This window comes from Sedimentibacter sp. MB31-C6 (genome assembly GCF_035934735.1).
GTDB lineage: Bacteria > Bacillota > Clostridia > Tissierellales > Sedimentibacteraceae > Sedimentibacter.
On sequence record NZ_CP142396.1, the window covers coordinates 1,557,131 to 1,614,801 of the forward strand.

53 protein-coding genes and 1 riboswitch (2 of these 54 running past the window's edge) are annotated in these 57,671 nt (G+C 30.2%); of the genes, 44 read left to right on the plus strand and 9 right to left on the minus strand.

Annotated features, from left to right (window positions below):
• The 7 genes from U8307_RS07455 to U8307_RS07485 all read left to right on the plus strand — a co-directional run.
• A protein-coding gene (locus U8307_RS07455; RefSeq protein WP_326906585.1) for a DNA topoisomerase 3 crosses the window boundary here: on the plus strand, nucleotides 1–1,485 show its 3' portion. It extends 375 nt beyond the left edge of the window; 1,485 of the gene's 1,860 nt are visible here — the last part of the coding sequence; its start codon lies off the left edge, out of view; the stop codon is at nucleotides 1,483–1,485.
• Between the two features lie 21 nt (nucleotides 1,486–1,506).
• Nucleotides 1,507–2,643, plus strand: coding sequence for a sodium ion-translocating decarboxylase subunit beta (locus U8307_RS07460; RefSeq protein ID WP_326906587.1), 1,137 nt, complete (start codon nucleotides 1,507–1,509; stop codon nucleotides 2,641–2,643).
• A 12-nt stretch (nucleotides 2,644–2,655) separates the two neighbouring features.
• Complete coding sequence (locus U8307_RS07465) at nucleotides 2,656–2,778, plus strand: hypothetical protein (RefSeq protein WP_326906588.1); 123 nt, start codon at nucleotides 2,656–2,658, stop codon at nucleotides 2,776–2,778.
• Between the two features lie 43 nt (nucleotides 2,779–2,821).
• Nucleotides 2,822–4,087: a protein translocase subunit SecD gene (gene secD, locus U8307_RS07470; RefSeq protein WP_326906590.1), complete on the plus strand. Its 1,266-nt coding sequence runs from the start codon at nucleotides 2,822–2,824 to the stop codon at nucleotides 4,085–4,087.
• Nucleotides 4,087–4,998: a protein translocase subunit SecF gene (gene secF / locus U8307_RS07475; protein ID WP_326906592.1), complete on the plus strand. Its 912-nt coding sequence runs from the start codon at nucleotides 4,087–4,089 to the stop codon at nucleotides 4,996–4,998. The genes secD and secF overlap by 1 nt, the downstream gene beginning before the upstream one ends.
• A 137-nt stretch (nucleotides 4,999–5,135) precedes the next feature.
• The gene (locus tag U8307_RS07480) at nucleotides 5,136–5,783 is read left to right on the plus strand and encodes a regulatory protein RecX (RefSeq protein ID WP_326906594.1); all 648 of its coding nucleotides are present in this window, start codon (nucleotides 5,136–5,138) and stop codon (nucleotides 5,781–5,783) included.
• Between the two features lie 29 nt (nucleotides 5,784–5,812).
• The gene (locus tag U8307_RS07485) at nucleotides 5,813–6,706 is read left to right on the plus strand and encodes a sensor domain-containing diguanylate cyclase (RefSeq protein WP_326906596.1); all 894 of its coding nucleotides are present in this window, start codon (nucleotides 5,813–5,815) and stop codon (nucleotides 6,704–6,706) included.
• Nucleotides 6,707–6,781: 75 nt separating this feature from the next.
• Here the strand turns inward: U8307_RS07485 and U8307_RS07490 are convergent, their stop codons facing one another.
• Nucleotides 6,782–7,951 (minus strand): S8 family peptidase, encoded by a 1,170-nt coding sequence (locus U8307_RS07490; RefSeq protein ID WP_326906598.1) that lies wholly within the window; start codon nucleotides 7,949–7,951, stop codon nucleotides 6,782–6,784.
• 169 nt (nucleotides 7,952–8,120) lie between these two features.
• Here U8307_RS07490 and U8307_RS07495 point away from each other — a divergent pair, with 169 nt between their 5' ends.
• The 10 genes from U8307_RS07495 to U8307_RS07540 all read left to right on the plus strand — a co-directional run bounded on the left by U8307_RS07495 (nucleotide 8,121) and on the right by U8307_RS07540 (nucleotide 19,430).
• Nucleotides 8,121–8,807 carry a response regulator gene (locus U8307_RS07495; RefSeq protein ID WP_326906600.1) on the plus strand — a complete coding sequence of 229 codons (687 nt, stop codon included), beginning with the start codon at nucleotides 8,121–8,123 and terminating at the stop codon, nucleotides 8,805–8,807.
• 9 nt (nucleotides 8,808–8,816) lie between these two features.
• Complete coding sequence (locus U8307_RS07500; RefSeq protein ID WP_326906602.1) at nucleotides 8,817–10,601, plus strand: ATP-binding protein; 1,785 nt, start codon at nucleotides 8,817–8,819, stop codon at nucleotides 10,599–10,601.
• Nucleotides 10,602–10,610: 9 nt separating this feature from the next.
• Complete coding sequence (locus U8307_RS07505; protein ID WP_326906604.1) at nucleotides 10,611–11,990, plus strand: hypothetical protein; 1,380 nt, start codon at nucleotides 10,611–10,613, stop codon at nucleotides 11,988–11,990.
• A 4-nt stretch (nucleotides 11,991–11,994) separates the two neighbouring features.
• Complete coding sequence (yycI, locus tag U8307_RS07510; protein WP_326906606.1) at nucleotides 11,995–12,828, plus strand: two-component system regulatory protein YycI; 834 nt, start codon at nucleotides 11,995–11,997, stop codon at nucleotides 12,826–12,828.
• A gap of 129 nt (nucleotides 12,829–12,957) precedes the next feature.
• Nucleotides 12,958–14,223: a UDP-N-acetylglucosamine 1-carboxyvinyltransferase gene (locus U8307_RS07515; protein WP_326906608.1), complete on the plus strand. Its 1,266-nt coding sequence runs from the start codon at nucleotides 12,958–12,960 to the stop codon at nucleotides 14,221–14,223.
• A gap of 104 nt (nucleotides 14,224–14,327) precedes the next feature.
• Nucleotides 14,328–15,683, plus strand: a complete 1,356-nt coding sequence (locus tag U8307_RS07520; RefSeq protein ID WP_326906610.1) for a transglutaminase-like domain-containing protein — start codon at nucleotides 14,328–14,330, stop codon at nucleotides 15,681–15,683.
• 234 nt (nucleotides 15,684–15,917) lie between these two features.
• Entirely contained in the window at nucleotides 15,918–16,547 is a 630-nt protein-coding gene (locus U8307_RS07525; protein WP_326906612.1) for a nucleoside recognition domain-containing protein, read from the plus strand.
• A gap of 1 nt (nucleotide 16,548) precedes the next feature.
• A complete protein-coding gene (locus U8307_RS07530; protein ID WP_326906616.1) occupies nucleotides 16,549–17,082 on the plus strand; it encodes a spore maturation protein in 534 nt (177 codons plus the stop codon).
• A 19-nt stretch (nucleotides 17,083–17,101) separates the two neighbouring features.
• Nucleotides 17,102–18,016 carry a S66 peptidase family protein gene (locus tag U8307_RS07535; RefSeq protein ID WP_326906617.1) on the plus strand — a complete coding sequence of 305 codons (915 nt, stop codon included), beginning with the start codon at nucleotides 17,102–17,104 and terminating at the stop codon, nucleotides 18,014–18,016.
• 157 nt (nucleotides 18,017–18,173) lie between these two features.
• Nucleotides 18,174–19,430, plus strand: coding sequence for a dicarboxylate/amino acid:cation symporter (locus tag U8307_RS07540; RefSeq protein ID WP_326906619.1), 1,257 nt, complete (start codon nucleotides 18,174–18,176; stop codon nucleotides 19,428–19,430).
• Nucleotides 19,431–19,479: 49 nt separating this feature from the next.
• Here the strand turns inward: U8307_RS07540 and U8307_RS07545 are convergent, their stop codons facing one another.
• Genes U8307_RS07545 through U8307_RS07570 form a run of 6 tightly spaced genes read right to left on the minus strand, consistent with a single transcriptional unit; the run spans nucleotide 19,480 to nucleotide 26,092 of the window.
• Nucleotides 19,480–20,802 (minus strand): B12-binding domain-containing radical SAM protein, encoded by a 1,323-nt coding sequence (locus tag U8307_RS07545; RefSeq protein WP_326906621.1) that lies wholly within the window; start codon nucleotides 20,800–20,802, stop codon nucleotides 19,480–19,482.
• On the minus strand, nucleotides 20,802–22,166 hold the full coding sequence (locus tag U8307_RS07550; protein WP_326906623.1) for a B12-binding domain-containing radical SAM protein: 1,365 nt from the start codon (nucleotides 22,164–22,166) through the stop codon (nucleotides 20,802–20,804). Before U8307_RS07550 ends, U8307_RS07545 begins: the two co-directional genes overlap by 1 nt.
• Complete coding sequence (locus U8307_RS07555; protein WP_326906625.1) at nucleotides 22,163–22,783, minus strand: class I SAM-dependent DNA methyltransferase; 621 nt, start codon at nucleotides 22,781–22,783, stop codon at nucleotides 22,163–22,165. Before U8307_RS07555 ends, U8307_RS07550 begins: the two co-directional genes overlap by 4 nt.
• Complete coding sequence (locus U8307_RS07560) at nucleotides 22,780–24,048, minus strand: B12-binding domain-containing radical SAM protein (protein ID WP_326906627.1); 1,269 nt, start codon at nucleotides 24,046–24,048, stop codon at nucleotides 22,780–22,782. The genes U8307_RS07555 and U8307_RS07560 overlap by 4 nt, the downstream gene beginning before the upstream one ends.
• On the minus strand, nucleotides 24,045–25,013 hold the full coding sequence (locus tag U8307_RS07565) for a hypothetical protein (protein ID WP_326906629.1): 969 nt from the start codon (nucleotides 25,011–25,013) through the stop codon (nucleotides 24,045–24,047). Before U8307_RS07565 ends, U8307_RS07560 begins: the two co-directional genes overlap by 4 nt.
• Nucleotides 25,013–26,092, minus strand: coding sequence for a hypothetical protein (locus tag U8307_RS07570; RefSeq protein WP_326906631.1), 1,080 nt, complete (start codon nucleotides 26,090–26,092; stop codon nucleotides 25,013–25,015). The genes U8307_RS07565 and U8307_RS07570 overlap by 1 nt, the downstream gene beginning before the upstream one ends.
• 157 nt (nucleotides 26,093–26,249) lie before the next feature.
• Here U8307_RS07570 and U8307_RS07575 point away from each other — a divergent pair, with 157 nt between their 5' ends.
• The 26 genes from U8307_RS07575 to U8307_RS07700 all read left to right on the plus strand — a co-directional run bounded on the left by U8307_RS07575 (nucleotide 26,250) and on the right by U8307_RS07700 (nucleotide 55,039).
• Complete coding sequence (locus U8307_RS07575; RefSeq protein WP_326906634.1) at nucleotides 26,250–27,680, plus strand: transposase; 1,431 nt, start codon at nucleotides 26,250–26,252, stop codon at nucleotides 27,678–27,680.
• Nucleotides 27,681–28,267: 587 nt separating this feature from the next.
• On the plus strand, nucleotides 28,268–29,272 hold the full coding sequence (locus tag U8307_RS07580) for a glycine betaine ABC transporter substrate-binding protein (RefSeq protein WP_326906637.1): 1,005 nt from the start codon (nucleotides 28,268–28,270) through the stop codon (nucleotides 29,270–29,272).
• 24 nt (nucleotides 29,273–29,296) lie between these two features.
• Nucleotides 29,297–30,160, plus strand: coding sequence for an ABC transporter permease (locus U8307_RS07585; RefSeq protein ID WP_326906639.1), 864 nt, complete (start codon nucleotides 29,297–29,299; stop codon nucleotides 30,158–30,160).
• The gene (locus U8307_RS07590) at nucleotides 30,160–31,338 is read left to right on the plus strand and encodes a quaternary amine ABC transporter ATP-binding protein (RefSeq protein WP_326906641.1); all 1,179 of its coding nucleotides are present in this window, start codon (nucleotides 30,160–30,162) and stop codon (nucleotides 31,336–31,338) included. Before U8307_RS07585 ends, U8307_RS07590 begins: the two co-directional genes overlap by 1 nt.
• Nucleotides 31,339–31,463: 125 nt before the next feature.
• The gene (locus tag U8307_RS07595; protein WP_326906643.1) at nucleotides 31,464–32,231 is read left to right on the plus strand and encodes an SDR family oxidoreductase; all 768 of its coding nucleotides are present in this window, start codon (nucleotides 31,464–31,466) and stop codon (nucleotides 32,229–32,231) included.
• A gap of 296 nt (nucleotides 32,232–32,527) precedes the next feature.
• Nucleotides 32,528–33,475 carry a 2-keto-3-deoxygluconate permease gene (locus tag U8307_RS07600; protein WP_326906645.1) on the plus strand — a complete coding sequence of 316 codons (948 nt, stop codon included), beginning with the start codon at nucleotides 32,528–32,530 and terminating at the stop codon, nucleotides 33,473–33,475.
• 119 nt (nucleotides 33,476–33,594) lie between these two features.
• A complete protein-coding gene (gene larA, locus U8307_RS07605; protein ID WP_326906647.1) occupies nucleotides 33,595–34,872 on the plus strand; it encodes a nickel-dependent lactate racemase in 1,278 nt (425 codons plus the stop codon).
• An 18-nt stretch (nucleotides 34,873–34,890) separates the two neighbouring features.
• The gene (locus U8307_RS07610) at nucleotides 34,891–36,024 is read left to right on the plus strand and encodes a glycerate kinase family protein (RefSeq protein WP_326906649.1); all 1,134 of its coding nucleotides are present in this window, start codon (nucleotides 34,891–34,893) and stop codon (nucleotides 36,022–36,024) included.
• Nucleotides 36,025–36,129: 105 nt separating this feature from the next.
• On the plus strand, nucleotides 36,130–36,960 hold the full coding sequence (locus U8307_RS07615) for a potassium channel family protein (RefSeq protein ID WP_326906651.1): 831 nt from the start codon (nucleotides 36,130–36,132) through the stop codon (nucleotides 36,958–36,960).
• A gap of 130 nt (nucleotides 36,961–37,090) precedes the next feature.
• Nucleotides 37,091–37,315, plus strand: a complete 225-nt coding sequence (locus U8307_RS07620; RefSeq protein ID WP_326906653.1) for an HTH-like domain-containing protein — start codon at nucleotides 37,091–37,093, stop codon at nucleotides 37,313–37,315.
• Nucleotides 37,316–37,776: 461 nt separating this feature from the next.
• Nucleotides 37,777–39,714 carry a flavocytochrome c gene (locus U8307_RS07625; RefSeq protein ID WP_326906656.1) on the plus strand — a complete coding sequence of 646 codons (1,938 nt, stop codon included), beginning with the start codon at nucleotides 37,777–37,779 and terminating at the stop codon, nucleotides 39,712–39,714.
• A 136-nt stretch (nucleotides 39,715–39,850) separates the two neighbouring features.
• A riboswitch (molybdenum cofactor riboswitch) is annotated at nucleotides 39,851–39,966 on the plus strand.
• 97 nt (nucleotides 39,967–40,063) lie between these two features.
• Entirely contained in the window at nucleotides 40,064–41,212 is a 1,149-nt protein-coding gene (locus U8307_RS07630) for an S-layer homology domain-containing protein (RefSeq protein WP_326906658.1), read from the plus strand.
• A gap of 60 nt (nucleotides 41,213–41,272) precedes the next feature.
• The gene (locus U8307_RS07635) at nucleotides 41,273–43,705 is read left to right on the plus strand and encodes a hypothetical protein (RefSeq protein ID WP_326906660.1); all 2,433 of its coding nucleotides are present in this window, start codon (nucleotides 41,273–41,275) and stop codon (nucleotides 43,703–43,705) included.
• Between the two features lie 2 nt (nucleotides 43,706–43,707).
• A complete protein-coding gene (locus U8307_RS07640; RefSeq protein ID WP_326906662.1) occupies nucleotides 43,708–44,439 on the plus strand; it encodes a molybdopterin-dependent oxidoreductase in 732 nt (243 codons plus the stop codon).
• A gap of 8 nt (nucleotides 44,440–44,447) precedes the next feature.
• Nucleotides 44,448–46,025: an FMN-binding protein gene (locus U8307_RS07645; RefSeq protein WP_326906664.1), complete on the plus strand. Its 1,578-nt coding sequence runs from the start codon at nucleotides 44,448–44,450 to the stop codon at nucleotides 46,023–46,025.
• The gene (locus U8307_RS07650) at nucleotides 46,015–47,178 is read left to right on the plus strand and encodes a 4Fe-4S binding protein (protein WP_326906666.1); all 1,164 of its coding nucleotides are present in this window, start codon (nucleotides 46,015–46,017) and stop codon (nucleotides 47,176–47,178) included. The genes U8307_RS07645 and U8307_RS07650 overlap by 11 nt, the downstream gene beginning before the upstream one ends.
• A 15-nt stretch (nucleotides 47,179–47,193) precedes the next feature.
• The gene (locus U8307_RS07655) at nucleotides 47,194–47,664 is read left to right on the plus strand and encodes a hypothetical protein (RefSeq protein ID WP_326906669.1); all 471 of its coding nucleotides are present in this window, start codon (nucleotides 47,194–47,196) and stop codon (nucleotides 47,662–47,664) included.
• Nucleotides 47,665–47,672: 8 nt separating this feature from the next.
• Nucleotides 47,673–48,224: an ECF transporter S component gene (locus U8307_RS07660; RefSeq protein WP_326906671.1), complete on the plus strand. Its 552-nt coding sequence runs from the start codon at nucleotides 47,673–47,675 to the stop codon at nucleotides 48,222–48,224.
• A 1-nt stretch (nucleotide 48,225) separates the two neighbouring features.
• Nucleotides 48,226–49,227, plus strand: coding sequence for an alkaline phosphatase family protein (locus U8307_RS07665; RefSeq protein ID WP_326906673.1), 1,002 nt, complete (start codon nucleotides 48,226–48,228; stop codon nucleotides 49,225–49,227).
• Complete coding sequence (locus U8307_RS07670) at nucleotides 49,224–49,736, plus strand: molybdopterin-dependent oxidoreductase (RefSeq protein WP_326906675.1); 513 nt, start codon at nucleotides 49,224–49,226, stop codon at nucleotides 49,734–49,736. The genes U8307_RS07665 and U8307_RS07670 overlap by 4 nt, the downstream gene beginning before the upstream one ends.
• A complete protein-coding gene (locus U8307_RS07675) occupies nucleotides 49,736–50,392 on the plus strand; it encodes an ABC transporter ATP-binding protein (RefSeq protein WP_326906677.1) in 657 nt (218 codons plus the stop codon). Before U8307_RS07670 ends, U8307_RS07675 begins: the two co-directional genes overlap by 1 nt.
• On the plus strand, nucleotides 50,389–51,045 hold the full coding sequence (locus U8307_RS07680; protein ID WP_326906679.1) for an energy-coupling factor ABC transporter ATP-binding protein: 657 nt from the start codon (nucleotides 50,389–50,391) through the stop codon (nucleotides 51,043–51,045). Before U8307_RS07675 ends, U8307_RS07680 begins: the two co-directional genes overlap by 4 nt.
• Nucleotides 51,038–51,760, plus strand: coding sequence for an energy-coupling factor transporter transmembrane component T family protein (locus U8307_RS07685; protein ID WP_326906680.1), 723 nt, complete (start codon nucleotides 51,038–51,040; stop codon nucleotides 51,758–51,760). Before U8307_RS07680 ends, U8307_RS07685 begins: the two co-directional genes overlap by 8 nt.
• Nucleotides 51,761–51,771: 11 nt before the next feature.
• Nucleotides 51,772–52,518 (plus strand): molybdopterin-guanine dinucleotide biosynthesis protein B, encoded by a 747-nt coding sequence (gene mobB / locus U8307_RS07690; protein WP_326906682.1) that lies wholly within the window; start codon nucleotides 51,772–51,774, stop codon nucleotides 52,516–52,518.
• Complete coding sequence (locus U8307_RS07695; RefSeq protein ID WP_326906683.1) at nucleotides 52,503–53,132, plus strand: RIO1 family regulatory kinase/ATPase domain-containing protein; 630 nt, start codon at nucleotides 52,503–52,505, stop codon at nucleotides 53,130–53,132. The genes mobB and U8307_RS07695 overlap by 16 nt, the downstream gene beginning before the upstream one ends.
• A gap of 11 nt (nucleotides 53,133–53,143) precedes the next feature.
• Complete coding sequence (locus U8307_RS07700) at nucleotides 53,144–55,039, plus strand: FAD-binding protein (protein ID WP_326906684.1); 1,896 nt, start codon at nucleotides 53,144–53,146, stop codon at nucleotides 55,037–55,039.
• A 69-nt stretch (nucleotides 55,040–55,108) separates the two neighbouring features.
• Here the strand turns inward: U8307_RS07700 and hflC are convergent, their stop codons facing one another.
• Together hflC and hflK are read right to left on the minus strand one after the other, a co-directional pair.
• Nucleotides 55,109–56,008 (minus strand): protease modulator HflC, encoded by a 900-nt coding sequence (gene hflC, locus U8307_RS07705; RefSeq protein ID WP_326906686.1) that lies wholly within the window; start codon nucleotides 56,006–56,008, stop codon nucleotides 55,109–55,111.
• Nucleotides 55,995–57,068: an FtsH protease activity modulator HflK gene (hflK, locus tag U8307_RS07710; RefSeq protein ID WP_326906688.1), complete on the minus strand. Its 1,074-nt coding sequence runs from the start codon at nucleotides 57,066–57,068 to the stop codon at nucleotides 55,995–55,997. The genes hflC and hflK overlap by 14 nt, the downstream gene beginning before the upstream one ends.
• Nucleotides 57,069–57,365: 297 nt before the next feature.
• Here hflK and U8307_RS07715 point away from each other — a divergent pair, with 297 nt between their 5' ends.
• A protein-coding gene (locus U8307_RS07715) for a nitrilase family protein (protein WP_326906690.1) crosses the window boundary here: on the plus strand, nucleotides 57,366–57,671 show its 5' portion. It continues 558 nt past the right edge of the window; the window shows 306 of its 864 coding nt (coding positions 1–306); it begins with the start codon at nucleotides 57,366–57,368; its stop codon lies beyond the right edge, outside the window.

Here is a 57,671-nt window from a genome sequence, read left to right on the forward strand (position 1 = left end):
AAACGCCTTTGGATAAGCAGTATGACTGATGAAGCAATACAAGAGGGTTTTGATAACTTAAGAGACAATAAAGATTTTTTCAGTCTTTATCAATCAGCAAGATCACGTTCAGAGGCAGATTGGCTTGTAGGAATTAACGCTACAAGGCTTTTTACAGTTAAATACAATCAAATGTTAACTATTGGAAGAGTTCAGACTCCAACTTTATCCTTAATTGTATCAAGACAAAAAGAAATTGATAATTTTGTATCTGAACCTTTTTATGAAATAGAAGCAGATTGTGAAATGTTTACAGCAACATGGTTTAATAAAAATGGTACAAGGATAAAAGAATTATCAATTGCTAATGAAATAGCTGACAAGTGTCAAAATAAAGAAGGAACTATAACTAAAATTAAAACTAAGAGAGCAACTGTTGAAAGACCATTGCTATACGATTTAACTGAACTTCAAAGGGATGGTAATAAAAAATTTGGATATTCAGCAGAACAAACACTAGAAGCTGCACAAAATTTATATGAAAAATATAAACTTACAACATACCCTAGAACTGATTCGAGATATTTAACAAAAGATATGAAAAATAAATTGAAAGGTTTATTATTGAATATTAAGGATGGTTGGGAAGGCTCCGAATATTGTGTGGATAAAATTATAAATCAAAAGATAAATGCAGATAAAAGAGTTATTAATGATTCAAAAGTATCAGACCATCATGCAATAATAGTTACTCCAAATATTAGAAATGTAAAATCAATAAGACTATCAGAAAGAGAAAAAAATATATTAAGATTAATCGTTGCAAGGTTCATTTCTGTTCTCGATAAAAAGCAGGAATACGATCAAACAAATATTGAATTGAAAATAGAAAATGAAAAATTTAAAGCAAGAGGGAAAAAAATAGTTATACCAGGTTGGAAAGAAATAGAAGATATAATACTTGGTAAAGTAAAACAAAATACTGATGATAAAGAAATAACTGCAAATATTAAAGTTGATGATAAAATAACACCAAAAGAAATTATAGTTCGTACAAAAAAGACATCACCACCTAAACTATATACAGAAGCAACTTTATTAACAGCTATGGAAACAGCAGGAAAACAAATAGAAGATGAAAAACTTAGAGAGGAAATGAAGGCTATAGGTTTAGGTACCCCTGCTACAAGAGCAGGTATAATAGAAAAACTCATTTCAGTAGGATATATAAAAAGAAATAAAAAAAACCTAATACCTACACAAAATGGAATACAATTAATAGAAATAGTTCATGAAAAATTAAAAAAACCAGATTTAACAGGTGAATGGGAAAGTAAACTAGGAAAAATCGCTAAAAAAGAGTCTTTACCACGAGACTTCATATATGATATAAAAAAATATGTAGCAGAGATTGTAAAAGAGGGAAAAAGGAGTACAATAAGAAATGTGAGATTTGAGGATATAAAAAAAAGAAAAAAACCAAACAATAAAGCAAAAAATAATTGACAACAATTTAAGGAGAAATTTATGGATTTTTTAATCGAAGGTATAATACAAATTACATGGCAACAGATTTTAATGTGGATAATAGGAGGTGCACTTATATATCTAGCCATAGCAAAAGAATTAGAGCCATCATTACTATTACCGATGGGTTTTGGAGCAATACTAGTAAATATTCCAATGTCTGGAGTACTAAATCAAAATTTACCAGGTATTGGAGAAGTTCAAGGAATAATTGATTGGCTATTTGAAGTAGGAATTGAAGCTTCAGAAATGATGCCTCTTTTACTTTTTATAGGAATTGGAGCAATGATAGACTTTGGACCATTATTATCTAATCCAAGGCTTTTATTATTTGGAGCAGCAGCACAATTTGGTATATTTGCTACAGTTTTAGTTGCTGCATTATTAGGATTCACTTTAAATGATGCAGCATCAATAGGAATTATTGGTGCAGCAGACGGGCCAACGTCCATATTAGTATCACAAGTATTAAAAAGCAATTATATTGGTCCTATAGCTGTTGCAGCATATTCATATATGGCATTGGTTCCTATAATTCAACCATTTGCTATTAAAATATGTACAACTGAAAAGGATAGAAAAATAAGAATGTCTTATAACCCTAAAAGTGTTTCTAGAATGACAAGGCTTTTATTTCCTGTTGTAGTAACTATAATAGCTGGACTTGTTGCACCGGCATCAATATCTTTAGTTGGTTTTTTAATGTTTGGAAATTTAATTAGAGAATGTGGTGTGTTAAGGTCATTGTCTGAAACGGCTCAAAAGGATCTTGTTAACTTAATTACTTTATTGTTAGGAATAACAATTTCAGCAAGTATGAAAGCTGAAACATTTATATCCTTTAATACACTGTTAATAATGGGACTTGGATTATTGGCATTTGTTTTTGATACGATAGCAGGTGCATTATTCGCGAAGTTTTTAAATTTGTTTCTTAAAGATAAAATCAATCCTATGGTTGGAGCTGCTGGAATTTCTGCATTTCCGATGTCATCAAGAGTAATACAAAAAATGGGAATTGAAGCAGATTCGCAAAATCATTTATTAATGCATGCAGTAGGTGCAAATGTATCAGGACAAATAGCATCTGTTATAGCCGGAGGAGTTATAATAGGTCTTGTACCTGGCTTAATGTAAGGAGGAAGTATAATGGAGCAAAATGTACTAAATTCAATAAAACTAATGGGAATGGGTATGCTTGCAATTTTTGTCGTTATAATAGTAATATATATATCAGTTAATATAATGTTAAAATTAACAAGTTCAAAATAAATAAGACAGTATGTAAACAATATTAATTGGGAGGATAAATATTTTGAGAATTAATAAAAACATGTATTTTATTGTAATACTTTTAATTATATGTGTTGGTTTAGTAGCTTTTTTTGGCATTAAAGCTGGACCAATACAAATTAAAAGTATTCAAGACATAAGATTTGGAATTGATATTAGAGGTGGTGTTGAAGCAATATACGAACCTAAAGACCTTGATAGGGAACCAACAGATAGTGAACTAGAATCAGCTAAGTTAATTATGGAAACAAGATTAGATTCACAAAATATTTTAGATAGAGAAATAACTATAGATAAAAACAATGGTCAAATTTTAATTAGATTTCCTTGGAAGTCAGGAGAAGCTGATTTTAATCCAGAAGAAGCAATATCAGAACTTGGAGAAACAGCAAAACTTACCTTTAGAGATCCAGAAGGGAATATACTAATTGAGGGTAAAGATGTAATAGAAAGTGAAGTAGAAATTGATAAGCAAATAAACCGACCGGTAGTAACATTAGTATTTAACGAAGAAGGAACAAAATTATTTGCAGATGCTACAGAAAAATTGATTGACCAACGAATATCAATTTATATGGATGAAACATTGTTATCTTCTCCTTTTGTAAAGAATAAGATAACAGATGGAAAATCTATTATTACAAATATGGAAAGTATGGAATATGCTGTAGAATTATCGGATAAAATTAGTGCAGGAGCTTTACCATTTTCACTTATATCGAAAAACCATAGTTCAATTTCACCTACACTTGGTTTTGGTGCTTTAGAAGTTATGGTAAAGGCTGGAATTATTGCTTTTGCATTAGTGTGTGTATTTATGCTTGTTTATTACAGATTGCTAGGTTTTGTAGCTTGCTTTGCACTAATATTGCAAATATCCGTTCAAATGTTAGCACTATCAATACCACAGATAACACTTACATTACCAGGTATAGCAGGTATTATACTATCTATAGGATTAGGAGTAGATGCTAATGTTATTATTTCAGAAAGAGTTATGGAAGAGTTGAGAATTGGTAAAACTTTAGATGGTTCCATAGAATCTGGTTATAAAAAGGCTTTTTCTGCAGTTTTTGATGGAAACTTAACTAGTATAGTCATAGCAATAATTTTGATGATATTTGGAACAGGTTCTATGCTTTCCTTCGCTTATACACTTATGGTAGGTTGTGTTCTTAACTTTATATCGGGAGTTGTAATATCAAGAATCATGACTATTTCTTTAAGTTTAAATAAAGTGTTTAGAAAAAAATCCCTATATGGTATAAAGTATAAGGAGGCTATCTAATGTTTGATTTCTATAAAAAAAGAAAAATATTTTTTGCAATATCTACTTTTATTATTATGCTTGGTATTATATCGGTACTTATAAATGGCATAGATTTATCTATACAATTTAAAGGTGGAGCAATAATTAAATACTCCTTTATTGGTGATATAGATACTAATGAGGTCGCTGATAAAGCTTCTTCAGTATTAAATAGAAACACTGAAGTTCAAGTAATTGAGGATATGGCAACTGAAGGCAAGAAATTAGTGTTGAACTTAGCAGGAAATAGTGGATTAGATTCAAGCGAACAACAAGAATTAGATAATATTCTTAAAACTGAATTTTCAGAATTAAATTTGCAGTTATCTGAATCTAACATGGTTGAGCCTTTCATAGGAAAAAGATTTTTGATAAATGGATTAATAGCAATTGCCTTATCTGCAGTTTTTATTATTTTATATGTAAGATTTAGATTCAAGAAAATATCAGGGTTATCAGCAGGAGTAATAGCTCTTATTGCATTGGCACATGATGTTTCTATAGTATTTTTCTCTTTTATACTATTTAAAATACCAATAAATGATTCTTTTATAGCTGTAACGTTAACTATAATTGGTTATTCAATAAATGATACAATAGTTATTTATGATAGGATTAGAGAAAACAAAAATCTACCTAAATACAAAAAAGTATCTTATGAAAATTTAGTAAATAATAGTATTAATGAAACATTGTCTCGTACAATTAATACTACTGTTACAACTGTAGCAAGCGTTGGAATTGTGTACATTTTTGCATATTTGTATAATATAGAGTCAATAACATCATTTGCTCTTCCAATGATGGTAGGTCTCATTAGCGGTTGTTACTCTACTATATGTTTAGCAGGCCCTATGATGATTATGTGGCAAAAGAAGAAAGCCGTTTAGATACCATAGGTTAGTATATAAAACACCTAAAATTATTAGGTGTTTTTCTTTGAATTAAAGTACGACAAAAGTTGATATAATATGACAATTATGATAAAATAATAATATATAAAATTCATAAGAATTTAAGGGTATTTATGAAAAAAATAACAAAAATAGAATATCAAAAAAATAATAAAGATAGAGTTAATATTTATTTAAATGATGAATTTGGATTTGGATTAGATTTAAACATTATGATTAAATATTCCTTATCTAAAAATATGGAGTTAGATGACGAATTCATATCTGAAATACTAATAGCAGAAGATAAAAATAAAGCATATAACTATGCGATATCAATATTATCAAGAAGAGCTAAAAGCGAAAAGGAACTTAGATTAAAAATGTCACAAAAAGGATATGAAAATGAGTATATAGATTTTACAATAGATAAACTAAAACAAAATAAATACATAGATGATAGTGATTACAGTGAAAGATTTATACTTGATAAATTAAATTTTTCTAAATATGGAAAGCTAAAAATAAGGGAAGCACTTTATAACAAAGGTATAGATAAACAAATAATAGATGAAAAATTAATTTTAATATCTTCTGAAGATGAATTTAAAAGATCATATGAATTAGCAGAAAAAAAACTTAAAAGTTTATCTAAGCTAGATTCTCAGAAGAAGAGAATAAAATTGTATAATTTTCTCATAAATAAAGGGTTTGAATATGACACTGTTAAAAAGGTAGTTTCAGAATTGTTAAAGGAAGAGTATAATGGATTTGATGATTAAATATAAATTTAATAGAAAGCGGTGATTTTGTGATTGATTATTTTAATTATATATCAGATGTAGTAATTAAATGTAAAATAGTGCAGAAAGATAATATGGGTGAAATTGACTTAAAGGTTCTGTTTGCCAATAAGCAAATACAAAATACAATGGGTGTATCATCAAGCGAAATAATAAATAAAAATTTGACAGATGTAATACCTAAGCTTTCTAATTCGATTTTTCACTGGCCTAAAATATTAAGCGAAGCAGCAATGACAAGTGAACATAAAGTAATAGAACAATATGTTGATGCTTTTGAAAAGTATTTGAAATTTAATATTTTTGGTTATAAGGAAGAGTGTTTTTTTATAACTATACAAGATGTTACAGAAAAAAAAGACATAAAAAGAAAATTATTAGAAAGAGACAGACAAATAAAACACCTTGAAGATGAGCTAAAATCCAAAGCTAATATTGATATGTTGACTAAATTGTATAATTTTCAATTTGTAACTGATAGTATATATAATAGTATAGAAAGCTATAAAGAAGAAGGTATAAATTTTTGTGTTTTATTAATTGATATTGATAACTTTAAAGGAATTAATAAAAAGTATGGTATTAAAAACGGTGATGCAGTTTTGCAAAATGTAGCTAACACAATTAGTTCATTGGCTAGAAAAATTGATGTAGTTGGCAGATATGGAAATGACAAATTTATATTGCTTTTGAATAGTATGGATGCAGAAATTGCAAAAATCATGGTTGAAAGATTAAAACAAGATATAAAAAGGCACTCTGCTAATTTAGATGGTATAGAAGTTAGTGTTTGTGGTACTTTAATTGAATATCATGGTGAAAGCGAAGAAGAATTACTTGAAAAGATTGAATCAAATATTGATAAAGCAATGTCTATAGGAAAAGGAACTATAATTTCATAAGATGCGTTTTTGCAGTATGGATCGCTTTTTTGTCATCTTGAGGGTGCGCATTGCGCACCCCTTAATTTTCAACATTCATGAAAAAATTTTACTTAAATCCAAAATTCCAGCTCCTTGATCGTAGGATGAAGCTTTTATTCTTGAACATGCATTCATTAGTTTTCTCTTAATATCGAAGTGAGAATAATTTGGATTTTCATTTAATAATAATGCTGCAGCTCCAGAAATCATCGGTGCAGACATAGAAGTTCCGCTTAGCGTAGTATAACTTGTTAAATTTTTATGGGACAATGACATAATATCAACACCAGGAGCAATTAAATCTGGCTTTCTAACTCTGTCAATTGTAGGTCCTCTACTGGAAAAGTCAGCTATAAAATCATCATTTGTTTCAGGTGTTCTATTGTCATTTATAGCTCCTACAGAAATTACATATCTACTCGTTGCTGGTGATAAAATTGTATTTCTCATGGGTCCGCTGTTTCCAACAGCAGCAATTACTATCATGCCATTATCAATGGCACGATTTGCAGCTTTTACCAAAGGGTCACGTCTTTCTCTATACTGAGCAATAGCACCTAACGAATAATTAACAATTCTAGTTTTGTAAACCTCCTTTGTATCGATAATCCATTGTACAGTTGATAATATATCTGAAGTTCTTCCATTTCCAGTCTCATCTAATACCTTAATAGACAAAATATTAGATTCTGGAGCGATACCCTTGTATTTTCCTTTTGATGCATAGCCATTTCCACCTAGAATTCCTGCACAATGAGTGCCATGACCGTTGTCGTCATAGGGATTAGTTTCATTATTTATAAAATCCTTGAATCCAACAATTCTATTTTTTGGATAAACTAAATCCATATGAGGAGAAACACCAGTATCTATTATGGCGACAGTTACACCTTTTCCAGTATAGTTAGTATTTAGAATTCTATCTGCGCCTATTGCTTTCCTTGCAATGTCCATAACTGCAAACACTCTCGCATCATAACTTATATATTCAATATCCGGATCTTTCATAAATTCAATAATCGACTCAGTATTCATATCGCAAGCACAACCATTAACAATAGGAAGTTCATAATTGAATTTGTTAGATAATGAAGAAATTTTACCCTCTGCTATTTTTTTGTTATTCTTATAGCTGATAATTATTGGTATAATGTCCTTATCCTTAGAATTTATTTTTCCTTGAACAATTGGACAAAGTTTTTCACTATATATATGATTTTTCATTTTTAATCACCTTCCTAAATTAATTTATGCTTTTAAATAAAGATGGTGTTCATTTTTAAAAAACATGGTATAATATAAATGATTAAATAATAGTTAAGATATAGAGAAACAATAAAAAATTGATTGTTTATAAATTTCTATATCAACTGTAAAAATAGAGGTGAAATAAATGCCGAAAATATTAGTCGTAGACGATGAAAGACCAATAGCTGAGATTATTAGATATAATTTGCAAAAAGAAGAAGGTTACGAAGTAGAAACTGCAAATGATGGTGATGAAGCTATAAAGAAAGTTCATAAAATGAAACCAGATTTAGTGATACTTGACATTATGCTACCTAAAAAAAATGGATTTGAAATTCTTAAAGAAATTCGTATGGAATATGTAATGCCTGTTATCATGTTAACTGCGAAGGAAGAAGAAAATGATAAAATAACAGGATTAGAGCTTGGAGCAGACGATTACATTACGAAACCTTTCAGTAACAAAGAAGTAGTTGCAAGAGTAAAAGCTAATCTAAGAAGAGTTAAACTTTCGACAGTAAAAGAAGAAATGAAGTCAAAAATTGTGAATGCTGGTAATCTTACAATTGACATGAATACTTATGAAGTCAGTAAGGAAGGTAAAATTATTGATTTGACTAATAGAGAATTTGACTTACTAAAATATCTATTCCAGAATTCTGATAGGGTTTTTAACAGAGAGCATTTATTAAAGGAAGTATGGGGTTATGAATTCGGTGATTTGAGAACAGTAGATGTAACCGTAAGAAGACTTAGAGAAAAGATTGAAACAAATGAAGATAAATATATAATCACTAAAAGAGGAATGGGATATTACTTCAAGAGTAGATAGGGAGCAATTATGTTTAAAAGTATAAAATGGCGATTTATTTTAATTTACTTTTTATTAGTATTTCTTGCAATGTCTATAGTTGGCATGTTTATTGTTGCTCAACTTGAGCAAACACAAATTGAAATGAATTCTAAAAATATGGAAGACCGTATTAAATTAATTGTTTCAGCTGATTCATTACAAAATGATGTTTGGAATGGACATATTGAAGAAATACAAAACAGTATTAATAATATTCAGGTAGGATATAATGAAAATGTATATGTAATTTTGAATGATGATAAGAAAACCATAATAGCTGGTAGTGTAGAGAATACAATTGGTGAAAGTGCTTTTAATTCAAATAATATAAATAATTATATTCTTACAAAATCTATGGATGGTGATATAGCTGAAATTGCTCCACCAGACATATATGAAGAAACTGATTATTCTGATTTTTATCATATGTCATATCCCGTTAATACTAACGGCAATATAAAAGGATACATCTATTTAACTAACAATATAGATTATATATACAAAACAGTTGATCAATCTAAAAGTATAATGACCCAAGCAACGGTAATTGCATTGTCACTTACCGTATTTCTTGGGCTTGTTTTAGCAACAAGTATTACAGGACCTATTAAAGAATTAACTGTTAAAGCAAAATTAATGTCTCAAGGAAATTTTGATCAAAAAGTTGAAGTGAAATCAAATGATGAAATAGGTCAATTAGGAAATATGTTTAATTTCTTAATAGATGAATTAAAAACAACTATGTTAAACCTTCATCAGGAAAAAAGTAAAATGGAAACAACATTTAAGTATATGGCAGATGGAGTTTTAACAGTTGACAAAAACGGGAATATAATACACGCGAATCCTGTTGCAAGGCAAATTGTTTCCTTAGAAATTAATGATGAAAATTATGATAAGGCTGTTTCAGAATTCATGACAAATATGTCTTTAAATGATTTAAGGTCCCATGATTGGCATGGAACCGAAATAATTCAACGTAATGGTGAAACCTATAAAATTGATTATGCACCTTTTATGGACAATAAAGAAGAAATAGGGGGTGTTATTCTTGTTTTTAAAAATATCACAGAACAATATAAAATGGAAAACATGCAAAAAGAATTTGTTGCTAACGTATCACATGAATTAAAAACTCCTATAACGACTATAAAAAGTTATGCAGAGACTTTATTAGATGGAGCTTTAAATGAACCACCTATAGCAGAGGAATTTCTTAATGTTATTAATTCAGAAAGTGATCGTATGTCCAGATTGGTTAGTGATCTATTAAGACTATCTAGAATGGATTATGCTCAAACAAATTGGACTAAAGAAAAGTTAAATGTAAAAGAATTGTTAAAGGATATTTATAGAAAACTGCACATACAAGCAAAGAATAAGAGTGTTACTATGCATATGGGTGAGGTTCCTAATGATTTGAGTATAGATTTTGACCGAGATGGATTTGAACAGATTATGCTTAACATAGCAGGTAATGCAGTTAAGTATACACCCGAAAATGGCAATGTATGGGTAAATGTAATTAGAGAAAAAGGTAAAATTATCATTAGCATAAAAGATGATGGTATTGGAATACCCAAGGAAGACCAAAATAGAATATTCGAAAGATTTTATCGTGTTGATAAGGCTAGAGCTAGACAATTAGGAGGCACTGGTTTAGGTCTTTCAATTGCAAAACAAATAGCAGAAGCACATGATAGTATTTTAACTGTCGAAAGTGAAGTTCAAAGAGGAACAGAAATAAAAATAATAATTCCTGAATTAGTATAGAGGCATTTTATGGTACGTCAAAGAATAAAAAATTTAATATTATTATTATTGGTTATAGTATGCATTTATTTAAGTAGTAATGTATGGATGCAACTTCCTGAATTTATATCATACAATTTAAAAGATGATATAGATTCAGAAGAAGAAATTCCAGAGACTTATTTTTGGGATGTAGTTAAACCACTAAAAAATATAATAAAATACAAAGATAATTATACTGTTGTTTATTCTGATGAACATGATTTTTGGAGTAAAACTGTATATGTAATTTATGATGCCCTTGAAGACTTTGATAATAGTAATATTTCAGATTCAGCAGCATTTCCTTTAAACTATATAAAATTCGACTTTGTATCTAGTATTCCAATTGAATTATTTGTTGAGCATATGGAAATTGATGATTTAACAATAAAAGAATCTATTAATAATATAAAAAATGTAATAATTGATTTAGATAACAACAATACTTTATATATTTACAATGGGGAAAATACAATTAAAATTGAAAGTGATAATATAAATACTAATGAAATTTCTGCTATTGTAAAAGAAATGGATTATGATAAATACACAAAATATTCATTTAAAGAAAAAATTGGAGAAAAAACATTAAGAATACCAGTTCCTTTAGAGCAAACTGCATTGAATCCTGTATTTGTTCAATCAGAGTTAGATGTATTTGATACTGAAGCCATTAATAAAATTGCAAAAGACTATTTTAAAAGTAACTATGAGTATGTTAGAAAATCAGTTGAAGTAAGTGGTAAACTCATTTATATGTTTAGAACTGAAAAGGTACTTAAAATCAATGAAGAAGGTTTGCTAGATTTTTATGATGCAAATATAGATATTTACAATGAAAATGGTGTTTATGAAAGTTTTATTACAGCTCTTAATTTCACAGAAGATTTTTTAGGATTTCCTGAGTATGGATACTTAAGCAATATAGAAAATATTCAGTATGAAGGAAACTATGGGTATCGTTTTATATTTTCATATAAAATATTAGATAGGCCAATATTATTTAGCAAAGTAAGAGAAAATACAGCATTACAAATAGATGTAGTAGGAAATAAAGTTGTATCTTACCAGAGATTTATTAGGAATAAAGATGATACACAAATGAATAAGATGAATGAAATTAGTATACTACCTGCTATTGAAGTAATAAGAGCAAATTTAGCAGGAGATGATTATGAAGAAAACATGGAAGAATTAAAACCATTAAAAGGTGATATGATTGAGAATATAAGTAATATATACTTAAGTTACTTTGATTTATCCAGAATCACAAAGGAGCAGGTTTTAAGGGTAGTTTGGGTAATTGAAATAAATGAAAAAAGTTATATTTTCAATGCAATAACTGGCAGATTGATAGAAGAGTGGTGAAGGAATGGATTGGAATAAGGCTAATACAATACTTATAATAGCATTTATTGTTATAAACATTTCGTTAGTTATAGCATCATTTAATAATATTCCATCAGAAGATTACGATGTAATGTCAGATGATTATTTTATTAATAATGTTGAAAATATTTTAAAAAATAATAATATCATTATTAATTGTGAGATACCAGATGATACTTATGTCTTACCTGTATTAGATATAGAATATAATATGATTAACGTAAATGATGATTTACTACAAAATTATTTAGGAGAAAATATTAAGGCTATTGAAGATGTGTTTATATATAATAATTCAAAGGGTGAAACCCTTGAAATAATTGATGGAAAGAAAATAATATATACTATAAGAAATAAAGTGCCTGGAAAAATTCAAAAAGAAGAATTTATAAATGATACTATATCAAATTTCATAAAGGAAAAAAATATAAATTCTGATGATTTTGAAGAAACATATAGATATATATCCGAAGATGTAAATTATGTTGTTTACAATCAAATTCATAATGATTATAGTATAGAAAATTCATATATGTATTTTTTTGTTGACAACAAAGGAATATACAATTTCGAAATGCAAAAAGCTATTTTAATAAATGAAATAAAAGATAAGATTAGAACTTTGCCTGCAATTGAAGCATTACCACGACTTTTAACTTATGATGATGTAAAAGATAAAGAAATAATTAACATAGAAATGACATATTATAGTTTGGAAGATGAGAATTGGAAGTACATTACTAGAATAAATTCTGACCCTACATGGAAAGTTAATTTTAATGACGGAAGTATTAAATATTTATCAAGTTTTGACTAATTACGAAAATTATATTGATTATGTCAGAAAAATAATATATCATTATAAGATGAAAATGTTATTATCGGGTAAAAAAACCGTTGCTTATAAATAGGAAATCATAAAATTATATGAAAATGAGGAATTATTATGTCGAAATTTGTTATAGAAGGTGGAGCAAAATTAAAAGGTAAAGTAAATATTGGGGGATTTAAAAATGCAGCAGTTGCAATAATACCTGCAACCTTGCTGTGTCCAGGCAAATGTATTATTCAAAATGTCCCTAAAATAAATGATGTTTATGTATTCGAAGAAATACTTACTGAGTTAGGAGCAAAAGTAGACTTGTTAGAAGACATGTCTTTATCAATAGATGCAAGTGAAGTTAATGATTGTTATTTAAAAAATGGATTATCAAAAAAAATGAGAGCTTCTTATTATTTGCTTGGAGCTGGTTTAGGAAGATTCAAAAAAGCTTCAACTTTACTTCCAGGTGGATGTGCTATCGGAACAAGACCAATTGATCAGCATATAAAGGGATTTGAAGCATTAGGGGCAACAGTTAATATAACATCTGAAGGAAGAATAAATGTACAAGCAACTAAACTTGTGGGAACTAGGATTTATTTAGATGTAGTAAGCGTAGGGGCTACTATTAATATAATGCTAGCTGCGATATATGCTGAAGGTAAAACTATAATAGAAAATGCAGCAAAAGAGCCTCATATTGTTGATACAGCTAACTTCTTAAATTCAATGGGAGCAGATGTAAAAGGAGCGGGTACTGACGTTATACGAATAAATGGTGTAAAAGAATTAAAAGGATGCACTTATAAAGTAATACCAGATCAAATAGAAGCAGGAACTTATATGATTGCAGCTGCAGCTACTAAAGGAGACATTATAATTGACGATATAATTCCTAAACATATGGAACCAGTAACTGCAAAACTTAAGGAAATGGGAATGGGAATAGAAGAATACGGAGATTCTATGCGTATTTTTTACGAAAAGGATTTAGTTCCAGTAAATATTCAAACATTGCCATATCCAGGATTCCCAACAGATTTACAGCAACCAATGACTGTTTTGCTTTCAACTTTGAAAGGAAATAGTACAGTAGTAGAAGGGGTATCGGAAGATAGATTTAGATATGTGGAAGAACTATTAAAGATGGGAGCAAATATAAAATATTCAAAAAGGCAAGCTAAAATAAAAGGTATAACTCATCTAAAAGGAAGTGTGGTACAAGCTACAGATTTAAGGGCAGGAGCAGCTTTGATTATTGCTGGACTTATAGGAGATGGCTTAACTGAAATAACTGAAATTCAGCATATAGACAGAGGTTACGAAAAATTAGAAAATAAATTTATGAATTTAGGTGCAAAAATAAAAAGGGTAATAGATGAAGAATAGGATATTTTTATATGTAGCTGCAGTAGCAGCTACATATGTTAAATTTTACAACAGGAAATTATAGGATAACGATATCCAAATATAATAAAATTTTAGGAGGAAACATGATAAGTGATTTAAAATACTTAAAAGTAAATCTCCCGGAAGATATTTTAAAATTAAAATGTGCTGGGTATTTTGAAGAAACAATAAAATTTATTAATTTACGTCTTAATAAGCAAATACCCTTTGCAATGAGAAAAAGGCTTGAATTGGAAAAAAAAATCATAAGAACAATTAAAGGTGAATACCCTTATACATTTAGTCAGGCATTGAAAAAAATGAAGGATAATATAAAAGATTTTACAGAAGAAGAACTAATAACTCTTCAAGAAGATAGTCAGGCAGATTGGATTTTAATTGACGGTAAAGTAAGATTTAATGACAGTTTTTTTGGTTCATTAATTAAAACTAGAGCTGACTTAGAAGCAAGACTCTTAAATAAAAGTGGTGACAGTGATGATAGGGGTGAATTTTTAAACGATAATATTAATGATATCAAGGAAAATAAAAAAGCTTCATATCTTATTCATTTAAAATCAACGGTTAAAGTAAAAGATGAGTCAGCAAGAATTGGAGAAATAATTAAGGTTCATCTTCCTATTCCGATAGAATGTCAGCAATCTAATATTAAAGTTATTAGAACAGTTCCAGAGGCAACTTTTATTGCCCCTGTTGATTATCCGTCAAGGACTGCTTATTTTGAAGTAAAACTTCAGAAAGATCAGGAGTTTTCAGTTGAGTATTCCTATGAGACCCACTTAAAATATAATGACATAGATTTTAAACAAGTTTCAAATGAGCAGCCAAATTTTCACACAGGAGAATTTGAGCCTCATATTGTGTTTACTCCTTATATTAAGGAATTGGCAAAGGAGATTATAGGTAATGAAACAAATCCATTATTAATGGCAAGAAAAATATATGATTACATTACTCAAAATGTGAATTATTCATATATGAGAGCATATTCGACAATAATAAACATTCCAGAATATGCGGCGCTTAATTTGAAAGGAGATTGTGGCGTTCAGGCATTACTTTTCATAACTCTTTGCAGATATGTAGGTATTCCTGCAAAATGGCAGTCAGGACTTGCAGTAACGCCATTCCATATTGGACCTCATGATTGGGCACAATTTTATGTGGCACCATTTGGATGGCTTTTTGCAGATCCATCCTTTGGGGGCGGAGCATTAAGAAGCAAGAATAAAGAAAAGTGGAACTTCTACTTTTCAAACTTAGATCCATTTAGAATGGTTGCGAATTCAGAGTTCCAGCATAATTTTAATCCTCCAAAAAAATACTGGCGACACGACCCATATGACAATCAGGTGGGAGAAATGGAATACGAAGACAGAGAAATTAGAAGAGAAGAGTTCAAATCACAATATGAATTGATTGAATTAAAAAAACTATAAACTGGATAAACTAGAGCTGAAACTGTACAAGGCGGTACATTATTTTTTCATGATAATAATCAAAGGATGATAAAGGCATTAGGCATAAGAAAGACAAGTTTTTAGGTAAAGTTAAGATATATAATATTAAAATATAAATTCCGAAAATTTCCTGAATTTCGGAATTTTTTTTGTATAATATTTTTTATGTAGAATAATATAGTATTAAATTAATTTATAGGAAGGGGATATACGATGATTAACGGAATTTGGTTAGGTTTTATTGTTATTGGAGTAATAGTTTCTATTTTTACAGGTAATGTACAAGCTGTTACAGACGCAGCAATTAGCTTTGCTGACACAGCAGTTGAAATAGCCATAGGTTTAATTGGAATAATGACATTATGGTTAGGTATAATGGCAATAGCAGAAAAGGCTGGACTTATAAGGGGATTGGCAAAAGCATTAAGCCCAATTATGAAGAGATTGTTTCCTGATGTTCCAGAAGACCATCCAGCGATGGGTGCAATGATAATGAATATTGCAGCAAATATACTTGGACTTGGTAATGCTGCAACACCGTTTGGTCTTAAAGCAATGGAGGAACTTAATACATTAAATGAACATAAAGGTGTAGCAACTGACGCAATGGCTATGTTTCTTGCAATAAATACATCTTCTGTAACTTTACTTCCTGCTACAGTAATAGGTTTACGTGCTGCTGCGGGATCTACAAATGCCACTGAAGTAATAGGACCGATTATTCTTGCTACTACGATATCAACAGTATCAGCTATAATACTTGCTAAATTATTTAGTAAAATGAAGAGATATCAAATTGAAAAAATTATAGATGAAACTGATGTAGATGTAAAGGAGGGCTAATATGTTAATAAATATTTTAAATTCAATTTCTTTATATGCAATACCTGTTTTATTATTAGGAATACCTTTATACGGTTTTATTAAAAAAGTAAAAGTTTATGAAGTGTTTGTAGGAGGTGCGAAAGAGGGGTTTAATACTGCAATCAGAATTATACCATATTTGGTTGCAATGCTTGCTGCTATAGGTATATTCAGGGCTTCTGGAGCAATGGATTATGTTGTTAAAGTTTTCAGTCCTATAACAAATTTAATAGGCATGCCTGCAGAAATTCTCCCAATGGGGATAATGAGATCGTTATCAGGTGGTGGAGCTGAAGGTATGATGGTAGAATTGTTCAACACACATGGACCAGATTCTTTGATTGGAAGGATGGCCTCCATTTCTATGGGTTCAACTGAAACAACCATGTATTGTATAGCTGTATATTATGGAGTTGCAAAGATTACAAAAGTAAGACATACATTATCAGTAGGATTGATTGTTGATGCTATAAGTTTAATAGCTGCAGCAATTATCACAAATATAGTTTTTTAATAGAAAGCAGGGATAAATAATGATATTTCCGAACAAGTTGAAAAAGGGTGATACAATTGCAATTATTGCTCCTTCATCACCAGTGACTAATAAAGAAGCTGATTTATGCAAGAATTTTGTTGAAGACATGGGTTATAAAGTTAAAATGGGTAAATGTACATACGAATCTATCCATGGTTATTCTGCAGGAACAGGTTATAGACGTGCAGAGGATATTAATGAGATGTTTGCAGACAAAGAAGTTAAAGCAATATGGTGCATAAGAGGTGGAGATACAAGTTCACATATAATGGATAAACTAGATTTTGAAATGATAAAAAATAATCCTAAAATATTTGTCGGTTACAGCGATGTAACAAATCTTAATGTTAATTTTAATCAGAATTGTGGTTTTATAACATTTCATGGGCCGATGGTAAAATCAAATATGCTTAATGCTTATGATGGATTTACTAAGAAAAGTTTTGAGAAAGTTTTAAATATGCAGGACGAGTATATTTTAGAAAATCCAATAGGTGAGGATTTCAAGGTTATGATTGATGGTACCGCTGAAGGAACCATCATTGGTGGCAACTTATCATTACTTGTTTCAATGATAGGTACTCCGTATGAAGTAGATACAAAAGGTAAAATTTTATTTATTGAAGATGTTGATGAAAATGTTAGAAGACTTGACAGGATGATGTATCAACTAAAATATTCAAATAAACTTGAGGATGCCACTGGCATAATTTTTGGAGATTTTACTGATTGTATTAATGAAAAAGACGAAGACTATACAGTTATTGAGATGTTAAAAGATGTACTAGAAGATTATAAGAAGCCAGTTATGTATAACGTCAAATCAGGTCATTGTTTTCCCATGTTAACTATACCACTTGGATCTAACTGTTTTATGGATACCAAATTAAAGTTAATAAAATTCAACATTTAAAGTATAGATTGTTATAGGCATACATTAGTCTGTGGTATAGTTCATTACCGAATGGATAAAGAGGTAAATTTCTAATATTAACACGTTTTAGTTATATTATGCATTTAATAGCTATAAAATAAAGTAGTGTAATAAATTAAATTAAAAGGAGTCTAATATGAGTACATCGAAAAAAACAGTTTGGGAAAACTATCGTTTTTCAATTACATTAATTATAGCTATTGCTGTAGGAAGTATTATAGGACTTATATTCGGAGAAAAAGCAACTGTATTGCAACCTTTTGGCGATATATTTTTAAACTTGATGTTTACTGCTGTTACGCCTTTAGTTTTTATTACAATTGCAAGTGCTGTAGGAAGTATGGTAAACATGAAACGCCTTGGGAAAATATTAGGAAATATGTTTTTAACATTTGTGGTCACAGGGTTAATTGCAGCTATTTTAATTCTTGTTGTTGTTAATGTATTTCCTCCCGCACAAGGAGTTAATTTGGAATTAGGAGTAACAGAAACTGAATTGGAGGAGTTATCACTCGCAAGTCAAATTGTTCAGGCTTTAACTGTTAATGACTTCGCTAAATTGTTATCAAGGTCGAACATGTTGCCTCTAATAGTATTTTCAATTTTATTCGGTTATTGTGTTAGTGCAGTAGGAGGAGAGGACAATATTGTTGCAAGAGCATTAGAAGCTTTATCAAAAGTTATGATGAAATTTATAGGATTAATAATGCTGTATGCCCCAATAGGTTTGGGTGCTTACTTTGCTAGTTTAATAGGTGAATTTGGACCTCAGTTGTTAGGAGCCTATGGAAGAGCAATGATTGTTTATTATCCATTATGTATTGCTTATTTCTTTATTGCATTTGCAGCATATACATATTATGCAGGAGGAATGCTTGCCGTAAAAATATTCTTTAAAAATATTATAGAACCTACAGTTACTTCAATTGCAACTCAAAGTTCAATAGCTACAATGCCTGTTAACCTAAAAGCTGCTTCTCGTATAGGAGTTCCAAAAGATATTCGTGAAATTATACTACCAATAGGTGCTACAATGCACATGGATGGAACAGTTCTTTCATCAGTACTAAAAATTGCGTTTTTATTTGGAATTTTTGGTCAAGAGTTTACAGGCATAGGAACATATTTTACGGCTATTTTGTTATCAATCTTGGGAGGAGTTGTAATGTCAGGAGTACCTGGTGGAGGACTTATAGGAGAAATGCTAATAGTTAATATTTATGGATTCCCACCAGAAGCATTTCCAATTATTGCAACTATAGGTTTCTTGGTAGATCCACCTGCAACTTGTTTAAATGCTACAGGGGATACTGTAGTTTCTATGATAGTAACACGTATGGTAGAAGGCAAAGGTTGGATGGCTAAAAAACTAACAGCACACGAAGAGATATAAGTTACAAAAAAGGAGTAAGGCATTACGCATTAAACTCCTTTTTCTATTCTTAAAATATATTTGGCGTGATTCTTCGCTTAATCTGATATTTGTAAAACAAATTAACGATACTATAAAACAAATACTTGCCTGGTTTCTTTAAAAACTCTTTTCTTAAAATATTTCTTTTAATAATTGATTTATAAGTAAATAATGATTTGTATAAGTCCCAATAAGCTTGAGTAAGTTCTTGAGGAGTCATATTTTTCGGTATATGAACAGCCTGAGTTCCGTCAAAAGAATAAATATTGTCATTAACCAGTCTTCCTTCAGCTTTGATCTCTTTAAAAAACTTAGTTCCAGGAATAGGCGTTAAAATGTAAAATCGCGGAACAGAAATTTTGTTTTCTTCTATAAATGTTTTTGTCATTTTTATAGACTTCAGAGTGTCTCCATCTCCTCCAACAACCATTTCAGTGGAAACATCAATTCCATGAGATTGAATATTTTCAATTAGCTCAGGATACATAGCAGGATTAGCCCAACTTTTGTTCATTCCTACTAAACTTTCTCGTGATATACTTTCCAAGCCAAAACTCAAAGTAGTGCAGCCACTTTCAGCTAATTCTTTTAATAACTTATTTTCTTTTCCTATTCTGATGTCACACTGGCTCATCCATTCCATATTAAGTTTCTTTATTTCTTCTAACAATTTATGCAAATATTCTCTGTCAGAAAAAGTATTATCATCCAACAGAAGGAATTTTTTAAATCCAAGATTCTTAATTTGTTTTATATCTCTTACAACTTCTTCAAGAGGTTTTTTAATATAATGTCCTTTGTATAAACAGGCAACTGAACAGAAGCTACAAGTGTTAGGACAGCCCCTTCCTGCTTGAACAGGGAGGAAATCTCCTATATTTTTGTGGATAATTAAATCAAATCTTGGCAAAGGTGTGGACAAAGTCCCCTTTTCTAAATTCTTTTCATATATTTTTTTAAGAGTACCTTTTGTATAATCCTCCAAAAGATCCTTCCAAACAAGCTCAGCATCACCAACTACCACAGCATCACAATATTTTGTTGCTTCCTCAGCCATAATGCTGACCATGTAACCTCCTAAAATTACTGTCTTGCCTTTTTCCTTAAATTCTTTTGCAATATCTAAGGACCTTATAACACCATGACCCATAGAGCTAATTCCAATTATATCAGCGTCAGTGTCCCAAGGTATGTCCTCCATTATTTCAAGTATTATTTCTGTTTCCCAATCTTCAGGCATCATAGCTGCTAAAAGGGGCATGGCAAGACCTACAAAATACAACCTTTTCTTCTTAATTGGCATGTGATTTTGGTCGTATGGACTTGGTTGTATGAGCAATATTTTTTTCATTAGCGTCCCCTCACAATCTTATGTATATACTGCATGCTTACAAAACTGCTGCCTGCAAGCATTTTTAAATTGGCTTTTAATCCGTATTTCTTTATTAACACAGTTAAGTGGCTAGGTCTCATAATTACCTTGTAATAAGCCTTTAGCAATTCGTAATAGAATCTTCTTATGCTCATGAATTTTGGATTTAACACTACATGAGCCATATCCCAAACCTCATAGCTATTTCTTTCAACTATCAATTCAGATGTATATGAATTGAAGATTTCTGTACCTGGCAAAGGGGTAAGTGGCTGAAGATTTACAAATCTTACATTAAGTTTTTTTAGCCAACTGGTTAATTCAGCAAAATCTGTAATAGTAAAATCTAGAGGAATAATCAATGTTGCATATAGTTCAATATCCAAATCCTTTAATATTTTTATGCATTTTTCATTAATTTCTTTGGTGGTTTTTTTGTTATAGGCTTGCAAATCACTTGCTCTTACAGATTCTATTCCCACTATAACAGCCTGCAAACCAATGCTTTTTAATTCAGCTATAATATCAGCGTTTTCTGTAATAAAATCAGCTCTGCCGTAAACTAGGAAATTTTTTTGGATATTATTGTCCTTAACTAAATCTATAAAATGTCTAAGCTTGTTTCTGTCAAATAAAAAATCATCATCAACAATATAGATTTCTTTTTCTTCAATGGTTTTTAGTTCATTAATAACATCTTCCATATCTCTAGAAAAGTACTTGCCCTTTGTAATTTCTTTGCAAAAACAAAAAGAGCAGTTATATGGACAGCCAAAGGAAGTTTTAATTAAAGCGCAAGGGCTGTGGAACATGTAGTAATAATGACTTCTATATTTAGAAACAGATTTTCTATCAGGATAATTATACTTAAAATTGTCATTCTTGAAATTGTAAGTATTCAATTGTTCATTTATTTTATTTACATCGAAATGTTCAAGTAACATTTCTAATGTTAAATTAAATCCATCGATTCCATTTTTATTATAAATAAAGTCAATAAAATCAGAATTAAAATCATTAGGAACAACTTCCGCATGAACTCCACCAACTCCCGTTATCACATTATGGAAAATCTCTTTTGCTTTCTTAGCTAAATCTTTTATAATTCCAACATGAGTTATATAACCGGTGAATAAAACAAAATCTGGCTTTTCATTAATTAATATATCTTTATAGTTTTTCTTTTCAACTATTAGATCAATCATTTTTATATGAATATCATTTTTAATATGGTTCGGTATATTAGAAATTAAGTATTCAAATTCCAAGGGTTCACATATCATAACATGTTGCAGTCCAATGGTTTCCTTGTGAGGTCGTGGTCTTATTAATATTACTTTCATTGATTTACCTTCTTTAAAGTGTATATTGCAATTCTAGGCATGTAGAATTTTTCCTTAATAACCTTTACATTTTCTATTTGAAAATATGGAGATATTAAATATTCAAATTCTTTATGTGATGGATACGTAGCGGGACCCGTTGTCAGTTTAACAAAACTTAAAGCAAATTTATCGTAGAAATTATTACCACTTGCAAATCCCAAGAAAATTCTACCACCGTCCTTTAATAATTTACTTAATTCTCTCATAACTTTATTAGGTTCTTTGTAGTAGGGAAGCGAATGAGTACAGACAATTATATTGAATTTTTCCTTTAATTTATATAATTCTGAAACATCTAACTTTATATGACTAGCAAGGGGATTTCTTGACTTGGAAACCTCCAGCATTTTTTCTGAGAAATCTATTCCCATAATATCAAGATTATTATATTTCCTAGACAATTCATTAATAAGTTGACCAGGACCGCATCCTAAATCCAGTACCTTTGTATGTTCTTTTACCATTATTTCATTCATTGCTTTTAATATATAATTTCTTGTTGGTTTTAAGGAGTATTTCTGAACCCAAAGCTTGTCATATCTCTTAGCCCAAAAATTCCATATAGTTGATTTCATATGTTCTCCATTCTATTGGTTATACTGTTCAATAGGTATTTCCAAACTCTCTTAGATTTCAACAGCCTTGCATGGACACTATAAAAAAGCAAATAAAACATCCATTTAGGCAAGTTTGGTTTTAAAACTAAGTGAAGAAAATCAAATTTTCTTGGATCCAGTGTAGTTAATTTCTTTTTTAATAATTCGTAATCTATTGTCCCTTTTATAGGAGTTAAAATTGAAATTGTATAAACCTCTATTTTGTTATTCTTTAAAAATTTATATAAGTTTTTAAAATCTTTTATTCTATAATCAGGCTTAACCATAAATAAAGCTGTTAAATCAATATTATTTTCCTTAAGTAAGGATATGACTTCAGGATAGTTAAGTGCATTTGTTGTTTTTTCGTAACCCTTCAATTCTTCATTGTTGGTAGCTTCAAAACCTACAATAACCTCAGTTAAACCTGCTTTCCTTAAGGCAGGAAGTAGATCTTTTTCCCTTAAAATGAAATCAGCTCTCAAATATCCGATAATTTTTAAATTTAATTCTTTCTTTTTAATTATACCAATAAACTCCAACGCACCTATTCTGTCGGTAAAAAGTACATCATCAATTATCCAAAAATAATTCGCCTGAATACTTTCCATTTCTTGAATCATTCTTTTATAATCGGCTTTTATATAATAGCTGTAGTTTAAGAGTTTGCAAAAGCAATAAGAGCAATTATAGGGACAGCTTGTGCTTCCTTTAATTAAAGCAACATTTTTCTTCTCTAGATAACGAAACATATGTGGCATTTTATAAAATAAGGTTCTGTCTGGAATTGTATTTTCATGTTCGTGTACAGCTGATTTATGAAATAAATTTACACCTTCAACTATACTATCATCGCCATTCATGATATTTTTTATTAACTCTTTAAAAGTATTTAAACTTTGTGTATGACATATATAATCAATTTCTTTTGTTAGAAATTCTTTAAAGTTTATTTGGGCATGGACCCCTCCTACAATTATTTTAGCTTTGGGATACTTGGTTTTATAAATGCCTGCTTCCTTAATAATTTCATTTTCAGCAACATTGTACCCTGTTAGCACTACTGCACTGGGTATTACATTTAAAGGTTCCTTTAAACCAAACTGTTTATCAATTATATAACTTTCTATATCCATGTTATTTAATACGGACTTCAAATAACACAGTTCTAGAGGTTCAGTTACAATTGGTTCAAAAATGGAAAAAACAGTCTTGATTCTTACTTTCTTTAAAAATACAATCATTTTTTATCCTCAGCTTTAAATACGTGGTGTTTTACAGGGTATGTCTTATAAGTAAATATAGGCACCAACTTTTGAATGAAAAAGTTTAATAATGGATTGCTATGGTGAACATATAAATATTTATAATTTTCTCTGCATCCTATTTTAAGTTTGCTTTCTTCAGCAGTTTGTCCAAATTCTATTTCTTCAACTTGTTTTTTTATCCCTGTTTCAATTATTTTAAGTAGCATATTGTAATAAATATCATATTTATTAACATCTTCTTTTTTGAATCCTCCAAACAAAAAATAAAGCTTGTTTTTTAATGTTTTTAGCTGAACAAATCCAATTAATTCATTTGTGTCTTTATCAATAAATTCATATAATTCTGCTTTATATTCCCTAAAAAACTCAATGGGAAGTGTTTCTAAGGGGTTTTCAGTTCTGTCCATAATACTTAAATATAGGATATAATGTTCATCATTAAATTCTTTATTGCTGAAATTTCTTATAATAAGTTTATCTCTATACTTCAATGCTTTGTTAATTCTTCTTCTATAAGAACTTCTTAAAGAATTTAAATATTCATTAAAGGTTGAAAATCTATTATTAAAAACAAAGGTTGATAATGTTTTTCCGCCTCCTTTAAAGGGAGAATCAGAGTTTAAAATAACTTTCAATCCTTTTCTTTGATTAATAGCTTTTTTAATTAATTCAGAGTCTCCATAGTAACCTTGCAAACATACAGAAACTGGTAACCCTATTATTTGAACATATATTATTAATGGAAAAATATTTTTAAAATTAAGTAAATTAAGCTTTAATTTATATGAAATAATTATATTGTTATCTATAAGCTCATATTCTTGACTGCAAGGATTTACTTTTTCAAGGAGTTTAAGAAGGGGTGTTAATTCCTTGAATTCTTTATTATAAGGCAAATGTAATTTGTTTATTTCTTCAGTTAAGCTTTTTATTGTATACATCATGACAGTTCCTTAATATATGCTTTATAACGTTTTGCTTCACAATCAGCCCATTTAATGCCGAAATTTTTAGACTTAAAATTATCTAATAATATCCACCCGGATTCCATATAGTCGTACTTATCTTTAATGCAATTAAAACAATAATTAAACAAGGCAAGAATGGCACCTCGGTTTCTTTCGCTAGGGATTACTCCCATTTCAACAATTTTAAAAGTATCTATTTTATTACTAAACAACCTATTTTTAATAACTGTTTTTAATCCTACAGTATCACATGGGTTCATAATTTGATTAAAGTCTGGATACCAAAGCATAAATCCTACAGGTATGCTATCCTTCTCAACAAATAACAAATTCTCAGGTTTTAGAAGATACTTTAAGTCCTTAAAAAGCTCATAATCTTCTTCCTTTATTCTCGGATAATAAAATAGGTGTTCATTAAAGGCTTTATTATTTACTTCAGTGTATATTAAACATTCGCTTTTTAAGTTATGAAAATCAGCTTCTCTCACTATATATCTCTTTGAAAGTTTATCGGCAATTTCATCGCCAATTAGCTTATCTGTCAACCTCATATCCTTTTTATAGCTTACCATTTCTATAGTGTCAAAACCTGTTTTATTGAAATATTCATGATAAAACTCAGGATTATGAGCCATTCCAAAGTTTTGTTTCTTATCATAATCGCTTGCTAAAAATCCTAAACCATAGTTGACATGTATGTTTAAAGAAGCAGATAATTTAGTTGCACCCTTTTCTCTAGCCAAGCTTTCTGCTCTGTTTAAAATCAAATTAAAAGCATCTAAGTTTAATTCATCTGTTTCAAAAAATCCAATTTGTAAATAATCAGGCATCCGATGAGCAAATGCCAATACGCAAATCATAACTATTTTATCTTTATCAATAACCATAAGTGGTTCTAAATCAATTGATTTGCATAACTCGGATTTTCCATATAGCAATCCTTTAAGCAGACCTGACATTGAATCCCGTTTTAATGGATTATTTAAATATTGTTTTTTATAATAATTTATAAAAGCTTTTTTATGTTGCGTACTAACCTTGATAAGTCTCATTTTATTCTCCTTACTGATAACTTATTATATAGGCATTTGTTAAATGCCCAAACCCATTGATTTAGATGGGTTTAGTGTTAATCTTATATATAAATTTCTCTCCTGTTATGGTATAATGTAAGTACCAACAAACAAAAACTACAACAGGAGGAAACTTATGTCTATTAAATACTCTCAGCTAACACTTGCTGAAAATTTCAGTGAATGTCAAGATTTACTAACATCTGACACATCTACATTCTTCTCACTATTAGAAGAACATATTAATTTATGTGATTTCATACCAGTGGAATTTTACTGTGCTTTCCACTTATCAATAGGCAGAAAAAGGGATTATCCTTTAAAAGGATTTTTATCTGCTTTAATATTGCAGAAGATATTAACCATTCCTACTGATGCTTTACTTATCAATTTACTTTCTTTATGTCGCGAATTGCGTGATTTCTGTGGTTTTACAAAAGTGCCTGACGCCCCTATGTTTACACGTTTTAAACAGACCTTTATACCTCAATTAGAGCTTATGTTCTCTAAAATGGTTGACTATACTGAACCTATCTGTCAAGCTATCGATTCTACCCTTGCTTCAATTATTACACTTGATACTTCCGGAATTGAATTATATGTTAAAGAAAACAATCCTAAGTATTTGAATACTCTCATTAGACAGCTTAAAACTTACTATAAGAATAATCTTAACGTTGATCCATACAAAATGGCTTATGGTCTAATGCCTTCTCAAGCTACATCTTCTCCTGATGCTAAACAGATGTACATTAATGGTCATTTCTGTTATGCCGACAAATTTGCTATTATCACCAATGGTTTAGGACTTGTGCGTAATATTGCTTTCTTGGATGATGACTTCAAACAAAAGCATCAAGATATTGAAATTGACAAGAAATCCGATTCCCCTGACGAGGATAAATCAATCGGTGATTCTTCTGCATTAAAACCGGTTTTACAAGACTTCTTTGAACTTCATCCTGATTTTCACCCATCGACTTTTCTTGGAGATTCCGCCTTTGATACTATTGAAACCTATACTTTTTTAAAAGATGAATTTAATTTTAAAAAAGCAATTATCCCTTACAATACAAGGAATGAAAGTACTCTTAAAAAAGTTGGTTACAATGAATATGGTTATCCATTATGTCCAAATGACTCCTCTTTGGTTATGAAATATTGTGGGCCTTGCCGTGAAAAGGGTCGTGCCGACCGTATAAAATGGATATGCCCTAAAGTTCATATGGAAAGAGGTCAATTTGTTTGTAATTGTGACAATCCGTGCAGCACTGCCAAAAAAGGTAGAACTACTTACACTTATGAAAATATGAGTTTTCGTATGTTTCCAGGCTTACAACGTGATTCTGATGAATGGAATGAGTTGTATAAAATACGTACTGTTGTAGAAAGAGCCATTAACCATTTTAAAATGAACATGTGCATAGCCGGAAGAAAATCTCGTGACCATCTTACTACTAAAGCTGATGTGCTTATTGCAGGAATTGCTAGTCAATTCACAGCAATTATCGCACACAGATTAAGTTGTCCACAGTATCTTAGAAGTCTTAAACCACTAATTGCATAATTTCTTAATGCTTAAAGTTATTGATATTTCAATGTTCGTAGGTGTATTAAGGTTGCCCTTAAATCCAATTATTTCACTTGCTTTAACTTGTTTTTCTTTTTTTTTGCTATTTTTTATTAGATTCTATCAACAGTTATCAAAAAATCATTTTACAATTTCCTAGATAACTTATTATAACATAGGAGCTTGTCTATAACAATTATAAAAACATCAGCATAATCGCTTCATAAAAAAATATATTTGGTAAAAATTTAAAGTAATTAGTTAATGATTTGACAAATAAAAGAAAAATATATATAATAATGACATATAACCTATAAATAGTAAAAATTGTCTAATATACCTATAAGATATTATGATTTCATCCATTAAATTCTAGTAGATTTAAAAATCAATTCAAACAAAGCGGGAAAAACAAAAAAATATGAGCTAATGTGACAATAATCTGTATTAATTATCTATTATTTTTATTTTTTATTGTCACTATTTAAATTCAATTTTATTATATTACTATTTATTTTATGCAAATGTTTTCAAATATGATCTAATTATTTTAAAAAATATAATTTGAAATTAAAGGAGGAAATATGAAGAAATTTTTTACATTAATGTTAGCCATCCTAATGATGGTTTCTATAATTACGGGATGCAGTAATGAAGCATCAGTTTCAAAAGAACCTGTTAATATTATTGTAACAGATAATGGGTGGGACAGTCAAAAACTGCACAATGAAATCGCTAAAGTAATAGTTGAACATGGCTATGATGGTTATACTTTTGAGACATCATCAGCTTCATCTACTATGAACTGGCAAGCTATAATAACAGGCGACGTTGATTTAGATATTGAAAGTTGGACAGACAATGTGGCAAGTTATCCGGAAGATGTGGCTAATGGAGATATTATTGATGTTGGCATATTAGTTCCAGACAGTGCACAAGGTCTTTATGTACCGCGATATGTAATTGAAGGTGATGTTGAAAGAGGTATAGAACCTATGGCACCAGATTTAAAAACCGTTGAGGACTTGAAGAAGTATCCAGACGTATTCCCTGATTATGAAGATAAAACAAAAGGTCGGATATATGGTTCTATACCTGGATGGATGGCAGATGAAGTTTTGTATAAAAAATACGAATATTATGGTTTAGATGAAATGTTTAACTATGCAAGATTAGGTAGTGAAGCAACCTTATTTGCATCATTAGTATCTTCTTATAACATAGGAGAAGCATGGGTTGGATACTGTTATGAACCTACATGGGTAAGCGGAAAGTTAGACTTAGTTTTGTTGGAAGATGCTCCATATGATGTTGATGTTTTTATGGATGGAAAATGTGAGTTTCCAAAACAAGAATTAAAAATAGTAAGTAGTAATAAGTTTGCGGAGAAAGCTCCTGATTTGCTTGAATTTTTTAAGAAATATGAAACAGGAAGTCAATTAATAGCTGATGCGCTTGCATATCTTGATGAAACACAAGCAAGTCATGAAGAAACAGCAAAATGGTTACTTAAAGAAAACGATTATTTATTAGATGAATGGTTGCCTGAAGAAAACGCAGAAAAGGTACAAGCCTATTTGAATGAATAATCTTTTAGAAAGGACATAATATATATGAATAATATTTTCTCATTTCCTCAGTCACTGCAGTTTAAAATAGGTACAGTAATTGATGATGTTGTAAAGCAGTTTAGCAGAGATTACAAGGAGATACTGGATGCTATTAGGTCTGTGGCAATTGAAGGTGTACAAGGAATCAATTGGTTGCTTACTTCTATTCCATGGTTTATATTAATATTATTAGTAATATTTTTAGGATATAAGGTTAGTAAGAAAATCAAGGTAGGTTTGTTATACGGTGCATTGTTGTTTTTCATTGGATCAGCAGGAATGTGGGAACATATGATTGAAACAGTAAGTATAGTAACAGCAGCAGTAATTATTTCGCTAGTATTAGGGTTTCCTCTTGGAATACTTATAGCTATGAGTAAACGTGCAGAAAGCATTATACGACCAATTTTAGATTTGATGCAGACTATGCCTGCATTTGTTTATCTTGTTCCTGCTGTAATGTTGTTTAACCTTGGTATTATGCCTGCTCTTTTGGCAACAATTATTTATTCAATTGTGCCTATGATACGCTTGACAAGTCATGGAATAATGTATGTAGACAAAGAAGTGAAAGAAGCTGCAATAGCTTTTGGCTCTACAAAAATTCAGGCTCTTATAAAAGTCCAGATTCCACAGGCAATTCCTACAATCATGACAGGAGTGAATCAAACAATTATGATGGCAATGTCAATGGTTGTAACATGTGCAATTATAGGTGCGGAAGGTCTTGGATTAGATATATTGATTGCTACTAATCGTGTGGAAATGGGTAAAGCATTGTTGCCTGGCATAGCAATAGTTATTATAGCAATAATTTTTGATCGCCTCACACAAGGATTTATTAAGAAAAAAGAGGTGAGCGATTAATGAATGACAATATTATAGAAGTAAAAAATATTACTAAGTTATATGGTATTAACAAAAAAGAAGCAGCAAAAATGATGAATGAAAGCTCAAATAAGGATGAAGTATATAAAAAAACAGGTGTTACAGTGGCACTGTGGGATGTATCTTTTAAAGTAAAACAAGGAGAAATATTTGTTATAATTGGGTTGTCTGGATCTGGCAAATCTACATTGGTAAGATGCTTTAATGGATTATTAAAACCCACCTCTGGAGAAATAACATACAATGGTAAAAATGTTAAATCATTCAGCAAAAAAGAGCTTATAGAATTTAGACGAAATAAAATATCTATGGTATTTCAAAACTTTGGACTTATGTCTCATAGAAATGTAATGGACAATATTGCATATGGCCTAGAAGTAAAAGGAATGCGCAGAGAAGAAAGACAGAAAAGAGCTATTGAAATGACAAAACTTGTTGGTCTTGATGGGTGGGAATATAAGTCTATTAATAGTCTTTCAGGTGGAATGAAACAAAGAGTAGGACTGGCTAGAGCATTAGCAAATAATCCTGAAATTTTATTGATGGATGAACCGTTTTCAGCCTTAGACCCATTGGTAAGGAAGGACATGCATTTTGAACTTTTATCTATACAACGAAAAATTGGAAATACTGTAATTTTTATAACACATGATATTAATGAAGCTTTTAAGCTTGGAGATACAGTTGCAATTATGAGGGATGGTAAAGTTGTTCAAATAGATACTCCTGAAAATATGACAACAAATCCTGCTGATGACTATGTAAAGAAATTCATTGTCAGTGCTGACAAGACGAAAGTTGTAAGTGTTAAAAATATAATGATAACACCATCATGTATGGTCAGAGAAAATGATTCAGCAAAAACAGCAATTCGTGAAATGCAGCAAAATTCTGTGTCAACTGCTTATGCTGTTGACAGTAAAATGAGATATAAAGGTATTGTATCAATCGATGATGCAATTAAAGCTAACAAGGAAAATATTAAACTTTTTGATTTAATAAAAACAGACGACTATACTGTTAATGAAGATACTTTAATAAATGATATTATAACTTTTGCAGCTGAAGCTAAACATCCAATTGCAGTTGTTAATGAGGATGGTGTTTTAAGAGGTATTATATCAAAAGCAGCAGTGTTGTCTTCCTTAGCTGATTAATAAAGAAAAGTATTAATGTTAAGAGTAAAAAATAGAAAAAAAAGTAATATATGTAAAAATATACTTGTATGAAAAATTTGAATATGCTATATTAATATAAATTAAAAAGGGAAGGGAGATATATAATGACTAATTTATTTGATTTAAAAGGAAAAGTTGCTATAGTAACAGGAGCTTCTTCTGGTTTAGGGGTGCAATTTGCTACAGCTCTTGCAAAGCAAGGTGCTGATGTTGCAATCGTTGCAAGGAGACTCGAGAAATTAAATTTAGTTAAGACAGAAATAGAAAAACTTGGTGTGAAATGTTTACCAATTAAATGTGATGTTACAAAAGTAGAAGAAATTAAAGCAGTTGTTGATACTGTAATAAAACAGTATGGTAAAATTGATATTTTAGTTAACAATGCAGGTATTGGTTTGTTTGGGCCAGCTGAAGAACAAACTGATGAATTATGGCAAACAATGATTAACATGAATTTAAATAGTGTTTATTATTTTGCTCGTGAAGTAGGAAAGAATATGATTGAAAATAAATATGGTAAAATCATAAATATTGGGTCAATACATAGTCAAGTTGCTATGACAGGTTTACCGTTAACAGCATATTGCTCTACAAAGGGAGGAGTACTTATGTTAACAAAATCATTAGCAAATGAATGGGCAAAATATAATATTACTGTTAATGCTATTGGACCTGCATACTTTGAAAGTGAAATGACTCAAGACGTAGTTTCAGATGAAGCTTTCACTCAAGTTGTTAAAACTTATTGTCCAATGGGAAGAATAGGTAAGAAGGGAGAGCTTGATGGTGCAGTCGTTTACTTTGCTTCAGATGCTTCAAGCTATACCACTGGTCAAATTCTTAGTGTAGATGGCGGTTGGACAGTAATATAATATATTAAAATAATTTAACTAATTAGATGACTGATTATCATAACTAATAGAATGATTTATATTAATTAAAGGCTTTATGTTTCAATAGAAACATAGAGCCTTTTTTGTTTAATAATATTATTTTAGTTTTTCGTATAATTAGTTTAATAGAATTAAAATAGGATATAATAATAAAATGTTTTTAATGATGATTTTACTATTAATGGAATTTAAAAAATATAAATGTATTAATATAATTACTTGATATAAATACATAAAAATGTGAAAACGGTTAAATATAAATTAGGAGGAAAACAATGAAAATTTTAAAAAATGTTCAAAGAGTACCTGGTGGAATAATGGTGGTTCCTTTGCTTTTAGGAGCAACAATAAATACATTTTTTCCTGAGGTATTAAATATTGGTGGTTTTACTACAGCACTGTTTAGAGACAGTGCATCGGCTTTAATTGCTCTTTTTTTACTTTGTAATGGTGCTCAGATTAATGTTAGGCAAGCAGGAAGTTCATTAGCAAAGGGATTTAGCTTAACACTTGTTAAGTTTATTCTTGGTGCTGGTATAGGATGGTTCATAGGTACTATGTGGGGAATTAAGGGTGTATTAGGAATAAGTCCAGTTGCTGTTATAGCAGCATTAACAAATTCAAATGGTGGTCTTTATGCAGCTTTAGCTAGTCAGTATGGTGATGCTTCTGATGTAGGAGCAATATCTATATTATCAATAAATGATGGCCCATTCTTTACTATGATAGCTCTTGGTGCATCAGGGCTTGCTTCTATTCCATTTATGTCACTTGTTGCATCTGTAGTTCCAATTATTATAGGATTCATTTTAGGAAATTTAGATGAAGATTTAAGAGAATTTTTAGCAAAAGGAACGGTTATTTGTATTCCATTCTTTGCTTTCCCATTAGGTGCGGCTCTTAATTTTGGGCAAATAATTACAGCTGGTGGACCTGGAATAATTCTAGGATTAATTACAACAATAATAACTGGAATTGGCGGTTACCTTGTTTTGAAATTATTAAAAGCTAAAAATCCTGCAGTTGGTGCGGCAATAGGTACTACAGCAGGGAATGCTGTAGGTACACCAGAAGCAATTGCAGCAGTTGATCCATCTATTGCCATAATAGCTACAGCTGCAACAGTTCAAGTAGCAGCCTCTATTATTGTAACTGCGATTTGCTGTCCTTTATTTGTTGCATATTTAGATAAAAGGGCAAATGGTAGAAGAAAGACAGTATAACAGTTAAAGATTAAAGAGGACTATACAAATCAATTGAATATGAATTAATTATATCAAGGTAAGGGATTACTTATGATAATATATTATAAAAAAATTAGTAGAATCTAGGAGGTATAAATTTGGCAAAAGTTGAGTTACCATACGGTAAGGAAAAAGTTGTATTGGAAGTTCCTGATGATAGACTTCAGTCAGTTCTTGTAAGCGAATTACATCACTATACACCTGAAGGAAGTCAGATTGAATTAGTGAGGAAGGCTATAGAAAACCCTATAGGCTCAGATAGATTAAGTAGCATGGCAAAAGATAAAGATAAAATAGTAATTATATCTAGCGACCATACGAGACCTGTACCAAGTAAAATTATTATGCCATTAATGTTAGAGGAAATACGCAGAGGAAATCCAGAAGCAGATATTACTATACTAATATCTACAGGTTGCCATAGAGAAACTACGAGAAATGAATTAATCGAAAAATTTGGAAATGAAATAGTGAGTAATGAAAAAATTTATATACATGATTGTGATGATGAAAGTATGTTTGTAAAATTAGGGATATTACCTTCAGGTGGAGAACTGATAATAAATAAACTTGCTACTGAAGCGGATCTTCTTGTTGCAGAAGGGTTTATCGAGCCTCACTTTTTTGCTGGATATTCAGGAGGAAGAAAAAGCGTTCTTCCAGGTATTGCAAGTCGATTGACAGTTCTTGCTAACCATAGTTCAGAATTTATAGCTGACCCTAATTCAAGAACAGGAATATTAGAAGGTAATCCTATACATAAAGATATGATATGGGCAGCAAAAACAGCTAGACTCGCTTATATAGTTAATGTTATAATTAATGATAAAAAAGAAGTTATTTATGCTGTGGCTGGAGATGCAATTGAAGCACATGAAAAAGGCTGTGAGTTTTTATCAGGACTTTGTAAAGTTAAGGCAGTATCAGCTGATATAGTAGTTTCAACAAATGGTGGTTATCCATTAGACCAAAATATTTATCAGGCAGTAAAGGGTATGACAGCAGCAGAAGTTACTGTAAAACAAGATGGAGTTATTATTATGCTTGCTAAATCAAGCGATGGGCATGGCGGCGACGTATTTTATAAAACATTTAAAGAAGCTGATGATATTAAGAAGGTATTAGATACCTTTGTATCAAGAGGCAGAAATGAAACTGAGGCAGACCAATGGCAGTCACAAGTTTTTATTAGAGTTTTACAAAAGGCTAAAATTATTTATGTTTCAGATGCAGACGATGAAACTATAAAGGATTTCCATATGATACCGGCCAAAAATGTAAAAGATGCATTAAAGAAAGCAGAAGAAATATTAGGAAATGACAATGCCACAGTAACAGTTATTCCTGATGGAGTTTCTGTAATGGTTGTTGAATAAAGAAAAGGTAGTGTATATATGAAAAAGGCAGTATTAATCCCTGATTCATTTAAAGGAACATTAAGTTCAGGACTGATTTGTAGCATAATTGCAGAAAAGATAAAAATGTATTTTCCTAAATGTGAAATAGTATCAATTCCAGTTGCCGATGGCGGTGAAGGTAGTGTTGATTGCTTTTTAAAGGCACTAGGTGGAGAAAAGTTATATGAAACAGTTAAAAATCCATATTTTGAAGATATGCAAGCTTTTTATGGATTAATAGATAATGGCAAAACTGCAGTAATTGAAATGGCAAGCTGTGCAGGCCTTCCATTAGTTGAAGATAGAAAAAATCCAACAAAAACTACTACATATGGAGTAGGTCAGCTAATTTTAGCAGCAGCAGAAAGAGGTTGTAAAAAGATAATAGTAGGATTAGGGGGTTCAAGTACAAACGATGGAGGAACAGGAGCAGCTGCAGCTATAGGAGTTAAATTCTATGATAATAAAGGCAATGAATTTATACCTGTAGGAGGAACATTGAAAGATATAGTTAAAATAGACTTATCAGAACGCTCTAAGATTATTGAAAATATAGAAATAATAACAATGTGTGATATAGATAACCCAATGTATGGCGAATCAGGTGCAGCATATATATTTGGACCTCAAAAAGGTGCCGACGCTGAAACAGTTGTAGAACTTGACAATGGCCTTATAAATCTATGTGAAGTTATTAATAAAGATATGGCTGTAGATTTGAAAGATGTTCCTGGCGGTGGAGCAGCAGGTGCAATGGGAGCAGGTATGATTGCATTTTTTAACTCAAAACTAAAAATGGGAATTGAAACAGTACTTGAAACAGTTAAGTTTGACAATATAATAAGTGATGCTGATATGATTTTTACTGGCGAAGGTAAAATTGACTCTCAAAGTTTACGAGGTAAGGTTGTTATAGGAGTAGCGAAACAAGCTAAAAACAAAAATATTCCAGTAACTGTTATAGTAGGTGGAGCTGATAATGATATAGATGAAGCCTATGAAATAGGTGTTACATCAATATTCACTATAAATAGACTTCCACAAGATTTTCAAATTAGTAAACTAAAAAGTAAAGAAAATCTAGAAGTAACTGCTGATAATATAATGAGACTAATTAAAAGCGTAAAATAATGTTTATATAATTTGTTACTAATAAATATAAAAGCTATATATTTCTTTAAAATATATAGCTTTTGTTAAACAAAAAACTCTCTTAATTTAAAGTGAGGTTATTTAATGAAATATCCAAAGAAAACTAGCCTTGATTGGGTTAGTGAAATTAGAAATGCAAATTTTGGAATAGTTATGGCAAAATTATTAACTTACTATATAGTAATTAATATGTTATTTGCGATAGTATATAATAATTTAAAAATATTAGAAAATGGAACTAGTTTCTTAAACTATATATACTTTTCCTTTGTTACTTCATTAGCTATTGGATATGGAGACCTAGTACCTATAACGAATATTGGAAAAATAATAGTCATAGTTCATTCTTGTATAGCTACATTATATTTTGCTTTAATGATATCAATATTATCAATTAAAATGTTACATCCTAGAGATTCAATAAAACTTTCTAAAAAAATAATTTATAATCCTGAACTTGATTTGTTGATTTTTAGAGTTATTAATACAAACAAGGATGCACTAATAAATCCAGAAGTTAGAATAAGTGTTATAGAACATAACACTGGTGATGTTACAGCTTCTATATTTAATATCCTAACTGATTACTATATTACATATTTAGGAAAATATGATTTTTCTTATTGCTTTAGAAATAGCTTTGAAACCTTTAATGTAATGGAAGAAGTAAATAAAGCTAATAATTTCAATGAGGAAACAAAATCATTTGAAAGCAGATTTAGAATAAAAATATCAATAACTGGTAGCTATGGATTACATCAAGTAGCTATATACAAAAAATATTATTCAAATGATATAGAAGTAGGAAAATCATTTAGCCCAATAACATATAATAATGAAGTTTATAAAAAACAAAAAATTAAGTATAGTAAAATTAAAAATTTCTGGGAAAATTTCGAAAGCATTGAAAGATAAAAATTTATTAAATATATACAACAAAAAAGTTACAAAAATACAATAAAAAATAATATAAGTTGAAAATTTTGTAACAATATGATATGATGTATTTAAAAGATATAATTGGATTATATAAGGAGTTGATAAAGTGACTGTAAAACAATTAGGCAAAATATTAAAAGAAATGTATGATAGTGCACAAGAAGGATATCAACTTACAAACATCCTTTTGTTTGGAATAGAATATGCACCAGTTATTCTTGAAGAAGATTATAAGACTACAGATATAGTACGTGCATCTGGATTACATCCCTCATTTTCAATTGAGGTAAGAAAAGGTATAAAACTTTCTAAGTTTGTTACAGCAGTATAAATTAAAATAAAATTTTATATTAAAGAAACTATGCCATAAATCTTGAGGCATAGTTTTTTTAATATAATAAAATAAGTTGTAGTTATAGTGTCTACTATAGCTATTATATTGCATAATAAACTATAATACATTATTTCCTGGGAAATAATGTATTATTTTGGCAAAAACACATTTGTAAAAATTTTATCAACTTATTAGCATATTCCTAACAATAAACATTAAATAGTTTGGCACTATAATCATTATTTCAATGAATTATGAATATGCCTATTGCTTATAAATCTTAAACTATGTAATATAAAGAGGTTTTTTAATCGTCATTTCAAAAATGTTTAATGTTTGACAAGCATAGAAATTTATGTTAAAATTTAAACAATTAGTATCTGTTAAATATTTACTATAAAGGGTACTGATGGATTTAAATGCAAAGTGATTTTGTGACTCAAAAGGAGGAAGTAAAAATGAAAAAATCAATTAAGATTGTATCACTACTTCTTGTAATGTGCATGTTGTTTTCCATAACTGCTTGTACAACAAAAACAGATGATACTTCAACAGTTAATGAGCAAGAGGTAAATATTACTCCGATGAAGAAAGGTGAATATATTATCGATGTAGTTGGTATGAATCCAATGCAGGTGAAGGTTACATTAAGTGAAACTTCAATTGATAATATTGAGATTGTTTCTCATAATGAAACACAAGGTGTTTCTGATGCTGCAATAAAAGATATGCCAATCAAAATTGTTGAAAAACAAAGTATAGGTGTAGATACTATCTCAGGTGCAACTATATCAAGTAACGCTATAATAGAAGCAGTTTCTAAAGCAATTGAACAAGCAGGTGGAGTTATTAGTGAATTTGATATAGCAGAAGTTGCTAGTGAAGCAGATGTTATAAATGATGCTAGACCACCAATGGGAACCAAGAATCTTCCAGAAAATTGGGACCTAACTTATGATGTAGTAGTAGTTGGCGGGGGATTTGCTGGACTATCAGCTGCTTACAGTTCATCTACTCAAGGAGCAAATACTCTTCTTATAGATAAAATGCCAGTATTAGGTGGAAATTCACAAATTAACGGTGGAGTTTATGCATCTTATACTAGTAAAATTGCAGATTCATTATATACTCAGTTAGAAATTGAACCCGATACTGCTGAAAAACATATTGAAGATACTATCGTAGGTGGAGACTATATGGGAGATGAGAAGTTAGTTAAAAATCTTGTCTATGGATCTCCTGTTATGTTAGATATATTATTAGATAATGGACTTGAAGTACGTGAATCTATTACACGTCCAGGTGGACATTATGGATATCGTACATATACGACAATTAATGGAGTAGGTGCAGATATTGTTACTGTTCAAAAGAAAATGATTGATGAAACGGATACTACAGTAATGTTAAATACTAAAATGACTCAAATATATCGTGAAATAGAAGGAGAACAAAGAGTTGTAGGCATTAGAGTTGAAACAGAAGATGGTATTAAGAACATAAAGGCTGAAAAGGGTCTTATTATAACGACAGGTGGATTTAGTGGAAATGTAGAAATGCGTTCAAAACATGTACCTGCACTTACAGCCGACTTACCTACTACAAATCATGTAGGGGCAACTGGCGAAGGATTAATAATGGCTCAAGAAATTGGAGCTAATACTATGCAAATGTCATATATTCAACTTTATCCATTCGCAAATCCAAATAATGGTGTTTTAGATGCAACAGCAGTTATTCCTTTTAGTGGACCGAGTTCTGGTATTGTTTATGTTGATGTAAATGGAAACCGTTATGTAAATGAAGGTGAAAGACGTGACGTTTGTTCAAGAGCAGCTCAAGAAAGCGATGGATTCCCAACCTTCTCGATTTTTGGACAGGATATAGTTGAAAAAGCAGGATTTATTGCTGATACACAGTTAGAAAATGGTATTGATGCAGACCGTATATTTAAAGCAGATACTTTGGAAGAATTGGTAGAAATGATAAATGCTCACAAATATCAAGATAACACTATAAACATGACAGCTGAAGCTTTAATTGAAACAATAAATACGCATAATGGATATATAGAAGCTGGTGAAGACCCTGACTTTGGCAAGGTTATTGATAAAGGTGTTATGTTAAAGATTGAAAACGGACCTTATTATGCAATTCCTCAATGGCCATCAGTACATCATACTATGGGAGGATTGACTATTACTGAAAAAACAGAAGTACAGGATATTTGGGGTAATATTATACCAGGATTGTATGCAGCTGGAGAAGTAGCAGGTGGTGTTCATGGAACTAACAGATTAGGATCTAATGCTATTCCCGATGCCTTAGTACATGGACATATAGCTGGAGAATATGCTGTTACTGGAGAAGTTCCAGATTTTGTTTCAGTAGATTAAATATAAAAAACGCATTAAATATAACTAAATTGATACATAAATTCCCTGAAATATCTTATACAATTTTAGGGAGTTTTTCATTATGAAAACTTTTTTGTAACTTTACACCTTTTCCAATTTATGATATAATTTCAATAAAATAATAAAACTCCGAGCACAATAGCCTAAGAATTTTTTATGGATGCTGTGCCGATAGGGTTTAACTGGAAACGGTTGGGCCTCCTGATGGAAAGGAGAAAAGAGAACAACTTGAGAAAAAGCAGCACATTTCCATCAAAAGTGCTGTTTTTTATTTGATTTAAATTTAGTTTTACTAAAGTTAAATAAATATAATAAGTGGAGGAATTGTATGTTAAAAAGATTTAGAGTAATTCTATTTGTATTGATTGCAGTTATAATATTTCAACTGACAGTATTTGCGACTGAAACAAAAGCTTATACTGTTGCTATTGGAGGAGAGTTTGTTAAAACTGAACTTAATTTAACTTTAAAGGATTTGAAAGAAATGCCTGAGGAAGCTCAAATATCTCAGGAATACATTTACAATTCAAAGTCAGGAGAAAAAACAGCTCAAGTTAAAGGTGTGAGCTTAGCTTATTTGTTAAAAGATAAAGCAGGAGTAACTGCAGAAGAAGGAATCGTAATATTTACAGCATCTGATGGATATGAAATTGATCCACAGCCACTTCAGGATATTTTTAATGATAAATTGAAATTTGTTTTAGCTTATGAAGTAAATGGAGAAATAATTGACAATGATGAAATTGAAAATGAAGAAATAACTGTGTATAGAAATTTAAAAGAAGAAGGCGAATTTAATACAGTTTATAAAATGATTAATAAAATTACCATAGAAGAAGATTTAGAAGAGGTTGTTGAAGAAGAACCTGAGGAAGTTACAGTTGAAGAAACTGATGAAAAAGAAACTGAAACTATTATATTTACTGACATAACGGAAGAATTTAAATTTGCAGAAACAGCTATTTATGATCTTGTTAATAGAGATATTATAGATGGTATGGGTGATGGACTTTATGCACCTGAAAAGGAATTTACTAGAGAACAGTTCTGTAAAATAATAGTTGCAGCTTTAGGATATGAGCTTAAAGATTATGAAGGAGCTTTCAGCGATATAGATAAAGATAGATGGTCATCTTCCTATGTTCAAGCTGCTGTTGAATCTGGATTATTTATAGGAAACCCTGATGGTACGTTTATGCCCGAAAAAGTAATATCAAGGCAAGAAATAGCAGTTGTAGCTGCAAGGGCGGCAATTGCAAAAGGTTTAGTAGAACAAACTAAGGTAGATAAATTTGTTATGGAAAAATCAAATTACATAGATAAAAATGATGTAGCTGAATGGGCAGAGAATGCTGTTGCTTATCTTGAAACTCAGGATGTTTTTGTTGGAGTTGCAGGAGAAAACTTTGAACCTTTAAAGAATGTAAATAGAGCTGAAGCTGCATTGATAGTATTTAATACATTATTTTCAGAATAATATAACAATAATATAAATGAGCGATTCTTTCGCTCATTTATTATAAATCAGGAGGTTATTATGTTCAGAAAAATTATGGTTTGGTTTCTAATTGTTTGTATGCTTATATCAAATGCTGTTGTCTTTGGTAAAACAGCAGAGCTAGAGCTAATAATCACAGGCACTGGAGTCAAAGAAGAGGTTTTAATTTCAGAAAAAGACTGGGTAAAATATACGATGGTAGAGAGAACCTTCTCTACTAATAACAGCCTTGGATTTCATAAAATTATCAAAGCGAAGGGATATGATTTTTTTGAACTTATTAGTGATAATTTGAAATTGGACAAAGATTATACTGTTAAGTTTACTTGCTCAGATGGTTTTGAATTTACAAAGACTATCAATGAGCTAAAAAATTCATATTATTACAGTGATTTTACTTTGGAAAGCAAGGAAGTGGTAATGCCTATGATTGCAAGATATACTACAGTCATGGCTGATTTTCCTAAGAACATTTTCTCTCCTCCCGTTTCATGGACTGATATAGATATAATTGAAAGTGATTTAGACAAGGATTTTCCGAAATTATTATTTGGACAGACTGATATTGATGACATGAATATGTCAAAATGGGGTAAAAAAATAATAAAGGTTACTGTAGGGGACGAAAGAGTGAAGGTAACTTCTGAATCACCTTATAAGCACATTGATAGAGATGGAGAGCCTTATAATATTGATGCTATTACAGGAGCAACTTTTACAATTGAGGGACCTGCAGTTGAAGGTTATAGAGCTGTTTCTTTGAGACAAATAGAAGAAGATACAGAAGGTCAAACCTTGAAAACATACTGTGAAAAAGTTGACGGTAAAGTATTGGAAAATTCATACGAGGGGATAAATGTCAAATATTTAATTGATAATTATGTGAAAGCAAAGGAGAATGCAGGAAACATTACTTTTAAAGATAAATCAAGACAAAAAATTCTTACAGTACCTATTTCTGAGGCGGAAAATTACACAGTCGCTTATGGCATTAATGAAGTACCCTTAGTATTTTTGGATACAGAAGATGGTTATATTAAAGAAAAACATAACGACAATGGCTGTTTTAAGTTAATTTATCATCAAGATGAAAATACTGCCAAGGAATTTTCTAATGTGGCATATATTTATATAGAAGAAAAAGACGCTAAAAATATTTATGAGCACAGTTATGCTCCTTATGACGATACTAAATATACTGATTATGAATTGATTATTCACGGTGATGCATTAGAAAAAGAAGTGAGATATAATGTCAAAGATATTGAAGCAATGGAGGATATTCATGTAACAAAAGAATATAGCCTTTCTAATAGCGAGTATTTTTGGTATTACAATACATTTAAGGGTGTTCCATTGTGGGATATTCTTCTTAAAGCAGGGGTAAGCCCAAAAATTGATGAAAATACAAAAGTGCGTTTTATTGCAGCAGATAATTATAATTTTGCTCCAATGACTATAAAGCAAATTAAGGATAACTCATTATATGGCTATTATGAAAAAAGTGCGTTAGATAAAGGGGATGGAACATTTCCGGGTGAATATGTAGACCCTCTTTATACAGAATTTCCAGTGCTAGTTGCTTATGGATTCAATGGATACCCCTATGTAACGAGACCAAATGATGAAGGATTCAATCCAGGTATTGGAAATGATGGAGGACCTATTCGAATAATATTCGGTAAAACAAATTATAATGATACAAACGGATCTAATCAGGTACAGTTTGCAAAAGAAATAATTATAGGTGAAGGAGAATCTATAGCAACAGAAACCCAGGGAACAGGTGAAGGTGAAAGTACACAAACTGATGTAGGCGAAAATGCATGGAACCACGAACAAGGCATATATGAGGATTACTTAGACATGCCTGTCCTTCGTGTAACAGGCTCTCAGATAAAAGAACCAAGAACGTTTACTTTAAGACAAATTGAAGCATTAAAAGATTATGCAATAAGAGATGTTTATACTGGCGATGGAATTCGTGAAATGGAAGGTATTGTTCTTTGGGATTTAATAAATGAAGTTGTTGAACTTAAGGATGATGTAGATGTTCCAAGCATAAGAGTATTTAGTGGGCAAAATTACAACCAAATACTAAGAAGTAATGAGCAGGTGATAAATGGAGTTCTAAATTCTCAGGGACAAATTAAGGATATAATTCTTGCATATGCAGCGGACGGTTATCCTCTTGTTCCCAATGAAGGAAGTATTGGATATGTTAACAACAATGCATATGGACCATTGAGACTTATTATTGAAGAAAGCAAATCTATGTGGGTAAAATGGACTGATTGCATAGTTGTTGGTACAGGTGATTATGAAGCACCAGAAATGAAGGATGTAAAAACAGATACCTTTTTTAGTGATATTGAAAATCACTGGGCAAAAAGACTGCTGTTGCAAAATCAGTTTAGACTGAAATTATTAAAGGGCTTCCCGGTAATATTTTTGCAGGAACTCAAGAGGTGATTATGAAAAGAATATTGATTATATTAATGGCTTTACTGCTGTTACTGGCTGGATGTTCAACAAGTGTAAATGAGAATTCAGATATTGATAATAATGAAAAAATAGAATCAGCAACCCTAAAACCTGATGAAAAAACTACTGAAGGAGAAATAGAATCCGAAGAGGATAATAATATAGAACAAATAACAGAAGAACCAACAACAGAAGAACTAATAACAGAAGAACCAATAACAGAAGAACCTTCATCAGTAGAGCAAACAAATAATATTGATGATGAAAAAAATACAAAGAATCTATTAAAAATAGAAGGATTGGTTGAAAATGAACTTTCACTTTCACTAGATGAATTAAAAGCAATGACTGACATTATTTTTGAGGCTGATTTTTATTCATTGAATAGTTTTGGCACCACAGGATATACATATTTTAAAGGAATTAAGCTATGGAATTTATTAGATGAAGTAGCCTTGATAAAGCCTGATGCAACAAAAATATCTATAATTGCTGAGGATGGCTATAAAATGGAATTTACAATAGAACAAGTACAAAATGAGTATATTGATGAAACAAATCCTGAAAATAAGTATCCAATGATTATAGCGTGGGAAGAAGATGGCGAAGAATATAATACAGATGAAGGTGCTCCATATAAGTTAGTAGTAGGTCAAAAGGAGGCAGGAGATGTGAATAAGCCTCAGTGGGTTTCAAACATAGATGTAATCCTTATAGAATAGGTGAAATTATGAAGAATAGATATAGATATATTATCGCAATTATATTAATTGTAGTTGGTTTTTTATTTTTTGTATTGAATGATTCTTCTAAAGAGGAAAAGGAAGTAAGAGTATTTTATCCTCAAGCAAAAAAAGTAACTTTGATAAAAAACATTGCGGATGACTTATATGGCTCTTTGTATTTTCCGGCAGTAAAAAGGGCTTATGAAGTAGATGGAGAAATTTGCGCATATGTTGTAAGCTGTGTGGGGTATAATGGTCCTATTGAAGTTTTAGCTGCTATTGATAACAAAAAAGATAAATTAATTGGAATACAAATTTTAAACCACGAAGAATCTATGGACTATGCAGAGCATATAGAAAAAAACTGGTTTTTGGATAGGTTTAAAAATTTGCCTGTGAATAAATATTTAAATATGGTGGTGCTTGACAAGGAAAATCCTGAAGATATAGTTCAAGTTACAGGAGCAACAGTAAGTTCGCAGGCAGTAGTGAGCGCAGTAAATGCTGCTATAGGACACTATCAATATTGGAATTATAGTATACAATTACCGAAGGTTCCGGATGTAGTACCACAGGAAATGTGGCAAAAAGATATAAATAGTTTTGCTATAAATTGGGAAGGTGGGTCTGTTCGTATAGATACTGATGAAATAAAAGAATATGAGCAGATAGAAATGGATACAACACTTATAAATACAACAGGAACCGAAACAAAATTACGTGTAACAGGTCCTACTCTTAGACATGTTTTGGATATGGAAGGTATTGATTTAAGTGAATATGAAGGTATAGGTATAACCGGAAGAGATGGATATTATACTATGATAGACAAGGAAAAATTAGAAGTAAATGACATAATATTAACCTGGAAAGTCAACGGCAAAGATATAAAAGATGAAGATAAGCCTGTAAGAGTATCTGTTCCTTTGGAACTTGGACCATATTGGGTAAAGATGGTTTCCAATATTGATTTATATAAAGAAATATCTCCTAAGGATATAGATAGCGTTCATATGTTTAATCCATTAACTGAAGATATTGAGCCATATTATTATGAATACTATGGAGCTAAGGATAAGTCAATAGAGGTAGGGAAAATATTAAGAAAATTTGACGAAGTTGATGAAAAAGGTTTTTTCACTATGGGTGCTGTAGACGGTCTTATAAAAAATGAAACAATATCATTGGTAAGGCAAAGATATTTTCTAAAGGTTGAAGGAGACAATGCTCCAATGAATATTGCTCCCAATTTCAAGCTTGGTATGAATGTAAAAGAAATGACGCATTTTTCAACTACAAAAGATGCAGTGATTTTCCCTGAAAAAATAATCGAAGTTGTAAGAACAAAGTCTATATATGGTAATGAAGGAATGCTTTTGGAAGACGTATTGCTAACAGCAGGAATGAGATGGGATGAAGTAGATAACTTTACTGCTGTGAAAACAGATGAAACTACAATAGATTTATCATTGGAAGACTTGTTGAAATGTTATTTGATATATGAAGACAAATCTGTAATTTTATATAAAGGAAATAGTGAAATAATGAGGTCGCTTTTAAGGATTGAAAAGAATGAAATATAAAATACGAAATATAATACAAATAATTACAACTGTTACAGTAATAATATCATGTTTGATTTATTATATGTATATAAATGAAATTATAGATTTTAGATTCTTTTCTATAGGTGATATGAATCCTTATGGTGGATGGAGTGCAGTGAAATCTGCCTTTACTGATTTATCTTACAGGTGGCGGGGCTTTTCAAGAAGCATTGCATTAACATTTGGAATAACCATTACTGCATTATTATTGGGAAGATTCTTTTGTGGATTTATTTGTCCTATTGGAGCAATACAGGATTTTTTTAAATACTTAGGCAGTAAAATAAAACTTGAGGAAATAAAGTTTTCACATAAGCCCGAATTTATAAAATATATAATATTAATAATAATATTGATTATAAGTATTTTGGGAATGGGAAATATTATTTCCCCAATTTCACCGTGGATTGCTTACCTAAATATATTTGCGGGATTTAATTTGCAACTAGGTACTGTAATTTTATTGTTGATTGCTTTGATATCATTGTTTGGAAGAAGGATATTCTGCAGGTATTTTTGTTTTTTTGGAGCTTTTCAAAGTTTGCTATATTCCATTGGGCCTTTTAAGATAAAGAAGAATGATTGTGAATCGTGTTCTTATTGCTTAAGAAATTGTCCTGTTTCTGAGCAGCTTAGAATATCTGAAGTTGAAGAAAATATTTCTCCCGAATGCATTAACTGTCTAGAATGTATAAATACTTGTGTAAAAGATAATGAGGGTTATTCGATTAAAATAGGAAATAAAAAAATTAAAAGTAATATTTATATAATATTTTGTATTTGTATAATTTTAAGTTCATATATTTTGTTACCTTTAATAGATGTTACAGATGTACAAGCCATAGCAACTATTGAAAATATTAAGGACGGTATCTATTTAGGTTCAGGTATTGGGTTTGGCGGAATTATGAATGTAGAAGTCGTAATAAATAATAATAAAATTTCTAATATAAAAATATTAAATCACAGAGAAACAACAGGTTATTATGAAGAGGTATTTCGTTATATTTCATATAAAATTTTAGAATCACAAAATTTAAATTTAGATGCTGTGAGTGGTGCTACTTCTTCTTCACGAGGTTTTATTAATTCAGTAAAGGATGCTGTAAGTAAATCCTTAGTCAACTGATTAAAGGCGGTTAATATGTTAAAGAAACTTTTTATTATTATAATCTTAATATTTATAATAACAGGATGCTCTTTAGAACAGGCATCATTAATTGTAAATATTGACGGAAATGAAGAAATAATTGATGTTGAAACTATTTACTCACATGAAGAAGCTGTAACATTTCCTGCGGTTGTAAGGAGTAGTGGTGAAAAGCCTGTCGAAACTTCATATAAAGGTATTGAACTAACTAAACTTTTTGAAACTTTGGATATAGATATATCAAATTATAAAAAGGTAACATTCAATGCTTATGACGGATACAGAGTAATATTAAGCATTGAAGAAATTATTGAGCCATCAAATGCTTATTTAACTTTTGAAAGAGATAATGAACTGTTAAAAACAAAAAAATTAGGCGGAAACGGCCCTTTTCAGCTTATTATCAGAAGAGATCCTTTCAGTCAGCGCTGGATTAAGCATGTAAATGAAATAATATTACAATAGAGGCATTTATGGAAAATAAATTTCTAAAAAATTATACATTATTCAATTTAATTATTATAGCAATAGTATCAGCTCTTGGGATAGCAACAAAACCAATAGTGGTACCATTAGTTCATATAATAACGGGACCATTGTTTATACCAGGGGGAGCAATAGCCGGCGGTTTTTATATGTTTTGGGTAGTCCTTGGTACAGGTATTGTTAAAAAAACAGGCACAGGTACTTTAATAGGTATTGTTCAGGGTATATTGGTAATTGCAACTGGAACAATGGGAACTCACGGGGTTATGAGTCTTATTTCTTATACATTACCAGGAATAACTGTAGATATTGTATTTTTATTTTCCAAAAATAAGAAATATAATTCTCTTCATTATATTTTGGGATGTACGGTTGCAAATATTACAGGAACATTGATTTCCAACATATTATTTTTTAGGTTACCACTTGTTACGGTTGTTTTGATATTGTCTGTAGCAGCTTTGTCAGGAATAGTAGGTGGGATTATTGCATATAGCATTGCTAAAGGTTTGGAAAAAATGAATATATTAGAGGAATAAAATGAAAAAATTATTTTTAGTATTTTTAATATTTCTAGTTGGATGTAGTGTAAAAGTTAGTGAAACAAGTTCAGAAGAAATAGGAATAAGCATATTTAATGAAAATGAAAATTTAATGGTTGATTTTGTTCCTGAGGGAAGAGTATCGATAAAAGAAATAATTGATGTGGATTTTTTTCATGCTATAGTCATTAGTAAAACAGGAGAAGTAAATTTAATATCTTCTGATTTTTATATTAACAAAAACAAATCGGTTTTTGTAACTTATGAAAATAGAAATATAAAAAATATTGAAGGAATATATTTGACAGACAAATACAACAGTATAACCAATGCATATTTTGAAACGAAAGAATACTTAAAAAGTGATAAAAAAGTAATGACAGTGCTTTTAGATGGTTTTTCATTTAATCAATTTAAGATACTTAATGAAAAAAATGACATTCCATTTTTAAGCAAATATTTTAAATATCCTGCACTAAGTGTATATACTCCTGTTACCAATGCAGGATATGCTGCAATTATTACAGGACAAACTCCTAATATTAATGGTGTACATGACAGAAGTGTTAGAGAAATGAATGTAGATAGTATATTTGAATACGCTAATAGTAACAATAAAAATTCGCTTTTACTTGAAGGGGATATTAAAATATTAGACACTGAAATTGAACCTGAACTTCATATAGATATTAACAAAGATAAAGATACAGATGATGAAATGTATAAAAGTGCATTAAATGCTGTAAATGAAAATTATGATTTGATTTTCGTTCATTTTCACGGAATTGATGACAGAGGACATAGCTATGGACCATATTCAGAAGAAACCATGGAATATATAAAAATAATCGACCAATATTTGCTAAATTTAAGTAAAGTGTGGGATGGAGCAATTATAATTGTACCTGATCATGGCATGCATGAAACTTCTGAAGGAGGGGGTCATGGAATCTGTGTTCAATCTGATATGGTTGTGCCGTATTTCATTAAAGAAAAATGAAAAGAAGAGTTACAATAGTTGTTATGTTAATAATTACATTGATAATTATAATATTTATTTCATTAAATATAAATAGAACTTATGTTGAAAAACAAAAAGAAATTTTATCAAAAGCAGAAATTATATTAAAATATGATGATGAAAAAAAAGTTTTAACCAAGGACATGATAATGTTCTACAGTGAAGATTTTGAAGCAGTTCTTGATACTTCAACTTCAGACCCTAAAACTCATATTTATACGGGGGTTCAGTTAAAGGATTTGCTTAAAGAAAATAATATTGACTTTAAGGACAAAGTTATTATAATCAGAGCAGTTGATGGATATTCAGTTGCTTATTCTTCAGAAGAAATTTCAATGGATAAGAATGTTTATATTGCTTTTATGGAAGATGGTAAATACCTTGGAAGCAGAGATATAGGTGGGAGAGGTCCTTATGAATCAATTGTAGTATCAGACATTTTCAGCAATAGAAGGTGTAAATGGATTACTGAAATAGAGGTTAAATAATGAATGCAGTTGAAGTTAAGAATTTAAGCTTTAAATATAATAATGTAGATGAATATATATTAAGGGATGTAAATCTTAATATAAAGGTTGGTGAAACAGTTGCAATAATAGGGCAAAGTGGATGTGGTAAAAGTACTTTATGCAACTGTATTTGTGGATTGATTCCAAGAGTTTATACTGGGGAATTATCAGGTGAAGTATTAATTTTTGGTGAAAATATTATAAATTTTAGTATTGCTGATACAGTAACAAAAATAGGAATTATATTTCAAAATCCTTCAACACAACTTTTTTCACCTACGATTGAGGATGAACTTGCCTTTGGCCCTGAAAATCTATGTGTCGATAGAGAAGAAATAGGTAAACGTATTGAAAGAATATTGAAAATAATGAACATGGAGCAATATAGATATGACAATCCAAATAATTTATCAGGAGGCCAACAGCAACTTATTGCAATTGCGTCAGTTTTAATGCTTAATCCATCAATACTTATATGTGATGAAATAATGTCTTGGATTGATGATGAAGGAAAACAAATTATCAAGAATCTTCTGTTAAAATTAAAAGAAGAAGGAAAAACAATAATCATGGTTGACCATGAACTTGAAAATATTCAAATTGCAGATAGAATAATATATTTAGGTGAACAATGAAAAATAAAATTGAAATCAATAATATTTCTTATGGTTATAACAGAAGGAGAAAGGTTTTTGAAAACTTTTCACTTCAGATAAATAACGAAGAAACCACAATTTTAACAGGAAAAAATGGTTCAGGTAAAACAACTCTAACAAAGTTAATAATGGGTATTATTAAACCATCATATGGAGAAATAAAAATATTTGGACAAAGAACTGCTGACATGTCACTTGGTAGCATAGGGAAAATTATAGGCTATGTTTTTCAGTATCCTGAAAGGCAGCTTTTTACTAGTTCGGTTATGGAAGAACTGACATTTCCATTAATATTTAAGGGACTCGACAAAGAAGAAACCTTCGTCAAAGCTGAAGAAATGATAAAAATCTTTGATCTTAAAAAAGTCAAAGACACATACCCCTTTTTATTAAGTTACGGTGAAAAGAGGCGTTTAGCTATTGCTTCAGTATTGATGAATGAACCAAAGTATATAATATTGGATGAGCCTACTGCTTCATTAGACAGAGAAAGAATAGATACTTTGTCAGAGGTGCTTTATAAACTTAAAAATAAAAAAATAGGTATGCTAATTATAACTCATAACAAAAATTTTATTATTAAACATGGAGACAGAGTGATAAAAATTGAAGGGGGTAGAGCTTATGAATAATATAGATCCCCGAACGAAGTTAGTTCAAGTTTTAATATTATCGTCCCTTGCATTGATTTATAATAAATTATCAATATTATTAGTTGTATTATTAATAGCAATATTAATTGCATTATCATATAAAATTAATATAATATCTATATTAATTAGACTTAAAAAGTTAATTAAAGTTATAATTTTAATTGCATTAATTCAAAGTTTATTAACTAAGATTGGTAAGCCTATTTTGACAATAGGCGGTGTCACATTGTTTACGGATTATGGAGTTTTAAGGTCCCTTGAATTTATTCTTCGTCTTGGAATAATAATTGTTTCTGCAGCAATCATTACAACTTCATCGAGCAGAGAAATAATTCAGGGATTAATTCAGTGGCATTGTCCCTATGAAATAGCTTTCATGGTTTCTGTTGCTATAAGGTTTTTGCCTATATTCAGAGAAGAAATGTTAGATATGATTACAGCTATACAGCTTAGAGGAATTGATTTAAAGAAAGTTAAATTAAGAAAAAAGATTCAAGTTTATAAATACATACTAACTCCAATAACAATAAATTCTGTGATTAAAGCAAAGGAATTAGCTGCTGCTATGGAAATGAGAGGGTTTAGGGCTTATTCTAAAAGGACAAGCTACATGATTTTAGAAATGAAAACCTTCGATTATCTTATAATAGCTCTTAACGTTTCAGCAACAATGTTATTTATTATTTACAAATAGAGAGGTGCATTATGAAAGTTTTTTCTGTTATCGGGATATCACAATCCGGCAAAACTACAACCATAGAGAATATAATTAAAGAACTTAAAAAAAGAAATTATTCTGTAGGAAGTGTAAAAGAAATACATTTTGAAGATTTCAAAATGGATATAGAAGGGACAAATACTCATAGACACAAAATTGCAGGTTCTCAATTGGTTACAGCTAGAGGTGCATATGAAACTGACATATTGTTTCAAAGTAAATTAAGCATAAATGATATTTTAAGTTTTTACAATTATGATTTTGTTATATTAGAAGGAGTAAGGGATACTTGTGCGCCTAAAATAGTAACAGCTCATGATGTTGAAGGAATTAAAAATAGATTTGATGATACGGCATTTGCAATATCAGGTAGGATATCTAATAATATAGATAAATATGAAGATATTCCAGTAATTAATTCAATAACTCAAATAAAAGAATTAGTTGACTTAATTGAAGAAAAAGTTTTTGATAGCCTTCCTGATATGAAAGATGAATGTTGTAAAAAGTGCGGACATACTTGTAGAGAATTATGCTCGCTTATATTAAAGAAAGAAGCAGAAAGAAAAGATTGCGTTTTGACAAAACAAAGCGTAACTCTTAAGGTTAACGGTCTTGAAATTAATATGGTACCTTTTGTTCAAAATATTTTGAAAAATACAGTTGAAGCTGTTACTAAGGAATTAGATGGTTATATGGAAAATGGAGACATTGAAATATGCATAAAAAGATAAAATTAATCAGTAAACGAAATAATGTATTTCGTATTGTTGAAAATGATAGTACTTATATTTTAAAAAAATTTAAAAACCAAGAAAATTACATAAAGGAAATTGAAATATTAAATGTACTGAAAAATGCTGGTGTTAATGTTCCTTCGATAATTAAATCTGATGAAAATTGTATTTATCTTGAAGATTTGGGTAGTGTGACGTTACTTGATTGGTATGAAGAACAGGAAAAGCAGAATAAGTTGGACATTAATATGGTTTATAATCTTTGCAGATGGCTTAAAGTTTTTTATAGAGAAGTTCTTGAATTACATAAAGAACAAGTAATTTTAACAGATGTAAATTTTAGAAATTTTATTATTAATGATAATGAAATTTACGGGATTGATTTTGAACAGGTGTGTGAAGGGATTATATTAGAAGATGTAGGTAAGTTTTCTGCCTACGCATTGACTTATGAGCCAGTTATGACAGAATGGAAGATTAATTTTAGAAACAAATTTATTGATATAATGTCAAAAGAATTAAATATAGACAAAGAAAAGATAATATTAGAAGAAAAAAAAGAGTTATTAGCTATGGAAAGAAGAAGAGGGATTTTGTTTAAGGATTTTTAAAGGAGGCTAAGATGAGAAAATCATTTGTATTACTTTTAGTTGTTATAATTTTCATGCAAACCATAACTGGTTTTTCACTTGAAACATTGAATATGCAAAAACAGTCAAATATTGAAACAAATCAAAATAATGACTTTTTAAAAAAAGTAGAATGGCATGGTGAATATGACGTTATTGTTGTTGGATATGGAGGAGCAGGAGCCACAGCAAGCATAGAAGCAGCTGATGAGGGAGCAAAGGTACTTCTTCTTGAGAAGGCTCCTAAAGGTGAAGAAGGAGGCAACACAAGGTTTGCTGGGCAAGGTGTTTTAAGCATTGATACAGAGGATATGGATAAAGGTATTGAATATTTTAAGTATCTTCGTGGTAAATTCAATACGCCGAGTGATGAAATGATAAAATCATATTTAGAATCAGTAAGCGAAAACTATGACTGGCTTAAAAAAATTGGAGCTCAAAATATTACTGTTTTTCCCTTTCAGGAATATAATTATCCTGGTGGAGAAGTAATGGATGCAACGTTAATAGATGGTGAAGCTTGGACAAGTTCGTTGTATAGAACATTGCAAGAGGCAGTTGAAGATAGACGTACTTTAATTGATATATGGTATGAATCGCCGGGAGTAGGATTAATACAAGATCCTAAAACGAAAATAATTCACGGAGTTAAGGTTGATAATAATGGAACATTATTAAATATTCGTGCTAAGAATGGAGTAGTTCTTTGTACAGGGGGATTTGAAAACAATCAGCAAATGATTCAAGATTATTTACAATTGCCTTATGGTTATTCAAAAGCAGCAAGATACAATACAGGAGACGGAATTAAAATGGCAATGGAAGTTAAAGCAAATTTGTGGCATATGAGCAATCTAGCCGGACCTGATTTAAATGTTTTAAACCCAGAAACTAATACAACATTTGCTTATGCTATTCAAGGGAAGAAGGATACTTTAAGTACAGGTTTTGCAACACAAAATGTTATTTTTGTAGGAGCAGATGGAACCAGGTTTGTCGATGAATCAGTGCTACCGAACCATGGTCATGTTAATTTTCACGGTACATGGAATCAGATGGCTTTGTCTCTTCCTGCATATGCAATATTTGACGAAACTGCTCGTCTTTCACAGTCTGTCTATCCTACATGGAGTGAAGGAAATGAGGAAGAAATAGAAAGAGGTATAATAGTAAAAGCAAATACTATAAATGAATTAGCTGAAAAAATTGGAGTTAACCCTGTAAATTTACAAAAGCAAATATCAGAATATAACGAATATTGTTATGATAAAAAGGACCCTATCTTTAGTAGAGCTAAAGACACTCTCAAATCTATCGAAAAAGCTCCTTATTATGCGATGGAATTAGTTCCCTCCTTTACTAATACTCAGGGTGGACCTGAAAGAAATGAAAATGGTGAAATATTAGATGTGAAGGGCAATGTAATTCCACATCTTTACAGCGCCGGGGAGTTAGGCTCAATGTTTTCAGGTATTTATCAAGGAACGGGAAATTTAGGAGAATGTGTGGCCTTTGGAAGAATATCGGGTAGAAATGCAGCTAAAAATAAGAATGATGTAACTATGGAATCTGTAATGTTAGGTAAAACTCCTATTATAGCAGATTGGAAAGAGCCTGGAGAAGTTATTTGTCAAACTGGAGAGTTAATAGGAGAAGACAGAGGAATAGGTGGTCCTTTAAAGGTAAAAGTTACAATGAAGGACGATATAATAACAGATATTGAGGTTATATATCACAATGAAACTAAAGGAGTAAGTAGCAATGCAATAGAAACAATTACGTCAGCAATTATAGAAAATCAAACACCTGATGTAGACGCAGTTTCAGGGGCAACTGTTACAAGTAAGGGAATTATTAACGCAGTTAAGGATGCCCTTGAAAAAAAGTAATAATGCATAAAAACTCCCTAATTGTAACAGTAATTAGGGAGTTTTTGTTGCAATCAATACTTAGAGTTCTTAATTTCCACCATTTAACACTCTAACTATATAGCTATCTGCTGGCAAGAATATAGTTTTTTCTCCTTGCATAGTCACTTTTAAAGCTTCTAAGCTTCTTACAAATTCATAATAATTTGCTCTATCTTCTGTGGAGTAAGCATTTGCTATAATTTTCATATATTCACTTTCGCCTTCTCCTTTTAATTCTTCAGCAGTAGCTTCAGCTTTTGACAGTAAAATTCCTACTTCTTTATCTGTTTCGTTTACTACTTTACTAGCTTCTAAATTACCATCTGCTCTATAACTTTCTGCCATTTGTGTTCTTTCAGATATCATCCTATTATATACTGCTGATTCATTATCTTTTGGTAAATCTAATCTTTTTATTTCTACTGCTATTGTTGAAATACCATAATTTTTAAGTTGTGCATTGACCATATCTGTTATCTTTATATTTACATTATCTATTGAGCCATTATCAGAATTAATTATATCTGATTGATCCATTGTTCCTAGTGTGTTCTTTACTGCATTATATACTACAGCATCTATTCGGTTTTCCATTTCAGAAATTCTGCTTACTGTTTTCATAAATGTATAGGGGTCGTCTATTTGCCATACTGCAAAATTATCTACAACTAATGTCTTTTTATCTCCTGTTAATACCTCCGAAGCTGGAATATCATACTTCATTCTAAATTGTGGAAGTGTTTCAACCTTATCTAATAAAGGAATTTTAAAGTGTAATCCTGCTGTATCTTGAATTTCAACAAACTTTGAGAACCTTGTAACATAAGCATATTCATTTTCTTTAACGATATAGATGGCATTTATTATTGATATTAATAATAGAATTACAATTAATATTTTAATAAATGAACCTATTTTATTTTTGCTATTATTTTTAGTTTCCTGCATTAGATTCACCTCCGTCTGGGTCATTTACCGTAGTCGTTGAAAAACTCTTTAGCGGTAGCATTTTTTGTACGCCACCTTCTGATGAATCAATGTATACAGTTATGCCTGGTAGAATTTCTTCGATTGTTTCTAGATACATTCTTGTTTTAGTAATAGTTTTATTTTTAGCATATTCTGTATACATGGCATTGAATTTTGCTACTTCACCCTTTGCTGCATTTATCCTAGATTCTCTATAGGACTCTGCTTCTCTAATTAATTTATCTGCTTGACTTTCTGCTGCTGGTAGTGTTTTGTTTTTATAAGCTAATGCTTCATTTATTCTTGTTTCCTTTTCCTGTTTTGCTGTTTCTACGTTCTTAAATGCTGCTATTACATCAGCTGTTGGAGGCTCACTATCTTGTATTTTCACATCTAATACTTGTACACCTAAATCATAATTTTCTAATTTCGTAATAATTTTTTCTCTTATTTCTGCTTGTATAATAGACTTTTCTGTTGTTAAAACTCCATCTACATCATTAGAACCGATAACACTTCTTGCTGACGATTGTGATATCATTTTAAGAATTTGAGAGGGCTCATCAGAGTTGTATAAAAACTTTACAGGATCAGATATTTTCCACTCAATAAAGAAGTCTATGTTTACTATATTAAAGTCTCCTGTAATCATTTTTGCTTCATCTGCTACAGCAGCTGAATTGCTATATCCTTCATTTTCATTTGAACTAGCATAACCTATTTGTAATTTTTGTGTTTTATTCACTTCTACTTTAGTAACATCTTGAATTGGGTAAGGCAACTTAAAATGAAGACCTGCAGTTTCAACTTTTGTTACCTTGCCAAGAGTTGTTACAACAGCCTGTTCTGTTTCTTCTACAGTATACTGACAAGACAATATTAATGATATAGCTAAAACAATTGCTGGGATAATTAAAAATATTTTAATATTGAATTTTTTACCCTGTCTTGGTGGCTTTTCAGTAAAGTCAGGGTTTTCAAAAGTATTAGGCTGTTTTATCATTCTTATTAATTTGTCGAATAATTCCTTAATTTCCATGACATCTCCTTTTAAACATACTTTAATTTTTACATCACTATAATATTATAACACAGATAATATATGTTACCTAGAAATATATATTATCTATGTTATAAGTATTTCATTTCTAATTGTACAGTGCTTTATTTTTATGTAATAAAAACAATTTAACTGTAGATATATTTTCATTGATTACTATAAAATAATATAGTAAAATATAGTAACGTTAAAAGAGTATTGACTTTCAAATTTGTTGATATATCAACAAATTGAAAGCAACAAAATAAAAACATATGGAAAGTAAGGGGGATAAAAATGTCTGATAAAATAGTAAAGAGAAAGTCACTAGAAGTAAAAGTAGCTTGTTTGCAAATGGATATAAAAATTGGTGATACAGAAAATAATATAAAAAAATCAGTTAGGATGATTAATGAAGCTGCAGATAATAAAGCAGTTCTTATAGTATTGCCTGAAATGGCTAACTCTGGATATGCATTTGACAATAGAGAAGAAGCTATTGCATTAGCAGAGGATATTCAAGATAGTATAAGTGTAAAGTCTTGGATTAAGGTTGCTCATGATAGAAACGTTTATATAGTATCAGGCATAACTGAAATTGAT

Excerpts from the sequence above, each read along its gene's own strand:
- U8307_RS07490 (WP_326906598.1), bottom strand. The coding sequence starts at position 7,951 with ATGAAAAATCATATATATAGTGAAAAACTTTGTCCAATTGTTCAAGGA.
- U8307_RS07505 (WP_326906604.1), top strand. The coding sequence starts at position 10,611 with ATGGTACGTCAAAGAATAAAAAATTTAATATTATTATTATTGGTTATA.
- U8307_RS07685 (WP_326906680.1), top strand. The coding sequence starts at position 51,038 with ATGAATAATATAGATCCCCGAACGAAGTTAGTTCAAGTTTTAATATTA.
- U8307_RS07675 (WP_326906677.1), top strand. The coding sequence starts at position 49,736 with ATGAATGCAGTTGAAGTTAAGAATTTAAGCTTTAAATATAATAATGTA.
- yycI (WP_326906606.1), top strand. The coding sequence starts at position 11,995 with ATGGATTGGAATAAGGCTAATACAATACTTATAATAGCATTTATTGTT.
- U8307_RS07465 (WP_326906588.1), top strand. The coding sequence starts at position 2,656 with ATGGAGCAAAATGTACTAAATTCAATAAAACTAATGGGAATGGGTATG.
- U8307_RS07640 (WP_326906662.1), top strand. The coding sequence starts at position 43,708 with ATGAAAAGAATATTGATTATATTAATGGCTTTACTGCTGTTACTGGCT.
- U8307_RS07570 (WP_326906631.1), bottom strand. The coding sequence starts at position 26,092 with ATGAGACTTATCAAGGTTAGTACGCAACATAAAAAAGCTTTTATAAAT.
- U8307_RS07530 (WP_326906616.1), top strand. The coding sequence starts at position 16,549 with ATGTTAATAAATATTTTAAATTCAATTTCTTTATATGCAATACCTGTT.
- U8307_RS07520 (WP_326906610.1), top strand. The coding sequence starts at position 14,328 with ATGATAAGTGATTTAAAATACTTAAAAGTAAATCTCCCGGAAGATATT.
- U8307_RS07460 (WP_326906587.1), top strand. The coding sequence starts at position 1,507 with ATGGATTTTTTAATCGAAGGTATAATACAAATTACATGGCAACAGATT.
- U8307_RS07610 (WP_326906649.1), top strand. The coding sequence starts at position 34,891 with ATGAAAAAGGCAGTATTAATCCCTGATTCATTTAAAGGAACATTAAGT.
- U8307_RS07680 (WP_326906679.1), top strand. The coding sequence starts at position 50,389 with ATGAAAAATAAAATTGAAATCAATAATATTTCTTATGGTTATAACAGA.
- mobB (WP_326906682.1), top strand. The coding sequence starts at position 51,772 with ATGAAAGTTTTTTCTGTTATCGGGATATCACAATCCGGCAAAACTACA.
- U8307_RS07660 (WP_326906671.1), top strand. The coding sequence starts at position 47,673 with ATGGAAAATAAATTTCTAAAAAATTATACATTATTCAATTTAATTATT.
- U8307_RS07555 (WP_326906625.1), bottom strand. The coding sequence starts at position 22,783 with ATGAAATCAACTATATGGAATTTTTGGGCTAAGAGATATGACAAGCTT.
- U8307_RS07515 (WP_326906608.1), top strand. The coding sequence starts at position 12,958 with ATGTCGAAATTTGTTATAGAAGGTGGAGCAAAATTAAAAGGTAAAGTA.
- hflC (WP_326906686.1), bottom strand. The coding sequence starts at position 56,008 with ATGCAGGAAACTAAAAATAATAGCAAAAATAAAATAGGTTCATTTATT.
- U8307_RS07575 (WP_326906634.1), top strand. The coding sequence starts at position 26,250 with ATGTCTATTAAATACTCTCAGCTAACACTTGCTGAAAATTTCAGTGAA.
- U8307_RS07580 (WP_326906637.1), top strand. The coding sequence starts at position 28,268 with ATGAAGAAATTTTTTACATTAATGTTAGCCATCCTAATGATGGTTTCT.
- U8307_RS07600 (WP_326906645.1), top strand. The coding sequence starts at position 32,528 with ATGAAAATTTTAAAAAATGTTCAAAGAGTACCTGGTGGAATAATGGTG.
- U8307_RS07535 (WP_326906617.1), top strand. The coding sequence starts at position 17,102 with ATGATATTTCCGAACAAGTTGAAAAAGGGTGATACAATTGCAATTATT.
- U8307_RS07650 (WP_326906666.1), top strand. The coding sequence starts at position 46,015 with ATGAAATATAAAATACGAAATATAATACAAATAATTACAACTGTTACA.
- U8307_RS07630 (WP_326906658.1), top strand. The coding sequence starts at position 40,064 with ATGTTAAAAAGATTTAGAGTAATTCTATTTGTATTGATTGCAGTTATA.
- U8307_RS07550 (WP_326906623.1), bottom strand. The coding sequence starts at position 22,166 with ATGAAAGTAATATTAATAAGACCACGACCTCACAAGGAAACCATTGGA.
- U8307_RS07595 (WP_326906643.1), top strand. The coding sequence starts at position 31,464 with ATGACTAATTTATTTGATTTAAAAGGAAAAGTTGCTATAGTAACAGGA.
- hflK (WP_326906688.1), bottom strand. The coding sequence starts at position 57,068 with ATGGAAATTAAGGAATTATTCGACAAATTAATAAGAATGATAAAACAG.
- U8307_RS07495 (WP_326906600.1), top strand. The coding sequence starts at position 8,121 with ATGCCGAAAATATTAGTCGTAGACGATGAAAGACCAATAGCTGAGATT.
- U8307_RS07645 (WP_326906664.1), top strand. The coding sequence starts at position 44,448 with ATGAAGAATAGATATAGATATATTATCGCAATTATATTAATTGTAGTT.
- U8307_RS07665 (WP_326906673.1), top strand. The coding sequence starts at position 48,226 with ATGAAAAAATTATTTTTAGTATTTTTAATATTTCTAGTTGGATGTAGT.
- U8307_RS07590 (WP_326906641.1), top strand. The coding sequence starts at position 30,160 with ATGAATGACAATATTATAGAAGTAAAAAATATTACTAAGTTATATGGT.
- U8307_RS07635 (WP_326906660.1), top strand. The coding sequence starts at position 41,273 with ATGTTCAGAAAAATTATGGTTTGGTTTCTAATTGTTTGTATGCTTATA.
- U8307_RS07655 (WP_326906669.1), top strand. The coding sequence starts at position 47,194 with ATGTTAAAGAAACTTTTTATTATTATAATCTTAATATTTATAATAACA.
- U8307_RS07670 (WP_326906675.1), top strand. The coding sequence starts at position 49,224 with ATGAAAAGAAGAGTTACAATAGTTGTTATGTTAATAATTACATTGATA.
- U8307_RS07560 (WP_326906627.1), bottom strand. The coding sequence starts at position 24,048 with ATGATTGTATTTTTAAAGAAAGTAAGAATCAAGACTGTTTTTTCCATT.
- U8307_RS07565 (WP_326906629.1), bottom strand. The coding sequence starts at position 25,013 with ATGTATACAATAAAAAGCTTAACTGAAGAAATAAACAAATTACATTTG.
- U8307_RS07585 (WP_326906639.1), top strand. The coding sequence starts at position 29,297 with ATGAATAATATTTTCTCATTTCCTCAGTCACTGCAGTTTAAAATAGGT.
- U8307_RS07500 (WP_326906602.1), top strand. The coding sequence starts at position 8,817 with ATGTTTAAAAGTATAAAATGGCGATTTATTTTAATTTACTTTTTATTA.
- U8307_RS07615 (WP_326906651.1), top strand. The coding sequence starts at position 36,130 with ATGAAATATCCAAAGAAAACTAGCCTTGATTGGGTTAGTGAAATTAGA.
- U8307_RS07695 (WP_326906683.1), top strand. The coding sequence starts at position 52,503 with ATGCATAAAAAGATAAAATTAATCAGTAAACGAAATAATGTATTTCGT.
- secF (WP_326906592.1), top strand. The coding sequence starts at position 4,087 with ATGTTTGATTTCTATAAAAAAAGAAAAATATTTTTTGCAATATCTACT.
- U8307_RS07700 (WP_326906684.1), top strand. The coding sequence starts at position 53,144 with ATGAGAAAATCATTTGTATTACTTTTAGTTGTTATAATTTTCATGCAA.
- U8307_RS07625 (WP_326906656.1), top strand. The coding sequence starts at position 37,777 with ATGAAAAAATCAATTAAGATTGTATCACTACTTCTTGTAATGTGCATG.
- U8307_RS07545 (WP_326906621.1), bottom strand. The coding sequence starts at position 20,802 with ATGAAAAAAATATTGCTCATACAACCAAGTCCATACGACCAAAATCAC.
- U8307_RS07525 (WP_326906612.1), top strand. The coding sequence starts at position 15,918 with ATGATTAACGGAATTTGGTTAGGTTTTATTGTTATTGGAGTAATAGTT.
- U8307_RS07540 (WP_326906619.1), top strand. The coding sequence starts at position 18,174 with ATGAGTACATCGAAAAAAACAGTTTGGGAAAACTATCGTTTTTCAATT.
- U8307_RS07480 (WP_326906594.1), top strand. The coding sequence starts at position 5,136 with ATGAAAAAAATAACAAAAATAGAATATCAAAAAAATAATAAAGATAGA.